Origin of the sequence: Mucilaginibacter terrae (genome assembly GCF_042679325.1) — a bacterium.
GTDB classification, from domain to species: Bacteria; Bacteroidota; Bacteroidia; order Sphingobacteriales; family Sphingobacteriaceae; genus Mucilaginibacter; species Mucilaginibacter terrae.
In genome coordinates this window covers 115,344-173,014 of sequence record NZ_JBHTMJ010000017.1, presented here as the reverse complement: position 1 = coordinate 173,014, position 57,671 = coordinate 115,344, and the positions used below count along the sequence as shown (strand labels likewise).

The window sequence follows — 57,671 nt, the reverse complement described above, 5'->3', positions numbered from 1 at the left end:
AATGTTATAGATATCCGTCCGCAGGGCTCGGCGCAGCTGGTGTTTGCCGGTCAGGTAAATAGTAACCAAAACCCTTTATTCAATACACAGCAACGCAAGCAGTTCAACTTTAATTTCGATCAACGCATCCAAATGAATATTACGGGTGCCATTGGCGATAAGCTGAAGATAGCCACCAATTATAATACCGATGCGCAGTTTCAGTTCGAAAACCAGGTAAAGCTCGATTATACCGGTAAGCCCGATGAGATCATTCAGAAGATTGAAGCCGGTACCGTTAGCATGCCGCTGAACACGTCTTTAATACGCGGGAGCCAGGCACTGTTCGGTTTAAAAACCAAGTTGAAGTTTGGCAGGCTGGATGTAACCAGTATTTTCTCTCAGCAGCGTTCACAGGCTAAAACCATTACCATTACCAACGGCTCACAGCAGGGTGAGTTTCGCCTTACCCCGGCCGATTATGAGGCCAACCGTCACTATTTTCTGGCTAAGTACTTTCGCGATAATTATAACAAGGCACTCGCTAATATCCCCATCATCAGTTCTAACGTAACCGTAACCCGTGTAGAGGTGTGGACTACCAACCGTACTAACACCACTACCGATTCGCGCGACATCATCGGGTTGTTAGATTTGGGGGAGAATCAGCCTTTCAACACGGCTCTGTTGCAAGGCGGACCAGGATTTTCGGGCTTGCCCGCCGGTTTCCAGGGACCAGGCTTTACGCAGCAATCCAACTCGCTGATGAACCGGTTATTAAGTTTACCTAACCAAGGCCGTTTGACCAACTCTAACGATGTAGCCAATTTTTTTCAGCCATCGGGCGCTACCGATAACTACGCCAAGCTGCCCTATTCGCGCAAGCTCACCAGCAAAGAGTTTACCCTACATCCGCAACTGGGTTATATTTCGCTAAACTACCCGCTTAACAATGATGAGGTACTGGCCGTAGCTTACCGCTACACATATAATGGCGTGGAATACCAGGTAGGTGAGTTTTCCAATGATATTCCGGTTGATGCTACCAACCCTAAGGCCTTATACGTAAAGTTACTCAAGAACGAGATCCTGAAAACCAACCTGCCAACCTGGGACCTAATGATGAAGAACATCTACTCTTTAGGTGCATACCAGGTTAGCCCGGTGAATTTCAGGATGACCATTGCCCGCTTAGACGATCAATCGAACATTGAAAAGCCTTTACTAACCGAAGGCGATACTACTATAAAAGGAAAGCTTTGGCTGCAATTAACAAACCTTGATAGATTAAGCCAGCAAAACGACCGCCGGCCCGATGGTTACTTTGACTTTTTGGAAGGCATCACTATCGATTCGCAAAACGGGCGCATTATGTTCCCAACCATCGAGCCCTTCGGCAGCGACCTGGCCCGCAGATTTGCGGGCAGTCCGCAATTGTTAAACCGTTATATTTATCAGCCGCTCTACGATTCGGTACGTACTATTGCCCAGCAGTTTTTCCCGCAGTTGAACCGCTATGTAATTAAGGGTACCTATTCCTCTCAATCGGGTTCGGAGTTTCAGTTGAATGCCGTTAATATTCCGCAGGGTTCGGTAGTGGTAAATGCAGGTGCCTTACGTTTGGTAGAGGGCACCGATTTTACGGTGGATTATAGCATTGGCCGTATCCGCGTACTTAATCAGTCGCTGTTGGCATCGGGGCAACCGCTTACGGTTAATATAGAAAATAACGAACTCTTCGGCATCCAGCAAAAAACCTTGTATGGTTCCCGGTTCGATTACAGGGCCAGCCCTAAACTGGCCTTGGGCGGTACCATTATGCACTTAACCGAACAGCCGCTTACCCAAAAGCAAATCATAGGCGAGGAGTCGGTATCGAACACCATTATGGGGCTGGATGTAAACTACAGCACCGAATCGCGCTGGTTAACGCGCATGGTAGATAGGTTGCCGTTCATTAACACCAAAGCACCATCCTTTATTAACTTTAGCGGTGAGGTGGCCCGTTTAATTCCGGGTAGTCCGGCCGCGTTGAACTTTGCCGGTTCTAAAAAAGGTACTTCTTATTTGGATGATTTTGAAAGCAGCCAATCGGTCATCGATCTGAAAAGCGCTTTAGCCTGGCAAATATCGGGCACGCCGCAGTTGTTTAACGAGTCGAGGTTGTTTAACGATCTGAGCTACGGCTTTAACCGCGCTCGTTTATCATTCTACAACATCGACCCTATATTTTATAATTCCAGTTCTACCTTCAATATTTCACGTGCCGATCTATCGAACCATTACGTACGGCAAGTGCTCGAAACAGAAGTATTGCCTTACCGCCAATCGGTTACCGGGCAACCTTTGTTATTACCAACGCTCGATCTTGCTTTTTACCCTAATACACGTGGTCAGTATAACTATACCACAACCGGTGTAAACCCCGATGGTACGCTGCAAAATCCGCGTACGCGCTGGGGAGGTTTGTTCCGCAAGCTGGAAACCAATGATTTTGAATCGCTCAATGTGCAGTATATTGAGTTTTGGGTAATGGATCCGTTCATCTACAAACCTAACTCCCAAGGCGGAGATTTGTACCTTAACTTGGGTAGCATCTCCGAAGATATATTAAAGGATGGTCGTAAATCGGTAGAGAACGGTTTACCTCCTGATGGTACTACAGCCGCAACCGATGAAACCGTGTGGGGCCGTGTGCCACGCCTGCAACCGGTAATTAATGCATTTGATAGTAACCCCGATGCCCGCCGTTTGCAGGATATAGGTTTGGACGGCTTAAACGATACCGGCGAGCAAACCAAGTTTTCGGGATTTGTGCAGCAGGTAAGGGCGCAGTTAACACCGGCTGCTGCTAATATATTGGCGGCCGATCCATCGACAGATAATTACCAGTATTACCAGGGTCCGCAGCTGGATCAAAACCGGGCCAGTATTTTACAACGTTATAGCCGTTATAATGGTACGGAGGGTAACTCTAAAACCGCCGAACAATCGCAAGCGGAGTTTGGTATATCCACCTCGGCCTCTACCTCTTTGCCCGATGGTGAAGATTTGAACCGCGATAACGGTATGAGCCAGGCCGACGAATATTTTCAATACAAGGTTTCCATTCGCCCGGCCGATCTGGTGGTAGGTCAAAATTTTATTAATGATAAGGTGACCTCAAACGTGGCCCTGCCCGATGGTACCACACAGCAGGTAAGCTGGTACCAGTTCAGGGTGCCTATTGCAGGTTACCAATCGCGCGCCGGTAATATTCAGGATTTTAAGGCCATTCGCTATATGCGTATGTTTATGACCAATTTTGCCGATACCACCATTGTGCGGATGGGTACGTTGCAACTGGTACGTGGCGAATGGCGTACCTATAACGTAGAAAATAATGCCACCAAGGTAATTGCCGACCCGGTGCTGGTTAATGCTCCGCTCGATAATTCGACCCTGAACGTACAGGCTGTAAACGTAGAAGCTAACGGTAACCGCAGCCCCATACCGTATGTGCTGCCGCCGGGCATCGATCGGCAGCGCGATTATAACAACCTGCGTACCGATACCCGCCTGAACGAGCAATCGCTGGCGCTGAATGTGTTGAACCTGCGTAACGGATATTCGCGTGCGGCTTACCGAACTTTTTATAATGATTTGCGTGCCTACAAGCGCCTGCAAATGTTCATACATGCCGAAGGCGATCAGCTGAACGATAAAGACCTGAGCGCATTTATACGTTTAGGGGTAGATTACCAGGACAGTTATTACGAGTACGAAATCCCGCTAAAAATTACCCGCCCCGGTACGTCCGACCCTGGCGCGATATGGCCCGATGTAAATAACCTCGACCTGGAACTGGCAGCTTTAACCCGTGCTAAACTGGCGCGTGATAATGCCATTGCCACCGGGCAAGCTTCCTTAACGGTACCTTTTTCTATAATGGATGGCAATAACAAAATCACCATTAAGGGCCAGCCCGATCTGAGCCGCTTACGTGCCATTATGCTGGGGGTGCGTAACCCGTACAAAGCTACCGGGGGCTTCGATAAATCGGCTATAGTGTGGTTTAACGAATTACGCTTAACCGATTTTGACCAGCGTGGAGGCTGGGCTGCTACCGCCCGTTTGAACGCCAAACTGGCCGATTTTGGTGATGTATCTTTAGCCGGTAGCAAAACTACCATTGGTTTCGGTTCGATAGAACAACGGGTAAGCGAACGCAGCCGCAGCGACAACCAAACCTTTGATGTGGCCGGTAGCCTGGAGTTAGGCAAGCTGTTTCCCACAAAAACCGGGATGCACATCCCGATGTATGTGAACCTATCGCAACAGGTGGCTATGCCGCAATACAACCCTGCCCAGCCCGATGTGGAACTGAAAGATGCTATAGCCAATGCTTCAACACAGGAAAAGAAGGATGAGATTAAACGGATAGCGCAGGATTATACCATGCGCAAGAGTATCAACTTTACTAATGTGCACAAAGCTAAGGTGAATCCGGCCGAACCCGTTCGCCTTTGGGATGTAGAAAACCTGACTGGTACTTATGCCTATTCGGAATACGAACACCACGATTTTATTACCGAGAACGATTATCAAAAAGTGTATAAAGTAGCTTTGGCCTATAACTATTTGAACCAGGCCAAATACTACACGCCGTTGGAAAAGGTGATCAAAAGTAATATGCTTACCTTATTACGAGATTTCAATTTCAGCATACTGCCGTCGCGGTTAAATTTCGCCATCAGCTTTGATCGTTTTTATTCGGAAAACACGCTGCGTAACAACGACCCCAATAACTTTTTACCCATCCCTACTACTACCTTCAACAAAAACTTTAACATTACCCGTGTTTATGGGATAGGCTGGAACCTGACCAAATCCTTACAAATGGATATCGATGCTACTAACCTGGGGGTAGTAGACGAACCTGCCGGCCGGGTGAACGGTATGAAGCGCGATACCCTTTGGGAAAACCTGAAACGATTGGGCCGTACTACCAATTATAACCACACACTCAACTTTAACTACACCGTACCTATTGGTAAAGTGCCCGGATTAGATTGGGTAAGCACCATTGCCCGTTACAGCACCAATTTCAACTGGCAAACTCAACCTAAGTTTGCAATTGATGATGCCAACTACGATGTGGGTAATACTATTCAAAATTCACGGTCGGTACAATTGAATCCTACCTTAAACCTTAGCGGTTTATACAACAAATTTGCGGCCATCCGTCAGTTCAATAATGCCGATAGTAAGGGAAGTAAAGGCGCTAAAATTTTGGTAGGTCTGTTAACCAGTATTAAGAATATAGGTGGTACCTATACCCGCAGCGAGGGTACTTACTTACCCGGCTACCTGCCCACTACCTCGTTTGGCGGTCAGGATTTTAGTTATAATGCACCCGGCATAGGTTTTTTATTAGGCAGCCAGGCCGATATTCGTCCACGGGCGGTAGCTAACGGCTGGCTAAGCACCGATACGCTGCAAAACCAGCTTTATACCAATACCCTGAACGAGGATATGCACCTCCGAAGCACCATCAGGCCATTTGCCGATCTAACTATTGAACTCACCGCTTTCCGTACGCAGGACCGTAACTTTCAAACTAATTACAAGTTCAATTCAAACAGTAACAACTTTGAAAGTTTAAGCCCTATTACCTCGGGTACGTACAGTGTATCGTTCCTTTCTATTGGTACTGCTTTCAGCCAGGACAAAGGGCCTAATAATTACTCTTCCACCTTTCAAAAACTGCTGGATAGCCGACTAGTAATTTCACAGCGTTTAGGTCAGCAAAATGCCAACTCGGGCGGTACTACAGCGGGTGGCTACCGCGATGGTTACGGGCCAAATCAGCAGGATGTATTGGTGGGCGCATTTATGGCGGCTTATGGCGGTAAGGATGCAGGCAGTGTAGGCCTGAACAGCTTTCCTAAAATACCTATCCCTAACTGGCAGGTTACTTATAATGGCCTGAGCCGCGTAAGCTGGTTCAGAGAGTTTTTCGATTCATTCGACCTGCGCCATGGGTACCGTTCTGCCTATAACGTAAATAGTTATAACTCGCTGATCCGCTACCGCGAACTGAATGGTGCATCGAGCGAGCGCGATGTAAATACCGACTTTTTGCCTTTTTACCAGTTTAGCCAGGTGACCATATTTGAGCAGTTTGTACCGTTAGTAGGGGTTGATGTGCGTTTTAAAAACAGCATGACCGTAAATGCCGAATACCGCCAAAGCCGTACCATGAGCCTGAGTTTATTAAATAGTCAGCTGGCGCAGCAAAACGAAAAAATTATGGTATTTGGCTTTGGTTACCGTACCCGCAACTTTCATTTTCCGTTTGGCTTGTTCAGCAACTTTAAGCTGAATAACGACCTGAACTTTAAAATGGATTTCGCCCTGCGCGATAACAAGATCGTAATCTACCGCGCAGATGTGGAAACCGCTGAAATATCGGCCGGAGCTAAGAACATCACCGTGCGCCCGTCCATAGATTATGTGATCAACCAGCGCTTCAACTTCAACCTCTTTTACGATTCCAACATTACCAAGCCCTACACCTCGCAAACGTTTAATACGGCGTTTACCAATTTTGGTATTAACTTGAAGTTGTTGTTGCAGTAAGGGGTTTAGCAGAATTAAATATCTAAGCTTCTTGAGAAAAACAGTGAACACTATTTAAGGATGAAATTATATGATAGTTATCCAAAAAGATACTAAAACCAAGGTTCCTAAACATTTTCATAATGTAAATAATGTTTGTGCTTACATTTATGACCAATTAACGGAGATTCTATCCCATCCTTTCTACATGGATATGGGCAATTCAAATTTTGATTTTGGCGATGACGAAGAGTTAAAAGCAGCTTTCAATAATAGTAATGATCATCCGCTTGATATACTGCATAAAGCTGAAAGGAGCTATGAAATAGAAATTATAGTAACCAAGCATGTTGTAATGTCAATTATAGCAGACATGGTTAATTTTATATACGAGTCTATTATTATTGCACAGAAGTGTAAGATGAGTGTAGCTTACGCATTACTACGCAAACCATTTACCGATCAGTTGCTAATATTAGAACAGATATTAGCAGACAGAAAGGATTTTATAGATCGTTATTATTTTGATGGTGATCCTCAGAAATATGACCCCAGTGCAAGAGGGCTTGACAAGAAGGCTATCATTGATAGTGCACTTGCAAAGTTGGGTTCTGTTGTTTTTCAGTCGGATATAATATACAAGTTACGATATGATAAGGTTTTTGAACCGGGTATTAATGCTTTTAGCAATCATGCACTTCACATTGTGACTAATGATAAAAGTTATAAAACAGAAAGACAGGGATTAAATTTCACATTTCCTTTTGAGGATGATGATATTAATGGTTTGTTTGAACACTATTATTATAGTGTATCAATACTTCTAATTTATACCGCATCTGTTGTAGATAAAATTATTTTCGAGTTAATTGAAAATAGAGATGGCCGTAGGGAGGAAAAAATGTTTAAACGTTTTATAGCAACAATGATGCTATATGATGACGAGGAGAAAGCATTCTCTAAAAAAATGTATTTAATGTTTTCCAAGATGTTAGTTACTAAATGCGAAATTTGCAAACATGTAAATAAGTTTACTAAGCGAGACTTTGAGAATTATTTTTATGAACATTTATTCTATTGTAAAAAGTGCTATAATCCTGTAAATCTTTCTAAACTTGCACTTGAGATGCTTGACCAATCCTTGCAATTATCTGTATAATAGAAACATAGTAGCATAATGTTTAATGCAATATGGTTTTTTAATTAATGTTAAATTGTTAATTAGTAACGTTTCTCAATCAATCCTCACCTCTAACCTGTTTTTGGTAGTCTAATCCATCCAAACCACGCTTCAACTTCCCAAAATGCTGACGAAGCGATTTTTTGTTGGCGTTATCGGTTAACTGCGCAATAGCTTGTTGAACCTTTTCTTTTGTAACCGGTGTTTTTATCTCAATGGTCATATTCAATTATAATATTTAATTGTGCAAATCAATTCGGGTAAGGAAAAAAAGGGCCGATTTCACCTGACAGGCTTCTACGACTGAGCGAAATACTTTGTGAGCGTCCATGCTCACATAAGCAAAAAAACTGTTCATAAAAGCGTTCATATCTGTTCATAAAACGTTCACGCGTGAACACTTTTGGGCTTGTTTTCATCAATATTGGCTGCTCCTTCATCCGCAAAAATGCATATGAATGCGGAAGAATAAGGTTTTTCGCGGTTTTATGAATAAAAATTGGATGCTTTTCCGTGAACACTATGGACATTAATTTTTCCTGCCTTTACGTATAGCCCTGCGTTTCTGACGTAGGGCTTTGTTAACACGACGGCGTTCTTTATCGGCCAGGTGACGGGCTATGTGCTGTTTAACTTCCTTTTCGGTAGCGTCATCGTAACCGGCGCTGGCTTTAATGCCAATACCCAGGGTTTTCCAAACGCTTTTAAAAAATGGCGTATCGGGCTGGCGCACGTAATTAATGTTGAAGGTTCGGGGTTCATCGCCCGGTTCATCGGGGTTGTTGCGTTTTACTATTAAGGCGTTGGCTAACAAAGAGGCAATGGCCCGGTGCCTGTACTTTTGGGTAACCGTGTCCATTTTTAATATGTGTACTTTTAGGTTATGGTATAAAAATGATACTTTTCCTTTAGCGGCGTATCGGTCGGCTTTAAAGTCGAAGCTCAATTTATCTAACCAACCCGATTTAATTTCCACCAGGCCAAAGGGTATTACCGCTTTATTCAGCATTTCCAGATCCATGGTGCCCACCCAGCCTTTGTAGGTGTAACTCCTGGCCGAATCGGTTAGGTTAAATGTAAATTCTGCTTCCAGCGGCCCTGCATCCATCAGGTAAGAATTAAGATGCACGCGGGTAATGTTATTCTTTTTTAGAGCATCAGGCTCGTTGGTGATGTTATAGATATGGCCACGCGTGTTGTTGTACGAAATGATGCCCTGCTTGTGCGATTTTCTACCGTAGCCTTTGTAAGTAATATGAATGCGGTTAAGTTCTACAGTATCCAGCGTGAATTTGCTTTTAAGCTGTTGGATGGCTACATTAGGGAAAGTAATTAAACGATCACCCTTTTTAGCCTGCGCCCCCGGGTTGGTAAATACGGTAAAGTTGCCCCGTTTAAGCAGCAGGTGGCCGGCATTAAGTAAGCGAAACTTATTATACTTTTTAAAATCAAAACCATTAAGTTTTAGGGTATCTGTATCAAAGGAGAACCAGGTACGTATTTTTCGTTTTAAAAAAAGAGAATCGGCTGCGGGTATCAAGCCTACTCCGGTAGCATATAATTTAGAGGTTAAGGTAGAATATAGCAGTTGCTTAATTTTATAAGTATAAAGCCCGTTATCGGTTGGGCGGCTGAAATTGTTAAGCTCCAACTGTATATCTTTAAAATAAAATAACCGCGAAGCATCAGTTTGCGTGGTGGAGTCAATCAGCAGGTCTTTAGCCAGCAAGTTCATTTCCTTTAGTTCTGATATGTTAAGTTTATTACCCGAGTAATCTTTGTACATGAACTTTACATCGTTCAGCATAACCTCCCCAATATGTGCAGATTTAAGTATGCTTTTAATACGTTGCCAGGCATTGACCTGATATTGAGAAGTATCCGCTTTTTGGTTGAGCTGGTAACTCACCTGCAGTTCAGGTTCGCTTAAAATGATCTGACCTATATCAAGTTGCTTATGATAGTACAATTTAAGCGGATGGATACGCTTAAAAACAATTCGTTTAACTTTTAGGGTGTAAAGATTATTGGGTGCAGTTCCCATACGTAATCTGCGCTGGTAAACGGCCGAATCGGGCTTTAGGGTGAGGTTGTGAATCACCAGTTTGCCTTGAACTATGTGCAGGTCGGCATCGGTAAAATCAGCGTGGTACAGGCTATCGGTACTGGTTAATACGGTACTGCGCACTTTGTCGGCCAAAATGGGCGACCAATACCGGTTCACAAAGTAGGCTACAACGGTTATTACAAACAAGAAAACTAATAAAACAATGGCTAATACTTTTTGCCACCTGTGTTCTAAAAACTTTATTGCCATTTATATCCCATCTCTATTTATAATCAAACTTATACTATTTCTTTTAATTGTCTCTCCCAAAATAGTTATTTGAATTGAAACAGAAGACAACCAATAGTAAATGGGGCGATAATAGCATGATTGGAGGATGGTTGCACCCTACACGTAAAGCATTGCACCTTTAACGGCAATAAATTGAAAAGTCATTTTTGTTAATATCTGCCAATATGTCACGCTATTAATTAAAAATTACTTATTTTTGCAACTCAAAAATTTAAATTAATGATGGATTTGCTTATTCCAGAAAAAGTACATGATGAAAGCAGGCAAGGTGAACCTTTGATGCTGGAGCAAACCCCCGAAAAATATAATGGTCGTAAATTGTACATTGAAAGTTATGGCTGCGCCATGAACTTTTCGGACAGCGAGATTGTAGCGTCTATATTGCTCGACAAAGGCTTTGAAACTACCAAGGATTTTACCAATGCCGACGTGATCTTTATTAACACCTGCTCTATACGCGAAAATGCCGAGGTAAGGGTACGTAACCGCCTGAAAGAATTCAAGGTGGCCAAATCTAACAATCCGGGTATGATAGTAGGTGTATTAGGCTGTATGGCCGAACGCCTGAAAGCTAAATTTTTAGAAGAAGAAAAGTTAGTTGATGTAGTAGTAGGCCCTGATGCTTACCGCGATCTGCCTAACCTGATAGACCAGGTTGATAGTGGGCAAAAGGCGGTGAACGTGTTGCTATCTCGCGAGGAAACCTATGCCGATATTAGCCCGGTACGCTTAAACAGCAACGGCATCAACGCATTTGTATCTATTATGCGTGGTTGCGATAATATGTGCTCGTTTTGCGTAGTGCCGTTTACCCGTGGCCGCGAACGCAGCCGCGATCCACAGTCTATTATTAAAGAATGTACCGATTTGTTTGGCCAAGGTTACCGCGAGGTTACTTTGCTGGGTCAAAATGTAGATTCATACAAATGGAAGCCAGAAGTTGAAGGCGAAAGCATCAGCATAGCCGAAATTAAGGGGACTAACTTTGCCCAATTATTAGCTATGGTTGCTGCAATCAGTCCCGAATTGCGTGTGCGTTTTTCTACTTCGCATCCAAAAGATATTACTGATGAGGTGCTGCATACTATTGCTGAGCACGATAATATTTGCAAATACATTCACCTGCCGGTACAGTCGGGCAACAGCCGTATATTGGAACTGATGAATCGTACTTATGACCGTGAGTGGTACATCAACCGTATCGATGCCATCCGTCGTATTATACCGGGTTGTGCCATATCAACCGATGTAATCACTGGTTTTTGCAGCGAAACAGACGAAGAGCACCAGGAAACCGTAAGTATGATGGACTACGTACAATACGATTTTGCCTACATGTTTATGTACTCGGAGCGTCCCGGGACTTTAGCTGCCAAGCGCTATGCCGATGATATACCCGATGCCGTAAAAAGCGCCCGGTTAACCGAAATTGTAGCCAAACAACAGCAACATTCACATTTGCGGATGCAAGCCCAGTTAGGTAAAGTGCAAAAGGTGCTGATCGAAGGTTTCTCTAAAAAATCAAAGAACGATTACGCCGGCCGCAGCGATCAAAATGCTATGGTAGTATTCCCGGTTAAAGAAGGATACAAGCCGGGTATGTACGCCTATGTGTTGGCTGAAAGGTGTACATCGGCGACCTTAATGGGACGAATAATTTAGAGACAAGAAACAAGAGCCAAGAGACAAGTTTGATGAAGCACAATTTTAAGAACCTTAAAGTTTGGCAAAAGGCAATGGACCTTACCGATCTTACTTACAGTTATTGTGGTGAACTGCCTTCAACAGAACGCTATAATTTGATAGATCAGATTAATAGATGCTCTTGTTCTATACCCTCAAATATTGCTGAAGGCTCTGGCAAAAGAACTAATATACACACGGCTGAATTTCTATCTACGTCGCTAACTTCTTCTTTTGAGTTAGAGACACAGTTGCTAATATGTAAAAGAAGACAGTATGGAAATATAGAAAAATTAGAAAGTTGTTTAAGTTTATTAGAGGAGGTTCAAAAAATGATCTTTGCTTTCAGAGAGCACGTGGTCAATAAACCTGTTAATCCAATATAAACTTGGCTCTTGTCTCTTGGTTCTTGTTTCTATTTTTTACAACTTATGACAGTACAAGAAATTAAACAACGCTTCGGGATCATCGGCAATTCGCCGTTGTTGAACCGGGCTATAGATATAGCTAATCAGGTTTCGCCTACCGATATTTCGGTGCTCATTACCGGGGAAAGCGGGAGCGGGAAGGAAGCCTTTTCGCACATTATTCACCAATTGAGCCCACGTAAGCACGGGCCTTTTATTGCCGTAAACTGCGGCGCCATACCCGAGGGCACTATCGACTCGGAATTATTTGGGCACGAAAAAGGTGCTTACACGGGTGCCGTAGGCGAGCGTAAAGGTTATTTTGAAACCGTAAATGGCGGTACTATATTTTTAGATGAAATAGGAGAGATGCCTTTAGGTACCCAGGCCCGCTTACTGCGGGTTTTAGAATCGGGGCAGTTCATCCGCGTAGGTTCATCTAAAGTTGAAAAAAGCAATGTGCGGGTAATTGCAGCTACTAACGTAGATGTTTACGAGGCCGTTAAAGCAGGTAAGTTTCGCGAGGATTTGTATTATCGTCTAAATACTGTTCCGTTGAGGATACCGCCACTGCGTGACAGAAAGGAAGACGTTTACCTGCTATTCCGCAAGTTCTCGGCCGATTTTACCGACAAATACCGCTCACCAGCTTTACAATTGGATGAAGGAGCACAGCAAGTTTTAACCAACTATACCTGGCCGGGTAATGTTCGTCAGCTAAAAAATATTGCCGAGCAATTAGCTGTATTGGAGCGCGACCGTACCATCACCGCTGCCACGCTGTTAACCTATATTCCGCATGAAGCAGGTAGGAGCAACTTGCCTATGCGCCTGGATAACCAGCCCCGAGAAGATTTTTCGGAGCGAGACATCCTGTACAAGGTTTTGTTTGACATGAAGCGCGACATGGTGGAGCTAAAGAAACTGGTGGCTGAAATTATTGAACACGGCGGAGCTGCAGGTAACTATACGCCCAATACGCAAACCCTTAGCCAGCTCTATCATGATATTGAGTTACCCGCCCGCCAGGAAGCACAATTTACCATTCAACAGCCCGTTGTTAATAATCATAGTAATAATAACATCAATGGTAATGATTCGATGATTACCCCGCACGCCGAGGAAGTGGAAGAATCACTTTCGCTGGTGGAAAAGGAATCGGACCTGATACGCAAGGCCTTGAAAAAACACAAAGGCAAGCGTAAACTGGCGGCTAACGAGCTGGGGATCTCGGAGCGTACACTGTATAGAAAAATAAAAGAACTGAACCTGTAATGTTAAAAAATAAACTGCTGAGTTTTATGGTGGCAATGGCGGCTTTGTTATACTCGTCGTGCTCTGTTACGTTAAATGGTGCCTCTATACCGCCCGATATGAAAACCATTAACGTGGCGTTTTTTGAAAACACCGCGCCATTGGTAGTTAACACCCTGAGCACTTCTTTTACCGAGGCGTTAAAAGACCGTATCCGTTCGCAAACCCGGTTAGGGATAGTAAGGGGCGAGGCCGATGCTACTATTGAAGGTACTATTACAGGTTACAGTATTGCGCCGGTATCTATACAGGCCACCAATAACACCACAGCACCTATTGCCACCGCCACACGTTTAACTATTACGGTTAACGTAAAGTATGTCAACAATAAAGACAAAAAGCTATCGCCCGATTTTGAACAGTCTTTTTCGCGCTATATCGATTTTACAGGTGACCTAAATTCAAGGGAACAAGACCTCATCAGGATCATTAATCAGCAGTTGACCGAGGATATTTTTAACAAAGCCTTTGCAAACTGGTAATCATTTTTGTAGTTTCAACCACGTGCAACAAGATATTAGTAATAACCCTACCGAAATTTTTAAGCAGGTGCTGGTTAGCAGCGCCAGGCTTAATACCGAACAATTAAATAGCCTGGAAACATTAATTTTCAGCTATCCGCAATGCGGCTTGCTGCGTGCTTTACATGCCCGTACAGGCGATGCCCGTAAGCTTAATGAAGCCGCCGCCTGGTTTAGTGACAGTATTGTGCTGCAAAAAATAGTGAAAGCACCCGGAAGCTTGCCTGCTTTAGATCCGGCTCATATCATTATCCGAAAAGCGGTTATTAAAGTACAGAACCAAGCAACGCAGGAAGGGAGGGCGGTTTTAGAAGAACCTGAGATAGAAACTTATTACGAGATACTTGATGAGGAAGAAATTACACCAGTTAAAGCCAAACCAACGGTAGCCGATAACCCGGATGAGAAATTTTTTCGCCCATTATTCAGAGAAGAAACATTTGATGAAACACAGCATTTAATTATTGAGAATATAGCCGCTAACGATTATTTTATTTTTGATAAGGCTTTTGCCGATCGTAATCAAGCTGAGCCCGAAGATGCTAAAGCACACGAGCCCGAACCTTACCGTGCCCCGGTAATGGCAAAGCCAACGCCGCCACAAGCAGCTGTTGAGCCCGTGCCCGAAGTAGGTGGCGTAACCCGCTATCATGACGATAAAATGCCATACAGCTTTATGTGGTGGCTGGATAAAACCCGTAATAAGCACAGTCGCGTTTATCAGCCGTTTGCCAAGCCCGTGTCACAACCGGGCAGTAATGTACCACAACCGCCTCCCGAAACACATATTAGCGAGTTAGTTGAAGAGCGTAACACCGAAAAAATAGTGGAACGTTTTATGCAGGACGAGCCGCAGATAAAGCCACAAAGCAGCAGCCAGTTAGATAATGAGAATAAAGGCAAACAAAGTGAGCAGGATCAGGAAGAACTGATAACCGAAACGCTGGCCCGTATTTATGCCGACCAAATGTTATACTCTAAATCTATAGCTGCTTATAAAATTTTAATGTTGAAAAATCCGGAAAAAAGACGTTACTTTGCCAGCCAGATTGAAAATTTACAAAAGAAAATAAATTAATATATAAAAGATGTACTTAGTATTACTAATAATTGCCATACTGGTGTGCTTACTGTTAGGCGTAATTGTGTTGGTGCAAAACCCTAAAGGCGGTGGTTTATCTTCAAATTTTTCCAGTTCCTCGCAATTGCTGGGCGTACAAAAAACAGGCGATATTTTAGAAAAAGGTACCTGGGTACTGGCTATTACCTTAATGGTATTGTCGTTGGCTATTAACGTAGCCATTAAAAGCGGTGGTACCTCTTCAACAGGGGCCGATTATCAGGAGCAAATTCAAAAAGCCTCTAAGCCGAGCGGCCCTGTAGGTAATAGTACTCCGTTAACATTACCAGGAGCAGGCGCTAAACCAACTGATACCACCAAGAAATAGTAATTGCAGAAATTAACATAACAAGGCCTCAAGAAATTGAGGCCTTGTTTGTTTAAGTTTGGTCTGCCATCATGGCATTGTCAATTATAGGTAAGATGACATCACTCGCCAGTTAATTTAACCTCTTATTTTTATTCCTGACATTACATCAGCTATTGTATGTCATTTTTTTAAAATTATGCTATTGGCATAATTCGTGTTCAACAGCAAGCAAACATTCAATTTATATATAATTATTATAAGTATGTCATTAAACATTAAACCTATTGGTGATAGAGTAGTAGTAGAAGCTGCTCCTGCCGAAGAAAAGACTGCATCGGGTATCTTCATTCCAGATACTGCTAAAGAAAAACCTCAACAAGGAACTGTAGTAGCTGTAGGTGATGGTAAAAAAGATGAGCCTATAACTGTTAAAGTAGGTGATACGGTTTTATATAGCAAGTATGGCGGTACCGAAATTACCATCGACGGTAAAGAGTACTTAATGATGCGCGAATCTGACATCTACGGAATTTTATAATCAAGGATTGAAGGACTGAATAGGCGAATGACATTATTATTCACTTATCCAATAATCACTAATTCAAACATTCATTCATTAAAAAGAAAATGGCAAAACAAGTTAAATACAATGTGGAAGCACGCGACGCTTTAAAGCGTGGTGTGGATATTTTAGCTAATGCAGTTAAAGTAACCTTAGGCCCTAAAGGTCGTAACGTAATTATCGATAAAAAATTCGGTTCTCCATCAATCACTAAAGATGGTGTTACAGTAGCTAAAGAAATCGAATTAAAAGATCCTTTGGAAAACATGGGCGCCCAAATGGTGAAGGAAGTAGCGTCAAAAACTGCTGACATTGCCGGTGACGGTACTACTACCGCTACTGTTTTAGCCCAGGCTATTATAACCGCAGGTATAAAGAACGTTGCTGCGGGTGCTAACCCAATGGACCTTAAACGTGGTATTGATAAAGCCGTTGCTGCTGTTGTAGCTAACCTTAAATTGCAATCACAAGCCGTAGGCGACGATAATAATAAGATCAAACAGGTAGCTACTATTTCGGCTAACAATGATGAAGTTATTGGTACCCTGATAGCTAACGCTATGGCTAAAGTTGGTAAAGATGGTGTAATTACTGTGGAAGAAGCAAAAGGTACCGAAACTGAAGTTAAAACAGTAGAAGGTATGCAATTTGACCGTGGTTACCTTTCTCCGTACTTTGTAACCAACGCCGATAAAATGGAAGTTGAACTGGAAAATCCTTACATCCTGATCTATGATAAAAAGATCTCTTCGATGAAAGAATTGCTTCCTATCCTCGAAAAACAAGTACAAACCGGCAAACCTTTGGTAATTATTGCCGAGGATTTAGATGGCGAAGCCTTGGCTACTTTGGTAGTTAACAAAATTCGTGGTTCACTGAAAGTAGCGGCTGTTAAAGCACCTGGTTTTGGCGACCGTCGTAAAGCTATGCTGGAAGATATTGCTGCCTTAACCGGCGGTACTGTAATATCTGAAGAAAGAGGTTACAAATTAGAGAACGCTGACCTTACTTACTTAGGTACTGCAGAGAAGATTGTTATAGACAAAGATAATACGACCATTATTAATGGCTTTGGTGAACCTGATGCTATTAAGGGACGTGTTAATCAGATCAAAGCTCAAATTGAGACTACTACCTCTGATTACGATAAAGAAAAACTGCAAGAGCGTTTAGCTAAATTATCGGGTGGTGTTGCTGTATTATATGTTGGTGCGGCTACCGAAGTTGAAATGAAAGAAAAGAAAGACCGTGTTGACGATGCTTTACATGCAACCCGCGCTGCCGTTGAAGAAGGTATCGTAGCTGGTGGTGGTGTAGCTTTCATTCGCGCGGTTGAAGCCTTTGCTGATATTGTTGCCGAAAACGAAGATGAGAAAACCGGTATCCAGATTGTAAAACGCGCTATTGAAGAGCCTTTACGTCAAATCTGTGAAAACGCAGGTATCGAAGGTTCTATCGTAGTGCAAAAAGTTAAAGAAGGCACTGCCGACTTTGGTTACAATGCACGTACCGATAAATACGAGAACCTGATTGGTGCTGGTGTTATCGACCCTACTAAAGTATCACGCGTAGCTTTAGAAAATGCTGCTTCTATTTCGGCCATGTTGTTAACTACCGAGTGTGTGTTAGCTGATGATCCTGAAGAGTCACAAGGTGGCGGCGGTGCCCCTCCAATGGGTGGCATGGGCGGCATGATGTAATATCATTGCTGTACTAATAATACTATTATTTTTAAACCCTGTCTGCTTTTGCAGACAGGGTTTCTTGTTTTAAATAATTGAAACTTGTTTTAATGACATTAAACGTTATTTAAAGTTAATCAAATGATTAATTTATGACACTTGCTTACGTAAATCAGATTAATTTTGTTGCAAATAATAAATAAGTGCTTTACAGGCATATCGTTTGTTAGGTTAACAGTATTATGAAACACATTACCCAAAAAAAGAGGCAACTGCAAACGAGGATAATTGAGTGGGTGAATTTAAATGCCCCCGAAATTTTTTGTAGTTTAATGTCGTAAACGCAAACTTCCTGAACGTAAATTCAGTCGCTTGCTTGCGTTTTTGTATTCATAATAACAAATTTTCGCCAGATCTTCTTTAATAAATCTTTACAATAAATTAATTTCTTTGGCTTGTCAGCCACGTACCGAAGCTCTTAATAGAAACCTTTATTGTGTTCGTATCAGTAAAAAGCGGCATTCCCTGGGAATGATTTTTGACAAAGGCTTACAGCAAATCAAATCCAATATCTTTTCTAAAATACTTACCATCATAATAAATACGGCTGGCATCCAATGTGGCTTGCTGCAAGGCGGTGAACATGTCATCTTGTAAAGAAGTAATGGCCAATACACGGCCGCCTGTAGTAATCACATTCTCACCCTCCATGCCGGTACCGGCATGAAAAACAATGGAACCGCGTACGTTATCCAAACCGCTAATTACCCTGTCTTTTAGATATTCGCCGGGGTAACCGCCTGCTACACACATGATAGTAGCCGCAATTTTTGGCGATATAACCAACTCCTTTTCGTGCAGGTTATTTTCGGCAACGCCTAACATCAGCTCCACCAGGTCCGATTCTATACGCGGCAGTACGCTTTCCGTTTCCGGGTCGCCCATGCGGCAGTTGTATTCAATGGTGTAAGGCTCCCCTTCACAATTCATCAGCCCTATAAAGATAAAACCTTTGTAAGGAATACCTTCCTGCTTTAAACCCTCAACGGTTGGAATCACAATTTGCTCTTCTACCTTCTGCATAAAGGCGGCATCGGCAAACGGCACGGGCGATACCGATCCCATACCGCCGGTATTTAACCCGGTGTCACCCTCGCCAATACGTTTATAGTCCTTGGCATCGGGCAATATTTTATAGCTGTTGCCATCGGTCAGTACAAATACCGATAGCTCTATCCCTTGTAAAAATTGCTCAATCACTACTTTGGAGCTTGCCTCGCCAAACTTAGCTTCGGTCAGCATTTCTACCAGTTCCTGCTGAGCTTCCTGTAAAGTCGGGCAAATTAATACACCCTTACCTGCAGCAAGTCCGTCGGCCTTTAAAACTATAGGTAAACTTTGTGTGGCTAAATATTCCAACCCACCCTGCAGGGTATTGCGGGTAAACGTGCACGATGCCGCAGTAGGGATGTTATGGCGCTGCATAAACTGCTTGGAAAAATCTTTACTGCCTTCTAATTGAGCGGCTTCACGCTGCGGGCCAACCACCGGAACATGCTTTAATTGCTCATCATCCAAAAAGAAATCGTGAATACCTTTAACCAGCGGCTCTTCGGGACCAACTATAACCAGGTTAATACTATTGCTCAATACAAAGGCTTTAATCCCTTCAAAATCGGTTACTTTGAGGTCTACATTAGTACCATATTGACCAGTGCCGGCATTACCGGGTGCAATAAAAAGCTTTTCGCACTTGGGGCTTTGGGTAAGTTTCCAGGCGAAGGCACTTTCACGCCCGCCCGAGCCAATAAGCAGAATATTCATGGCGGTAAAGATAGAGTTTTGAAGAAAGAAACAAGAGTCAAGAGCCAAGAAACAAGACACATGCTTATAGTAAAAAGATAAAACAAAGCATATATAGTGTCTATTTAGATGTCCACCCATTGATTAACCCTCTTGTTTCTTGGCTCTATCCCTAAAAAAAACCTACCTTTACCTGTCATAATGGCGCTCACTATCTGTTGGCGCAATTATTGGTTTAAAAGGACTATATTTTATTGAACATGTTAGGATTTATCAGTAAGCTTTTTGGAAGCAAATCAGAAAGGGATGTGAAAAGCATTTTGCCCCTGGTTGAAAAAATAAAAGGCGAATTTGCAAAGCTCGAAAATATCAGCAATGATGAATTGCGGGCTAAAACCATAGATTTTAAGGAAAGGATTGCACAAGGCCTGGCCAGTATAGATGAGGAGATAGCCGCTATAAAAAGTGATATTGAGAACAACCTGGATATGGAGGTAAACGCTAAAGTAGACCTATATACCCGTGTAGATAAACTGGAAAAAGACCGCAATAAAGAACTGGAAGTAATTCTGTTAAATATATTACCCGAGGCTTTTGCCGTGGTTAAAGAAACAGCTAAACGTTTTGCCAACGGCCCCGGTATAGAGGTTACGGCTAACGATTTTGACCGCCAGCTCGCTGCCCGTAAAGCCAACGTGGTTATTAAAGGCGATAAGGCAACCCACAGCAGCACCTGGAAAGCTGCCGGCAACGATGTTACCTGGAACATGGTACATTATGATGTGCAGCTGATTGGTGGTACGGTATTACACAATGGTAAAATTGCCGAGATGGCTACCGGTGAGGGTAAAACCTTAGTAGCAACATTGCCTGCCTACCTTAATGCGCTGGCTGGCGAAGGCGTTCACATTGTAACCGTGAATGATTACCTGGCCCGTCGTGACTCGGAATGGATGGGGCCATTGTATGAGTTTCACGGCTTATCGGTTGATTGTATTGACAAGCATGAACCAAACTCTGAAGAGCGCCGTACTGCGTACCTGGCCGATATTACTTTTGGTACCAACAACGAATTTGGTTTTGATTACCTGCGCGATAATATGACGCGTACTCCCGAAGAACTGGTACAACGTAAACTGCACTACGCCATGGTAGATGAGGTTGACTCCGTTTTGGTGGATGATGCCCGTACCCCTTTAATTATTTCAGGCCCTATCCCTCGCGGCGATGAGCACGAGTTCCACATGCTTAAACCTCGAATAGAGCGTTTGGTAAATGCCCAGAAAGGTTACATCAATACCGCTTTAAACGAGGCTAAAAAACAAATAAACGAAGGTAAAACCGGTGCCGATGAGGGCGGTTTAGCCTTGTTACGTGCGCACCGCGGCTTACCTAAAAGCAAGGCTTTAATTAAGTTTTTGAGCGAGGGTGGTAACCGTACCGTACTGCAAAAAACAGAGAACTATTACATGCAGGACCAGGGTAAGGAAATGCCTAAGGTTGATACCGAACTGTTCTTTGTTATAGATGAAAAAAACAATTCGGTTGAACTCACCGAAAAAGGTATTGAACTGATCACCACATCAGGCGAAGATCCAAAATTCTTTGTAATGCCTGATGTAGGTACCGAGATTGCCAAAATAGAAAAATCGAATTTAAGCGCTGAAGAAAAAGTAGCCCACAAAGATGAGCTGATGCGCGATTTTTCTATCAAATCGGAACGTATTCACTCAATTAACCAGCTATTGAAAGCTTACACCCTGTTTGAAAAAGATACCGAATACATCCTGGACGAAGGCAAAGTAAAGATTGTGGATGAGCAAACCGGTCGTGTATTGGATGGCCGCCGTTATTCTGATGGCTTACACCAGGCTATTGAAGCTAAAGAGAACGTTAAGGTTGAGGATGCTACCCAAACCTTCGCTACCGTTACGCTGCAAAACTATTTCCGTATGTACCACAAGCTTTGCGGTATGACGGGTACTGCCGTAACCGAAGCTGGTGAGTTATGGGAAATTTACAAACTGGATGTGGTAGAGATACCAACCAATGTAAACGCCCAGCGCGATGACCGTCAGGATTATGTTTACCGTACCGTTCGCGAAAAATATAATGCTGTAGCCGACGAGATTGTTAAACTAACGCAAGCTGGTCGCCCGGTACTGGTAGGTACTACTTCGGTAGAAATTTCGGAATTATTAAGTCGCATGCTAAAACTGCGCGGAATTAAACATAATGTACTGAACGCCAAAATGCACCAGAAAGAGGCGGATATTGTGGCCGAAGCTGGCCAGGCAAGTACAGTGACCATAGCCACCAATATGGCCGGCCGTGGTACGGATATAAAGTTAGGCAAGGGTGTTAAAGAAGCCGGTGGTTTAGCCATTGTGGGTACCGAACGTCATGAGTCGCGCCGTGTGGATCGCCAGTTGCGCGGTCGTGCCGGTCGTCAGGGCGATCCGGGTTCTTCACAGTTCTTCGTATCGTTAGAAGATAACCTGATGCGTTTATTCGGGTCGGAGCGTATTTCGGGCCTGATGGTTCGTATGGGTATTGAAGAGGGTGAGGTTATACAGCACTCTATGATCACCAAATCTATTGAGCGTGCGCAAAAGAAAGTAGAAGAGAACAACTTTGGTATCCGTAAGCGTTTGTTAGAATACGATGATGTGATGAACTCGCAACGTACTGTAGTTTACGCTAAACGTAAAAATGCCCTGTTTGGTGAGCGTTTGGATGTAGATATCAGCAATACTATTTATGATGTGGTTGAGGACGTAGTTGCCGAATATAAAGAATCGAACAATTACGAAGGTTTTCAACTGGAAATGATCCGCTTGTTTTCGGTAGACCCCGAAATTACGCCGGAAGAGTTTGCAGCCGCCAACGTTAACAGTTTGGTATCGGGCACGTTCGACGTGGTAACAGATTTCTATCAACGTAAAACCCATGGTATTGCCGAGCAGGCTTACCCGGTATTGAAAGATGTATATGATACCCGCGGCGAATATGTAGAGAATATTGTAGTACCATTTACGGATGGTGTACATGGCATACAAGTAGCGGTTCCATTGAAGAAAGCTATTGATAATCATGGTTTAGAAGTATTCAAATCGTTTGAAAAGAACGTAACCCTGTACCTGATAGATGATGCCTGGAAAGAGCATTTACGCGAAATGGATGAGTTAAAGCAATCGGTACAAAATGCTGTTTACGAGCAAAAAGATCCTTTATTGGTTTACAAGTTCGAAGCTTTTGAATTGTTCCGACAAATGCTGGCTAATGTAAATAAAGAGTTGGTGAGCTTCCTGTTCAGAGGTGGAATACCGGTTCAGCAGGCACCCGAAGAAATTCGCGAAGCCAAACCCGAGCCTAAAACCGATATGCGGCAAATGCGTATGAGCAAGCCCGAACTGGCAGCCGATGGCAGCATTGTACAAGTAGAAGATTTTCAGGAGCCGCAAAAACAAGTACCGGTTAAAGCTGAGCAACGCATTGGCCGCAACGATCCATGTCCTTGCGGAAGCGGTAAAAAATTTAAGAACTGCCACGGCGCATAGAGAGTTACCGTATATTAGATTAAACGTCATTGCGAGGTACGAAGCAATCTCTGCGTATGTATAACAGCCATACATAGCCCAGAGACCGCTTTATATCTCGCAATGCTGTTATAAGTAAAAATGAAAGCTGGAATAAATAGAACAAGCATAAAAGCATGCAGGATTATAAAGGCCCTGTTTGCATGCCTGTTACTGTGTGTATTAAGTAAAGTATCGCAAGCGCAAACGCGCGGTAAACTGGAGATTATTAAAGATCCACGTATAGATTCGCTGATTGCACACCGTACAACTGCGGGCAAACTAAACGTTGGAGGAGGCAGCGGTAATGCTGGCGGTGCCATATCGGCCTATGGTTACCGGGTGCAGTTTTACAGTGGCTCTAACCGTAAAGATGCCTTCAATGCCCAAAACCGATTTCAGCAAATGCATCCAGATATGCGGACTTACATCAGCTACAAAGAACCTAACTTTAAGGTAAAAGGTGGCGATTTCCGCAGCCGCCTGGAGGCAACTAAACTTATACAGGAACTAAAAGGTATATTTAGCCCGCTGTTCGTTATATCCGAAAAGATCAATTTACCCAAACTGGAGCTTAACACCAACCCGCAATGATCAAAGAACAAATACAAGAGTTATCCCAAAAAATATTTAATGAGGTGGTTGCTAATCGCCGCCACCTGCATATCCATCCCGAATTGTCATTTAATGAGGTGGCAACCTCGGCTTATGTGTCAGCAAAATTGGATGAACTGAACATTCCTTACGTGCGCATGGCCGATAATGGCTTGGTTGGCTTGTTAAAGGGTTCAAAACCGTCGGACCAGGTGGTTGCTCTCCGTGCCGATATGGACGCGCTGCCTATTACCGAGGCTAACGATGTACCTTATAAATCACAAAACGTAGGCGTAATGCATGCTTGCGGGCATGATGTGCATACCTCATCTTTGTTGGGAACTGCTACCATATTAAGTGAATTAAAAGATCAGTTTGGCGGTACTATCAAATTTATCTTTCAACCCGCCGAAGAAAAATTACCCGGTGGCGCTAACCTGATGATTCAGCAAGGGGTGTTGGAAAACCCTAAGCCGCAAGCCGTATTAGGGCAGCATGTAATGCCTTTAATTGATGCCGGTAAGGTTGGTTTCAGAGCCGGTAAATACATGGCATCAACCGATGAAATTTATGTAACGGTTAAAGGTAAAGGTGGTCACGGCGCACAGCCACAGCAAAATATAGATCCGGTAATTATAACGGCGCACATGCTTACCGCATTGCAACAAGTAGTCAGCCGTTTTGCCGATCCTAAAAGCCCGTCGGTATTATCATTTGGTAAAGTTATTGCCAACGGTGCTACCAATATCATTCCTAATGAGGTTTACCTGGAAGGCACTTTCCGTACCATGGACGAAAAGTGGCGTGGCGAAGCACATATCCGCATGAAAAAAATGGCCGAAGGCATTGCAGAAAGTATGGGTGGCAGCTGTGAGTTTAACATCGTGAGGGGGTATCCTTTCCTGATCAATGAAGAAAAGCTAACGGCATCGGCACGTGCCAATGCCGAAGATTATTTAGGAAAAGAGAATGTGCTTGACCTGGACATCTGGATGGCAGCCGAAGACTTCGCCTACTTTTCGCAAGTTGCAGATAGTTGCTTTTACCGCTTAGGTACCCGTAACGAAAGCCGAGGCATCACCTCTGCCGTACATACCCCAACATTTGATGTGGAAGAAAGCGCATTAAGCGTAAGCACCGGGCTAATGGCTTACATGGCGTTAAAGCAGTTGGGAAATTAGGGTGATTGATAATTGAGTAAGTAGTATACTTTATAATTATATTTACATATGGAACTGCTATTAAAAAACGTTCAACAAGAGCACCTGGCACTTATAGCCGAGTTAGCAAAAACGCTTAATATAGAAATTCAAAAAAAATCTGACAGTGACAAATACGACCCAAAGTTTGTAACCAAAATTTTAAAAGGGGACGAAGATAGAAAAGCAGGTAGAGGCACAAAAGTTGATGTTGATACTTTATGGAAGTAGTTCTGCTTCCTGATGCATTAGATGATTTAAAATCGTGGCAAAAATCAGGAAATAAAGCTATTCAAAAAAAGATCGTTGAATTAATAAAATCGATACAAGATTCTCCTTTTGATGGAATAGGTAAACCTGAGGCTCTTAAGCATTCTTTAACTGGCAAATGGTCGAGGCGCATTAACTCAGAACATAGAATAGTATATTTGGTGGAAGAAAACACTATTTATATCTATTCGCTTAAAGGACATTATTGATTTATAAAACAAGAAAGCCGCTTAACGCGGCTTTCTTGTTTTATAAAATGAGGATAGATTACTCAGCTTTAATCTTTTCAGTTTTAGCTTTACCTAACACTTCAGCTAATTTAGCATCCAGGGCATCGCCACGTAAATTCTTGGCTATTACTTTTCCCGTTGGATCGAGTAAGAAGTTTTGCGGAATAGCTTGCACACCGTACATTTTAGCGACTTCGTTATCCCAGTATTTCAGGTCCGATACGTGGGTCCAGGTTAAACCGTCTTTCTTAATGGCGGCTATCCATTTAGCTTTGGCATCGGGCCTGTCTAACGATACGCCTAAAACAGTAAAATTGCGGTCTTTATATTTATTGAAGGTACGTACCACGTTAGGGTTTTCCTGGCGGCAAGGGCCACACCATGATGCCCACAGGTCAACCAGTAAATATTTCCCTTTAAAAGATGAAAGCTTGATCATGGCACCGGTAGTATCGGCCATGGCAAAATCGGGCGCAGTAGCTCCAATAGCTACATTTTTCATTTTAGACAATTGCTCACCAAACTTTTTGCCCGCTTCACTATCTCTCAGGGATGACCCTAATGCAGCGTACATCGGTGCTACTTCGGCGTAATCGGCACCATAGGCTATATTACGCAACAGGTTGAGGCTAATTAATGAGTTAGGATTTTGCTTAACAAATTTTTTATTGATGACATCCGATTTCTCGTCAGCCATTTTATCCATATCTTCTATTTCCTTTTTAAACTCGGCCGACTCGCGTTGCTCAGGAGTTGCGGCTTTAGTTTTTGCGGTCATGGCGGCATAAATATCGCTCACCGGTTTATTAACGGCATTATAAGCTTGATTCTCAGCATTAGTTGGAGTACCGGTCACCATGGCTGTTTTCATAGAATCAACAGCATTAGTTACAGAAACTACGCCTTTTTCCAGGTAAATTTGCTGATAATCGCGGCTTTTATTTAAGCCATTACCGGCTTTGTTCAGCAAAAGGTACGCTTGTATGGGAGAGGCCGGGGCAGCACCCTTAAATTCAAATTCACCATTTACCACCGCTACCGAATCATCAATAGTCTTGCCATCTTTACGGTATTCCAGATACGCTTTGGCCGGTGTGCTTACTTTACCTATTTTTCCTTTAACGGTAAAAGTAGCTGCGGGTGCTTGAGCCATTGCTGCAAAAGGTAAGGCGGCTAACAGGGTTAATACTGCTTTTTTCATATATGTTTATTATTTCTTTTATTAACGGTGATAGAACTACGCAGGGTATTGATGACAAATAAGTAACACCATATTAATGATGCTACACAAATCTAACATTGTGATTGCTTAAATACAATAGCTAAAACGCTTTTATTAATTTGATAATAAGGTATTATACAGCCTGTATCAGCTTCATAAAGCCACCTATTTTTTCATATAAATCCTCAATTAATACAAAAAATCATAAATTGCCGTTTTTATAAAAACATTGGGCCATGACTACCGAAACCCTTGATATTAAGATAACCAAAGCCGCACAATCACGCCTGGCACAAACAGATTTTAGCCAGCTGGTTTTCGGTCATACTTTTACCGACCACATGCTGGTGGCCGATTATGCCGACGGTGAATGGAAGAATTTCCAGATTGTGCCTTATGGTGAAATTGGGCTGAATCCGGCTATTTCATCATTGCATTACGGTCAAGCATTTTTTGAAGGCTTGAAAGCTTATAAGCATGAAGATGGACAAATCTCGGTTTTTCGCCCGGATAAGAACGCCGCACGCTTTAACAAATCGGCAGCACGCCTTTGCATGCCCGAGCTGCCTGAGGAGCTATTTATTCAAAGCATTGCAGCATTGGTTGATGTAGAGCGCAACTGGATCCCTACGGCTGTTAATCACTCTTTATATATCCGTCCGTTTATGTTTGCTACCGATCCGTATTTAGGTGTGGTACCATCTAAAACCTATAAGTTTATAGTGCTTACCTGCCCGGTTGGCCCGTACTTTACCAAGCCTTTACGTGTAAAGTTTGAAACTAAATTTACCCGTGCGGCCGAAGGTGGTTTCGGCTTTGCTAAGGCTGCCGGTAATTATGCCGGTTCTATGCTCCCTACTTTAAAGGCTGTAGAAGAGGGTTTTGATCAAATGATATGGACCGATGCCAAAGAGCACTTGTACGCCGAAGAATTAGGCGCGGCTAACATTATGTTCTTTTTAGATGGAAAATTGGTAACCCCATCAACCCGCGATACTATTTTAGATGGCGTTACCCGCGATACGGTAATTGCTATGGCAAAAGATTGGGGCATTTCGGTTGAAGAACGCCGTGTATCTATTGCTGAAATTTTGGAGGGTGCTAAAAGCGGTAAACTTACCGATGCCTTTGGTGCCGGTACAGCCGCTACTATTGCACCGGTTGGTTCCCTAAATTACGAAGGTGAAGAATACCCGTTGAGCGATCCTGCTTCAAGGGAGTTTTCTAACCGGGTGTTTAATACGCTGAACGATATTCGTTACGGTAAGGCAGAAGATACCCATGGCTGGAACTATATGGTATAACGCTAAGCCCCCTGAATGGGAAGTTTTAAATCAAATAAGGCACTTCATTTGTCAGGAAGTGCCTTGTTATTGTTATACATCCCTAGAGACACAATACTTTGTGTCTCTTATGCCGGTTGTTTGTTTGGGAGACACAAAGTGTTGGGTCTCTTATAACGGTGTTTTTTGGGAGATACAAAGTATTGTTTCTCTACGGGGGTTTACTCCTCGTTCATCGGCACAACCAACACCGGCACTTTAGAATTTCTGATTACTTCTTCAGCAACGCTACCCATCAACAAACGATCGAAACCACTGCGGTGGTGGGTGCCTACAATTATCAAATCGGCACCGAACTGTGCTGCGCAATTGATAATGCCATCGGCACTGGTACCGTAATCGGTATATTGGGTAACGGGCAAACCCTCACTGTATTTGTCAACTATCCGGTTCAACAACGCATCGGCCGATTGATTTTGCGCATTCATAATGTCTACATTGTTTACATCGTTAACACCGTCAAAAGGCAAACCAAAGGCCGTATCGCCCATAGGTGTTACGGCTGCGGATAAAGGTTCTATAATACTCACTATACCTACCGCCGCATCAAACTTACGTGCTAACTTAAAGCCATATTCTGCAGCATGATCGGCGTACTTGCTCTCATCTATGCCAATTAATATTCTTGTAATGCTCATATCTTAAAGGTTTACGGGTATTTTAATATAACAGTTTAAGCGGGATATGTTTTGGAGGGAATAGAATCAAGAGTACAGAGTCAAGAATACAGATAAGAAATGCCTTAACTCCAAAAAAAATCTATATTCCTGACTCTGTATTCTATACTCTCTTTTTTAATATAGCAACCTAAACTTTATTGTATGCTCAATAGCTTTCAATTCGGCCAGTACCTGTTCATCGTAACCTGAGTTAACATCAGTTATTACATAACCTATTTGGGCGTTGGTTACCAGAAACTCGCCTAAAATATTGATGTTATGACGGGCAAACACTTCGTTAATTTTTGCTAAAATACCTGGTACGTTCTTGTGAATGTGAATTAACCGGTGAGCGTTGTTAACCCTTGGCGGTTGCAAATCGGGAAAATTACAGCTGGTATGGGTTTTGCCCTCGTTCATAAACGCGGTAACCCTTTTGGGTATAAAATCGCCGCTGCGGGGGTTGTGCTTAGGGTCGTCGAATATAATAATGCCGTTTTCGCAGGCGGTTTCTATCAACTTACGGCTGTTGACCTTGCCAAAGCAGCCTATCACTTTTAGGCGTCCCGCGTTTTGCAATTGCTCCGGCGTTGGTTGATGGGCTTCATCGCATAACAGTACACCGGCTTCCTGCAGGTAGCTTTCCTTGATCTCTTCATGCTGACGGATGTTGTAACCCTCCTTTTGCATTTGGGTAATCGCCTCTTCATCTACCTTACCTACCACCAAACATTTAATGCGGTTTTTAGGATACGAAATAGCACGGGGAAGGCGGTTGATATATAAAAACTCATCAAAGCTGGGCGTAACGTGGTCGGCTTTTTCCACTACCGATTTACGCTCGATATTCTCGGTAAAGGCAAAGAACTTTTTGATCATCCCCGATTCCTTTAACTGGAAATCAGAATAACCATCGCCTATACCAAATATGTCTCCCGGCAGGTTGAGTTCTTTCAATAGCTTAACCTTTCCGCCTTCCTGCGATAGCGGGTTGCTGCGGTCGTAGCCAACTATATTATCGTTTTCATCGAACTCAAACGTATTGGCGTAAATATTTTCTTTCTTGATATGATACTCGGTAACCACCGGGGTAATAAAACCTTTGAAGCCCCCCGATACAATCAAAACCTCATTTGCATGATTTTTAAAGAACTTACTGTTCCTCGAAAATGAAGGTGATACCTTTCTACGCAAAATTTTAACCAGTTGCGTCAAATGCCCGCGGTTAGCTTTCAACAGCTTGATGCGCCCCTCTAAACTATCGGCAAAAGAAAGCTTGCCTTCCATTGCTAAATTCGTGAGATCTTCAATTTGCTGGTAGATGCTTTCCCGGTCGGGATGATCTTTTAAGCTGATACGCGCCAGTTCGTCCAGCGCTTCTACCTGTGTAAAGGTGCTATCAAAATCAATTATATAATACTGCCCCATGGTTGCGGGCAAATATAGTTTTTTTGTTTAATGAGTTAGTTAATGAATGTGTGAATGAGCGATTCCTTATTTGTTATCGGCTCAAGTCCAAATTTATCACTTTTTCACTCATGGCCTCAATGCTTCACAAACTTCCTTTATGCTCTCCTCCACCGGCTTAAACTTGAAACCCAGTTCTTTTATAATTTTGCTGTTATCATAGTTTTGCTCTACGGTAGCAGCACGGGCGGCTATTTTATCCAGCGAAGGATCGTTGCCGGTTAATGCACCTATAATAGAAGCGCTACGCCAGGCCAGTTCCAGCATCCAGGGTTTAGCTTCGGTGGTAGCAGGTTTCAGGTTAAAGCAATGCGCAATGGTTTCCATCAGGTCTTTATACTTCCAGTTTTCAGCATTAATAATGTAACGCTCGGCGGTAATATCGCTGTTCATTAAGGCAATCATACAACAGGCTACATCTTCTACATCTACCAAACCGCAACTGCCGCGGGTATAATATTTTAAGCCTTTGCGTACGGTTTCAAAAATCTTACCGCTGCCCACCGTTCCGGCACTGGGCCCAATAATAACCGATGGATTAACCACCACGGCATCCAATCCCTCGGCAATACCGCGCCACACTTCCATCTCACTTTCCAGTTTGGATACGGCGTAGCTGTTATTGGCAGGCGTTTCTTCTAAATGATTTTTCTCAGTAATGAGTTGGCCCGGTTTAGCCTGGCCCACAGCCGCTATCGAGCTTACATGCACCAGGCGGGCATTATGCGCTAAGCACAAATTTACCACATTAGCCGTTCCGGTTATGTTGGTACTAATCATGGGCTCCTTATCGGCCTCCTTAAACGATACCCATGCGGCACAGTGGTACACCTGGGTAATTCCTTCAAAGGCATCTTCCAGCATAGGGGTATCCAGTATATCGGCTTCCCGCCAGTTAATTAAATGAGCATAAGGTTGCAGTATGGCGGGTATAACCGACACCCTGCGTTTAAGGCATTGGATAGGAATATTTTGTTGGGCAAGCTGCCTGGCCAGTATAGAACCTACAAAACCTGTTGCGCCGGTAACCAGAATCATTTACTTGGGTTAGTTTTACAAAAACAGTGCAATTTAATTTAAAAAATGGATATTTGATCTTTTGTAAATACGGATATGTTGTTAGCGGATTTCTTTACCCCGGTCGATCTTAGTAAAATTGCACCCGGCGAGGGCTACAAAACCAGCCAGTTGGGCAATAAAATTGAGACACACAGCACTCATTTTCCCGACCTGGACCAAAAGCCCGACCTGGTGATTTTTGGTGTACAGGACGACCGCAATGCCGTCAATAATCCTGGCTGCGCTTTAGGGCCCGATTACGTGCGTGAAAAATTATACAGCCTTTACGAAGGCGACTATACCTCTAAAATATATGATTTAGGCAACATTCGCCAGGGTGATACCATAAATGATACCTACTTTGCCGTAAAAACGGTGATTGCCGAAATGGTAAAACAGGACATTGTAGCCGTAGTATTAGGCGGCGGACAAGACCTTACTTATGCCCAATACCTCGCTTACGAAGAAATGGAGCAAAAGGTAGATTTAGTGGTGATTGATTCACACTTCGACCTTGACGAACAGGCCGAAATGGAGGAAGATGATGCTACCACCTCACAATCATACCTTAACAAAATATTTTTACACGAGCCTAATTACCTATTTAACTTTAGCAACCTGGGCTATCAAACTTACTTTGTAAGCCAGGATAGTTTACGGGTAATGGACAACCTTTTTTTTGAAGTACACCGCCTGGGCGAAATGATGGGCAACATTAGTGTAAGCGAGCCGATAATTCGCAATGCCAGTACTATTAGTTTTGATATGGGTGCTATCCGTTCGAGCGATGCCATGGCCAATGCCAATGCCACGCCCAACGGTTTTTATGGAGAAGAAGCCTGCCAGATGTGCCGCTATGCCGGTTTTAACGACAAGTTGAGCTCCATTGGTTTTTATGAGTTTAACCCGGCTTATGATACTAACGGACAAACGGCTATGTTGCTTGCCGAAATGATCTGGTACTTTTTCGATGGTTTTTACAGTCGCAAAAAAGATTTCCCGTTGCAGCCTAAATCGCAGTACCTGGTTTACAAAACCACGCTAAAGCATGAAGAGCACGAAATTGTATTTGTGAAAAGTAAAAAAAGCGATCGCTGGTGGATGCAGGTACCCTACCCCACAGGCGGCTCTTTAAACGAACGCTACCATTTGGTGCCCTGCCGTTACGAAGACTACACCACCGCCATTAACGGAGAAATGCCCGATTTGTGGTGGAGAACGTTTCAAAAGCTGGCGTAAAGTTTTAAAATCCCTCCTCGGGGAGGGTAGGGAGGGGTTGAAGGGACAAGCAGTTTGCATAAAACCCCTCCTTGTTTTCGCTCATTACAACCGCACCCCTCCCCAAGGAGGGATGTAATTATAGAGCCGCTTGCTTTATACCAAAACCCTTCTTCCCACGTTATATACATCATTTAATATACAATGTTCAAAAAATTAACTGCTTGTATGATTACCCTGTTGCCGTTTATGGCAATAGCTCAAACACCCGAAGCTTTCACCATTAGTGGAAAGCTCGACGAGGTTAAAAAATCTGTTAAAGTTTATTTAAATTATCCATCGGGAAACCAGCGGGTATTAGATTCGGCTACGCTTGTTAATGGTAGTTTTGAGTTTAAAGGTAAGGTTGCCGCACCGGTAGGCGCTATTTTAGTGCTCGACCATAAAAGTATAGGTTTTAAAGGCATCAGCAAAACCGATGACATACTGAACTTTTACGTAGATAAAGGTAACATTATTATTTCGGGTGAAGACTCTGTATCGAGGGCGCGTGTTACCGGCTCGGCCATTAACAGCGATAATGAAATCCTGAATGCCATGCTGGCGCCGGTGTATAAGCAGGCACAGTCCCTGTATGCCGAAGCCCAGGCTGCCAAGCCCGATCAGCAGCAGTCACCTGTTTTTCAAAACACCATGCAAGACCGCTTTAAGGCCATTCAAAAAGACCGTGAAAGAACTTTAAAGGTGTACATTGCCAACCATCCCAACAGTTACCTTAGCTTAATGGCTATCAGCTCCATGGGCGGCCCATCTGCCGATGTTAACGAAATTGAACCTTTATACAACGGCTTATCGCAAAATTTAAAAGATACCGAAGCCGGTAAGCAACTTAAAGAATCATTTGCATCGTTGAATGCTACGGCTTTAGGCAGCCTGGCACCCGATTTTACCCAGAACGATGCAGACGGCAAACCGGTAAAACTATCCGAATTTAAGGGTAAATACGTATTGCTCGATTTTTGGGCATCGTGGTGCGGCCCATGCCGCCAGGAAAACCCTAACGTAGTAAGGGTTTACAACAAATACAAAACCAAGAATTTTACCGTTTTAGGCGTATCGTTAGACAGGCCTAATGGCAAAGCCGACTGGTTAAAAGCCATTAAAGATGATGGCCTGACCTGGACCCACGTATCGGACCTGAAATTTTGGAACAATGCGGCAGCAGGTCTGTATTTCGTGCAATCTATCCCACAAAACTACCTGATAGACCCGCAAGGCAAAATAGTAGCTAAAAACTTGCGCGGCGCCGATTTAGAGGCTAAATTGATTGAGTTGCTTGGGAAAATTTAGGGGTTGTTGAGTTATTAGGTTTAAGGAAGACACTACTTCGTTGCTTAAACCAAGTAGGTGAGTTATACACGCATTTTCTTTTTTATAAATTATTTAATATTGTATAAATAATTAATTATGAAATTTCTTGTGACCATATTCTTTTTGATAAATTCAATAACAGTTACAGACCAGCCTCATGTCAAATCAGTAAGTTTGTTGGAATTAAAATCATTTAATAATGTCCCTGATGATCTGGATGGCTGTACAAGTTCTTTATATTCAACTATAATAAATCGAACTAAACAAATAGGCTACCTTTTTTTTACCGATTATAAAGTTGCCGTAATATTGGTTAATGGAAAATTAGAACGATTGAAAATAGAAGGCAACTATCAATGGGAAAAACAAGTTTATAAGAATAATCAATACCGGGTGATATTTGCACCTTTAAAACGTAAAGATCAGGCAGGGGAATATTACACAATGGATGCTGTTTTGACAGTTGAAATGGGATCGAAAATAGTTTACAGAAGAATTTTACCTGGCGACGGCGGATGCTAAGTAAAACTATAATCTTTACCTTTACCACATATCCAAAGGTGATGGTGTTCCACCTATTTAAACCGCTTGCAAAAGCTGATGACGCCTGCCAAATAAGTTATTAATTTACTGCATTGCAGGTTATGTTTAAGATCATCGCTTCCCCGCGTTACGCCGTATTGTATTACTTTTTAAGGTGGACCGTTATTATAGTGCCTATTGCCATAGCTATTGGTACGTTGGTAGCCCTGTTTTTGTGGCTGTTAAATATGGCTACCCAGTATCATTTTACGCATCCTTGGTTATTGTATCTGCTGCCGCTTGCCGGGTTGGTTATTCACTTTTTGTATAAGCTTAACGGTCAATCGGCCGAGCGGGGCAACAACCTCATCATCGATGAAATACACGAACCAGGTGCCGGTGTACCTAAGCGCATGGCGCCGCTTATTTTAATTACTACGGTTATTACCCACCTGTTTGGCGGTTCGGCAGGGCGGGAGGGTACGGCCGTGCAAATTGGCGGCAGTTTAGCCAACTTTGTAGGCAGCAAATTTAACTTACCTCCGCAAGATATGCGCATGGTGCTTACCGCCGGAATTGCAGCCGGTTTTGGTGCGGTGTTTGGCACACCACTGGCAGGTACTATTTTTGCTATTGAGGTTTTAACTATTGGCCGCATACAATACACCGCCTTGCTGCCCTGCCTCATAGCCGGTGTAGTGGGCGATGCCACCGTGGCGGCATGGGGCGTACAGCACACGGCTTATCATATTCGGTTTATAACGGTGGAAGAAACTATTTTCGGTCACCACCTGGCAATTAATTTCTGGCTGCTGTTTAAAGTGATGGTAGCTTCTGCCTTTTTTGGGTTGGCGGCTTATACTTTTGCCCAAGCCGTGCATGGCGTTAAAGCCATAGCCGCCAGCCTGATTAAAACCGACTGGATGATACCGGTTAGCGGTGCCATCATCCTCATCATTCTAACCTTTATTTTAGGTAAGCCCGATTACCTGGGTTTAGGAGTTGAGCCGCAGCAACCAGGTGCAGTAACCATTGTATCGGCCTTTGAGCAGGGCGGCGCGCACTTTTTTAGCTGGCTTTGGAAGCTCATTTATACGGCTATAACCCTGGGCTCCGGCTTTAAGGGCGGCGAGGTAACCCCACTGTTTTATATAGGTGCCACGTTAGGGAACACTTTAGCCGGTTTACTAAATGCCCCTGTAAGCCTGTTTGCCGCCCTCGGGTTTATTGCCGTATTTGCCGGTGCTACTAATACGCCGCTGGCCTGCACCATAATGGGCATAGAACTTTTTGGCAGCGAGCATGCGTTATTTTTTGCGGTTGCATGTTTCACAGCATACTATTTTAGTGGGAAAACAGGGATTTATAGTGCGCAAAGAAGCCCCTCCCAAACCCTCGCCGGGAGGGAGGACTTTAATAAAAAGTTTTAAAAAATCTCCCCTCCTGGGGAAGATTTAGAGGGGCTACGCCCGGGGAGGTTATGGGGAGGGGCTGCCTTATTGTAGGTTTTTTGCCACCTCATTCACCAGTAACTGCATCCAAAGGCTGTACATTTTGCCTGAAGGATGCAGGCCATCATTGGCCACTAAGCTTTTATCAGCTATAGCCTGGCGCGATATAGGTGTGATGTTAGTATAGTTTACGCCAGCCTTTTCACTTTCTTCTTTGTTAATGGCGTTGTAGGCATTAATCTCATTAGCTATTTGCCCCTCATCTTGTCCCTCGGCGAAAGGCGTTACACCCCAATCTGGTATAGATACCACAAACACCCGTTTTTTATTATCGCCGGCATAAGCTATGGCGGTGTTGAGCAGCTGCACAAATTCGGTGCGGTAGGTATTGATGTTATATTTACGATACTGATTATTCACGCCTATGAGCAAGGTAACCACATCAAATTTTTGAGTGATGGCTCGCGCGTTAATCTCGCGGATCAGTTCATCGGTAGTCCAGCCGGTGCGGGCTATAATAAGCGGGTCGGCAGCTTTGAAATTGGCTTTATTTAATGCGGCGCTCAACTGATACGGGAATGATTCGGCGGCAGGCACCGACTCGCCTATGGTGTACGAATCGCCCAGGGCAAGGTAAGTTACGCTTTGCCCGTTGCCCGTGTATTGCGGATCGGCCGTTACCGCTGAAAATTGATAGTCAACATCGTCCATGTTTTTGCCGGAGCAGCCCATCAGGGCCATTGTAGTGAGTAATATTAAGCTAATTGTTTTCATCCCAAAATCTCCATACCAAACTGTACGGAAATTTCGTGCTTCAGGATTTTTTTTACTTCATTTATATCCACCGGGTGGCCTAATTCGCGCTGCATAGAGGTTACGTCCTTGTCATCAATGCCACACGGCACCATGTAACCAAAGTAATCGAGATTTGCATTTACATTAAACGCCAGCCCGTGCATAGTTACCCAACGGCTGCAACGCACGCCCATAGCACATATTTTACGTGCACGCTCATTATCGGCATCCAGCCAAACACCGGTATAGCCGGGGTAACGGCCTGCGGTTATACCATAATGGGCAAGGGTTTTAATCACTGCTTCTTCCAGCGTGCGCAGGTAAAGGTGTATATCGGTAAAAAAGTTATCCAGATCTAAAATAGGGTACACCACCAGCTGGCCCGGACCATGATAGGTAATATCGCCGCCTCTATTAATGGGATAGTACACCGCCTGATGTTTTTTTAACCCGGCTTCATCCAGTAATAAATGCGCGGCCTTACCGCTTTTGCCCAAGGTGTACACATGCGGATGTTCGCAAAATACAAGGTAATTTGGGGTGAGTGTCATCTCTTCTGGTTCGGCACCGGCCAAAACGGCTTGCTGACGGTTACGCAGCTCGGTTTTTAACTGTACCGATGAACTGAACAGCGCCTCCTGTTTTTCCCAACCTTCTTTATAATCTATTAAGCCCCAATCCTGAAACTGCACCTGCTTGTTTTTCATGGCTATCCTTTTACATAACCTAACATGTAATCCTCATATTGTAAATATTCCACCTTGTAATCCAGGTTAACATCGCCCTTATGCAGGTTAACAGCTAAACTTCCTTCAGTTGCAAAGTTGAAAGGCAGCAAAGCAATATTATCTAAAAACGATATTTCTTTTTGTCCGTAACATTTGTACACGGCTTCCTTAGCGCACCAGCATACATAGAGGTGTTCAATCTTGTTTTCGGGGCTTATAGTTGCCCTTTCGGCTGGAGTTAAAAATTTAGGAGCAATGCGCTCTACCTTTTGCTTAATCTGTTCAATATCGATGCCTACGGGCCTGCTTTTACTGATCATTACGGCAGCATAATCATACGAGTGGCTTAAAGATATATGGTAGGGTAAATTTGCCAGGTAAGGTTTGCCATGACTGTCAATTTTACAATCGATGTACTCATTAGTATCCAGCATAGTACGCAGCAACACGCGCGTTCCCAGCCAGTGCAAATGGCGTTTACCGTTACCCAGCTGCTCCACGTAAGCTTTTTCCTGCTCATTTAGCTGCAATTGCCGGTATAAGGTATCTACTTCTTCCTCCATGCGCCAAAGGGCAAATTCGGTATCGGCATCAACCTGTTTTCTGTATGCTATGGCCATGTGTTAAATTAAAAAACAGAGGGCAAAATTAGCGTAAATTATTATAATTTAGGCCGTGTAACCCGTTACCGCACTATGATTTTATCAGATAAACGTATTTTAGAAGAAATTGAAAAAGGGCATATCATTATTGAGCCTTTTAAACGCGAGTGTTTGGGTACTAACTCCTACGATGTACACCTGGGTAAGCACCTGGCTACCTATCGTAACCGGGTACTGGATGCTAAAGTACATAACGAAATAGACGCTTTTGAAATTGCTAAAGACGGTTTTGTTTTACAACCTGGCACCTTGTATTTGGGCGTTACGCTTGAATATACCGAAACCCATAAACACGTACCTTTTCTGGAAGGCAAATCGAGCACGGGCCGTTTGGGGATTGATATACATGCCACTGCCGGCAAAGGTGATGTAGGCTTTTGCAACACCTGGACATTGGAAATATCATGTGCCCAACCGGTAAAAATTTATGCGGGCATGCCCATTGGCCAGCTGATATACTTTGTGGTAGAAGGCGATATTGAAACGCTTTACAACACCAAAGGAAACGCTAAGTATAACAATCCTACTACACGCCCGGTAGAAAGTATGATGTGGAAAAATAAATTTTGATTTTGACGTTATTAACTGATAACTAAGTAACTTAATATCAGGTTTTTGTTTGGGATGTTGAAGCATCCCCCTGATAAAAATAATATAGAATTGCCTTTACTATGAATTTTAAAAAACTAACCGTTGGTTTTTTTATTGTGGCTATTACTGCTGTAGCTACAGGTTTTATGGCGTTTGATGAAGACCCCATTATCCAAAAAATAGTTAATCAACTCGAAAAATGGACCGATGACCAGCCCCAGGAAAAAGTGTATTTGCAATTTGACAAGCCTTATTATGGCGTTGGCGATAATATATGGCTCAAAGCCTATGTAACCATTGGCCCCAAACACCAGTTATCGGCGTTAAGCGGCGCTTTGAACGTAGAACTTATTAACGACCAGGATTCGGTTAAACAATGGATTAAACTACCCATAAGCAGTGGTATAGGCTGGGGCGATTTTGCCTTGAGCGATACCTTGCAGGAGGGCAATTACCGCGTAAGGGCTTATACCAACTGGATGCGCAATGCAGGTGAAGATTACTTTTTTGAAAAAACAATAGCCATTGGAAATGCAGCCACCAATACGGTTTTCACTAAAGCAACTTATACTTATAATAAAGTAAATAACGTTCAAAAAGTTGATGCTACAATTAATTATGCCGATTTGGAGAGCGTACCTTACGCAGCTAAAGAAGTAAATTACAGTGTAAGGATTAATGATAAACAGATCCTGAAAAGCAAGGGTATTACTGATAACAAAGGCAACCTGGCCGTAAGCTTTATCAATGCCACGCCCAATGCTGCCTCGTCGGGCATCATTGTTACCAATATTAAAATTGCCGATAAAAAAACGGTCACTAAAAATATCAGCTTTAAAGCGGCATCGGGTCAGGTTAATGTACAGTTTTTCCCGGAGAGTGGCAATATGGTGAACGGCATACGTTCGCGCATGGCATTTAAAGCCGTTGGCCCTAATGGCTTGGGAGTAGATATTAAAGGCGTAATAACTGATAATGAGAACCATGAACTGGCACAATTAAGTACTAAACATTTAGGCATGGGTGTATTTGCCATTACCCCCGAAATGGGAAAGACATACCAGGCTAAAATTACTTATCCCGATGGTTCACAAAACATCATTGCCCTGCCAAAGGCATCAGAGCAAGGGTTTGTACTAACGGTGAACAATGCAGACACCGCAAATGTAACCATCAGGATCAACGGCAGCAGTGCGCTCAGTAATCAAAAAGCTTATGTGGTGGCCCAATCGGCAGGTGCCATAGTTTACGTGGCCAAAAATACGGCGGGTTCTACTTCTTTCAGTGCAACTATCCCTAAAAGCAAGTTTCCATCGGGTATAGCGCAGTTTACGCTCTTTTCGGCCACAGGCGAACCTTTAAATGAGCGTATCGCCTTCATACAACGTAGTGCCGACATCCTTAACCTCAATGTAAGTGCCAACCAAACTACATCGGCAACACGTCAAAAGGTTAAGGTTAGCCTTAACGCGCGCAATAGCAGCGGAAAGCCGGTTATCGGTACTTTTTCGGCCTCAGTAATTGACGAATCGAAAGTACAAACCGATGAGGATGCTGAAACTACGATCCTGTCGCACATCCTCTTAACCGCCGACCTGAAAGGGTATATTGAACAGCCTAACTATTACTTTAACAAGGTAAACGAGAAAACTAATGCCGACCTGGACATTTTGATGATGACCCAGGGCTATCGCCGTTTTGCCTGGAAACCATTGCTGGCCAATCAACTACCGGCACCTGCATTTCAGCCCGAAAAAACATTACAAATATCAGGAACCATCAAAACATCAGGAGGTAAGCCTGTACCTAATGGAAAAATTATGTTGTTAACTACAGCCGGGGGTACCTTTATTATTGATACCGTTGCCGATGCCCAAGGCAGGTTTGCCTTTAAAAACCTGATTTTTAAGGATAGTATTAAGTTTGTTTTACAGGCACGCACTGCAAAAAACAGCAAAAATGTGGAGATCACTTTAGATAATCTCCCTGCGAAAACTACGATAAGGAACAAGAGCTTGCCCGATTTGCAGGTGAACGGTTCGGCAGCGTTAGCGGCTTATTTAAAGTATAGCAAAAAACAGTATGATGAAGAGGCCAAATATGGCTTGGGTAACCACACCATTGTTTTAAAGGAAGTTACCGTTACCGAAAGGCGTAAAACGCAGGTGTCCAATTCATCAAATTTAAATGGCCCGGGCAATGCCGACCAGGTTATAACCAGCGAATTTTTTGATAAGAACGGCTGTATTTCAATTGACCAATGCTTACAGGGCCGGTTATTAGGTGTAATATTCAGGGGCGGAGTGCCATATTCTACCCGTAGCTTTAATACGCCCATGCAAATTATTGTGGACGGGATATATGTTGAAGCCGACTTTTTAACCACTATACCGCCTATGAATATTAGCAGTGTAGAAGTACTGCGTAGTGGTGGAAATACCGCCATTTATGGTAGCCGCGGCGGCGGCGGTGTTATAATTATTAACACCAAACGCGGTGGCGAATTTAATTACAACGCTTCACAGATTTATGCGCCGGGCATTATTACCTACACGCCTAAAGGTTACTACAGTGCGCGTGAATTTTACTCGCCTATATACGATGATCCCAAAACGAATACTGTGCTGGCCGATTTGCGTACTACTATTTTTTGGAAACCCAATTTAATTACAGATGCCGACGGCAATGCCAGCTTTGAATATTTTAACGCGGGCAGCAAAGGCACTTACCGGGTAATTGTTGAAGGTATAAACGATGAGGGTTTTTTAGGCAGGCAGGTGTACCGTTACCAGGTTGAATAAATAACAGCACTTACAGTTTTTACTTAAAGGCCTTTAAATTTAAGGCTTTTAGGTATCTTTGCCACAGATATGCCAACCGAAGTACAGGAAGAAACGCTAACGCTTGAAGAGATACTGGCGAGCCTGAAAGAAATGCACCGCCTTATATTATGGAACGATGACGTGAACTCTTTTGACCACGTGATTTACTGTATGATGAAGTATTTGCAATACTCCGAACCACAATCTGAAAAGATAGCATGGAAGGTGCACAACGAAGGCAAATGCGCCGTACTTGAAGGCTCCTTTACCGAAATGGAAGTTTACCGCAAAATTCTTCAGCAAGAGGGCTTAACCGTTACGGTAGATTAGTTGATTGACTAAGTGGTTGATTGGTTGATAATGCAAGTCAATCACCGCTTTCTTTGTTTCAGGTTTCCTAAATATTCAACAAATCAACTACTCCCTACTCAACCATTCAACCAAAACTAACACTCCGGCAAACTTATGGGGATGTTAATAGCCAGTCCGCCGTCTGAAGTTTCCTTGTATTTGGAGTTCATGTCTAAAGCGGTTTGCCACATAGTTTTAACTACCGCATCCAGGCTTACCTTGGCATTATCGGGGTTAGTTTGCAGGGCCAGTTGCGATGCGGTAATGGCTTTGATAGCCCCCATGGTATTACGCTCGATACAGGGCACTTGTACCAGGCCGCCAATAGGGTCGCAGGTGAGGCCGAGGTGGTGCTCCATCGCAATTTCGGCAGCCATGAGTACCTGACGTTGCGATCCACCTAAACACTCGGTTAAAGCAGCCGCGGCCATAGCCGACGATACACCGATTTCGGCCTGGCAACCACCCATAGCAGCCGATATGGTAGCACCCTTTTTAAAGATACTTCCAACTTCACTGGCAGTTAATAAAAACTGGATGATCTTGTCATCACTGTAAGCATCGCAAAACACCACATAATACATCAGCACTGCCGGTATAACCCCTGCAGCACCATTAGTGGGTGCGGTTACTACCCGGCCAAACGAGGCATTCTCTTCGTTTACGGCCAGGGCAAAGCAGCTTACCCAGTCCAGTATATTCTGAAAACTATTTCCCGTTTGCCGTATCACGCCTATCCACTCGTTAAAGTTTTGGTAGCTTTGGTCGCCTACCAGGCGGCGGTTCAATCCGGCGGCACGGCGGGCTACGTTTAGGCCACCCGGTAAATAGCCGGTAGTGTGGCAGCCCCGGTAAATACATTCTTTTAATACCTGCATTATCTGGAGCAAACCCTCACGGGTTTTGGCTTCCGGGCGCCAGGCCATTTCGTTTTCCATTACCACGTCGGAGATCTTGAGACCTGTTTTGCGGCACCAGTGCAGCAATTCGTTAGCGGTTTCAATAGGGAAAGGCAGGTCAACCTCGGTACCATGATCGTCTTCGGTACCTTCTTTTACCACAAAGCCGCCGCCTATGGAGTAATACGTTTCGGAAACGGCTCTGCCTGTACTTAAAAATGCCTGGAAGGTTACCGCGTTAGGGTGAAAAGGCAAACTCTGGCTGTATAAAAAAAGCAGGTCATCTTCCGCAAAAAAGCTTATTTGTTGCTGCCCGCCCAAAATTAAGTGGTTCGATTGATGGATTTGCTCTATACTGGAATCCAGTTGATCTACCGCGAAGGTTACCGGGTCGTGCCCGCTCAGGCCCAGCAGTATGGCAATATCGGTACCGTGGCCTTTGCCGGTTTTAGCCAGCGAGCCGTAAAGCAATATTTTAATTTGCACTACATCCTGCAGTACGTTTTGCTGCTGCAAAACCTTTACAAACTGCTGTGCCGCGCGCCATGGGCCCAGCGTATGCGAACTGGACGGCCCAATGCCTATTTTAAAAATATCGAATACCGAAATCTGCTCTCTTTGCATGTGGTACAAATTTACGCATAGCAAATTTGGTAACGCTATTGGATAAGTAAAATTATATCTATAATTTATGCCACAAAACAATCACCTAAAAAAAACAAAAAAATGGAAAATTACGATTCATCATCTGCAGCCGTAGGTATCTTTTCGGGTATTTTTGGCTTACTCTACTTGGTCTTTTTGGTCGTAGTAATAGTCGGCCTATGGAAAGTTTTTGAAAAAGCCGGAAAGCCAGGTTGGGCAGCTATTATCCCTATTTACAACTTAATCGTTTTACTCGAAATTGTAGGTAAACCAGTTTGGTGGATAGTGCTATTCTTAATACCATGTGTGAACTTTGTATTTATTATCTGGACATGGAACTTGTTAAGCAAGAGCTTTGGACAAAGCGAAGGTTTTACCGTTGGTATGGTTCTTTTACCATTTGTATTTATACCGATGTTAGGTTTTGGAAACTATACTTATTTAGGCCCTGCCGGCTTAGGTGGTGTAAGTAACTTCAACCGTAACGATTTCCGCGATCCATTTAACAACAATAACAACCCGCCTACCCCTCCAACACAATATTAATTACATGTGGGGTTTTAAAACCATAATTTGCTTTAGCAGCCAGTACGTTATTATCGACTGGCTGCAAAAGCATTTACTACCTTGTCCGTTTAAATATATTACTGGTATTGATTGTCCCGGCTGTGGTTTTCAAAGGGCTGTTGTTCAACTGCTCAAAGGGAATTTAGCCCAAAGCTGGGCACTATATCCGGGTGCCATTCCCTTAATAATTTTAGCCCTTATTTACTGGCTTGATAAGCGATATAATTTCGACCCGAAACAGTACATTAAAACACCTATTGCGGTAGCTACCGGTTGCCTTTTATTGGTAAGCTATGTTATAAAAATGGTTCATTAAAAGCGTTAAAAGGGATTAAACAGTACCACTATTTGCAGTTCTAATTGATTTTTAAAATTGTTAACATTACAATTCAGCTTGTTGTGCTGTTAAGTAATTATAATCCTTCAGTATTATTTCTAAAAATTCCAGGCTATTGATATCTTCTCTTGCCGGAACACTTAAATGCTCTTTTACTCTCTCGGCCATGTTATAAACCACCATGGTATTGCCGGTTTGCATATAAGTGCGTATCACTTCGTGTATCAGTTCAACATCGCGGTCGCTGAGCTGGGTGGCCTGCGGGTACTGGGGTTCGTAGTTTTCTTCTACCGGGTTAAAGGCAATGTGTTCGGCCTGGGTACGCGGTTCGGTTTTTATTAAAGTAGTGCCGGCCACCATATCGCCTACGCGCTGTTTTTTGTCGGATACGGCCACGCTGATTAATCCGCACAGGCTGGAAGTCAAGGTAAAATCTACGATCCTGAACAGCCAGCGCAGTAAATACTGGCTTATGGAGGGTTGGGCACCATCAATACTTACCACTTTAATTTTTCTTAGCCGCTTGCCTACGCTCTGGCCGTTCATAAATACCTCGCAAACCAAATCGTAAAACACATATAACGAAGCGTAAATCACAATCAATACAACAATCATAACATTACTTAACGCTTCATAACCATCGCTCATGAGTATGATGAGCCCTGCCAAAATTATAATCAGGAAGAATATTGCCATGTCAATTAACCGCGCCAGTACGCGGTCGCCCAGGCTGGCTACTTCATAATCAATATCAATATTTTGGGAGGTGTGTACGGTAACGGTTTGCATGCTAACAAATATATAATCAAAACTCTATTTTTAATTGAAAGCTACGGTTTTTCTCTTTATTTTAAGCCAGTTTTAATAATTGACCCAAACCCATGCGCGAACCCTTATTTGTTAAGCAAAATGCCGCCAAATGGAAAAGCTTTGAAGAGGGCATTACCGGTACCCCCGATGAACTGGCCGACCGCTTTATACAAATAACCGACGACCTGGCTTATGGCAAAACCTTTTATCCAAAATCGAAAACCACGGCTTATTTAAACGGGCTTGCTGCCAGCCTGCATCAGTCTATATACAAGAACAAGCGTGTTAAAAGTAATAGGTTTAAGCTATTTTGGTTGTATGAGTTGCCGTTACTGTTTAAAACCTACCACCAGCCACTGTTGTACTCGCTTATCTTTTTTGTGGTTTTTTGCTTATTAGGTGCCCTATCGGCTATGTACGATGATAAGTTTGTTACCCTTATATTAGGCCCCGAGTATGTAAACATGACTAACGAGAACATTGCCAAAGGCGATCCATTCGGCGTTTACAAGTCACACAACGAGTTTACTATGTTTTTCGCCATTGGTGCTAATAATATTTATGTCTCATTTATCACCTTTGTGAGCGGCATATTCGCATCGGTGGGTACGGTGTATTTCCTGCTCCAAAACGGCATTATGCTGGGCTCGTTCGAGTACTACTTTTTTAGCAAAGGGCTGGGCTGGCAATCTATCCTGGTAATCTGGATACACGGTACGCTCGAAATATCATCGATAGTGATTGCTGGCGGGGCCGGCTTAATTATGGGTAATGCATTGCTCTTCCCCAAAACGTATAAACGAATGACCTCGTTTGTAAGAGGGGCTAAAGACGGCATGAAGATAGTAATTGGCCTGGTACCTATATTTATTGTAGCAGCCTTTTTTGAAAGCTTTGTAACCCGCCATACCGAAATGCCTGTATGGCTTAGCCTGAGTATTTTAGGCGGCTCGCTGGCCTTCCTCATTTGGTACGTTATTATTTACCCTAACAAATTATCTAAAAATCCTTCCTTATATGCAGCAGCAACAGAAGATTGAATTAGCTAAAACCCGCGACCTTGGCGAAACCATTAGCGACACCTTTGTATTTGTGAAACAAAACTTTAAACCGTTATTTAAAGCAGTGTTTACTTTTTGCGGCCTGTTATTGTTAGCCACGGCGGTTACTTATTCTTTACAGCAAGTAAAGCTATTTGAATATCAAAAGCGGATTTTTGACAACCAGGGATTTCAGTCTTTTGATACAATGTTTGACCGTTTTGGGATAGAATATTTTTTAAGCATGTTCTTTATCATGCTTAATTATTCGCTCATGACAAATGTTGTTTTAAGCTTTATGGCTTTATATAAACAAAAAGGCAATATCGCCCCTACCAATAATGAACTTTGGGATCATATTAAATATTACTTTATAAGAATATTTGTTGGCACCTTTGTATTGAGTATTTTATCGGTATTGGCTACAGTTTTATGTATTGCTCCGGGCGTATATGTGTCGCCAATATTTGGTTTGGTTTTTCCTATCATTATTATGGAGAATACCAGTTTTACTTATGCCTTTAATCGTAGTTTTAATCTAATTAAGAACAATTGGTGGACTACCTTCGGAACTCTCTTCGTGATGATGCTGATTGTTTATATCGGTTACATGATATTTTCCTTCCCTACAATTATTATTACAGTGATTAATGCTTTAACTCATGGTACTAAAACTGCCGCGACATCGGCACCTGTACTAATTGTAATTACATTAGTGCAGCAGTTAGGTCAGGTTTTGTTTATATTGCTACTGGTTGCATTGGGCCTGTGCTATTACAACTTAAACGAAATTAAAGAAGGCACCGGCCTAAACGACCGCATTAACCAGTTTGGCACCCACCACCCCGATAGTAACTTACCGGCCGAAGAATACTAATTGATGCGCTATATATACCTGCTGTTATTTTTGTTACTTCCCTTGTGTTATGCGCAGGCTGGGCAACCCAATATAAAGGTTAAAGCCAAGGTTGTAAAGTACAAGGTAAAACTGGTTTTGCGTATGGATAGCTCACAAGTTGAGGTACGTACCTTGGATAGTACCCGCATAGCCCAATTTAAAAAACAATCTGATTTTAAATATGATGATGTAGCATCGCAGCCCTCATTATGGAGACGATTTTGGCGCTGGTTCTGGCATTTGTTTGATAATGTGGACTTAAAGACAAAGAGTAGCTTCTTGAACTTTATTGGCGTATTTTTAAAGTACCTGTTTATAGCGTTAGGACTGGCCGCTGTTGTTTTCCTGGTATTAAGAGTACTGGGAGTTGATGTTACCGGCCTGTTTAAACGCAAACCTGCTGATGCCGGCGTACCTTATGCCGAAACCCTGGAAAACATACATGAAATCAATTTCGATACCGATATTGACGCCGCCATTGCCCAACATAACTATCGTTTGGCGGTAAGGCTGCTGTATTTAAAAGCACTAAAGCAACTAAGCGATGCAGGGCTGATACACTGGCAACTGGACAAAACCAATACCGCCTATATTGATGAATTAACCAATCCTCAACAACGCGAAGCCTTTACCGTATTAACCCGGCAGTTTGAGTTTGTTTGGTATGGTGAGTTCACCATTAATGGCCAAGCCTTCCAAAATATTAAGACTTTATTTGCCAACTTTAAACAAACCCTGGCATGAAAGATTTTAAGATCATCACCTGGGCCGGGGCTCTGTTATTAGCAGCCTACCTCATAGCTCAATACAATAAGCCGCTACCGGTTAACTGGGCGCCTACATTATATTATGGCGATAAAATTCCGTTCGGAACTTATATCCTGCACAATCAGTTGGGGGCCTTATATCCCGGCAGTAAGGTAACACGCATTAACGCGCCTGTTTATAATGCGCTGCACAACACAGGCATCAAAGGCAATTATTTTATAGTAGCCCGCACCATTAAGTTGAACAAGTACGATTATAAAGAACTGGTTAAGTTTGTAAAGGCTGGCAATAACGTATTTATGACGGCTTTTAACTGGGATGGTTTTTTAACCGATACCTTACAGTTACGTACCCAGGCCGAATATAATAAAGGTAATGTGGCGCTAAATTTTGTAAACCCCACGCTCGGGCGCTCTACTTATTATCGTTTTCAAAGGGATATTTGCAGTCAGTATTTTAGCCGGTTTGATACTGCTCATGCCGTGGTTATAGGGCAAAATACATTGAAGCACGCTAATTACCTGAGCTTGGCCTTTGGCAAAGGGCATTTATACTTATGTGCCAACCCGCAATTGTTTACCAATTATAGCTTACTTACCCCGCAGGGTGCCAATTATGCCTCCAAAGCCCTATCCTACCTGCCGGTATCACAAAACGTATATTGGGACCAGTATCAAAATAAAGATATTGATGTAGACCAATCGCCGTTGCGGGTAATATTTAGTCATGATAGCTTGCGCTGGGCTTATTATATAGCTTTGATAACCGCCCTCGTATTTGTAATATATGAGGTTAAGCGCCGGCAGCGCATTATCCCGGTTATAGAACCGCTTCAAAACAACACGCTCGATTTTGTAACCGTGGTAGGCCAGGTGTATTATGAGCGGCGCGATAATGGAAACATAGCCCATAAAAAGATCACTTACCTGTTAGAGTACTGGCGCACTAAGTACTACCTTAAAACCACGGTGCTAAACATGGAATTTGTGAACGCGCTGGCACAAAAAACTGGTATAGATCCCGATTTTGCCAAACAGCTAATTAACCTCATCAACTACATACACGTACAGCCCAAGGTGAACGATCAGGAACTGATAGAACTGAATAAGGCTATAGAAAAATTTTATTCCCAATCCCGCTAACTCATGGAAGAAGAAATATTTGAACAAAGAACCGACCTTACTAAACTTAGCCAGGCCGTAGCACAAATTAAAGCCACCATAGGCAGTATTGTGGTTGGTCAGCTTGATACTATTGACCTGCTGATTGCCGGTATTTTGGCCGATGGTCATTTGCTGATAGAAGGTGTGCCCGGCGTAGCCAAAACATTAACTGCCAAGTTAATTGCCCGTGCTATAGACGCGCAGTATTCCCGCATCCAATTCACGCCCGATTTGATGCCGTCGGATGTAATAGGTACTTCGGTGTTTAACCCAAAGACCACCGAGTTTGAGTTTAAACGCGGACCTGTATTCGGCAATATTATACTGATAGATGAGGTGAACCGTGCCCCTGCCAAAACGCAAGCAGCCTTGTTTGAGGTAATGGAAGAGCGTCAAATTACGGTAGATGGTCATCAATATAATCTGGAAGAACCTTTCATCATTTTAGCTACTCAAAACCCGGTTGAACAGGAAGGAACCTATCGGCTTCCCGAGGCCCAGTTAGATCGCTTTTTGTTCAAGATAGAAGTAAAATACCCTACGCTGGAAGATGAGATCGCCATCCTTACCCGCCAGCATCAGCAAAAAACCGCCATACAGCTTACCGATATACAGCCCGTACTTTCGGCACAGGATATTATCAGCATCCGCAAGCAGGTGCGTGAATTGTATGTAGAGCCTAAGATCCTGGAATTTGTAGCTAAAATCATCCACGAAACACGTAACAATAAATCGCTTTACCTGGGTGGATCGCCGCGTGCATCCTTAGCTATCGTGAATGGTGCAAAAGCTTTAGCCGCCATGAAAGGCCGCGACTTTGTAACTCCTGAAGATATTATATGGATAGCTCCTGCTGTGTTAAGGCACCGCCTGATGCTTACCCCCGATAAGGAAATGGAAGGCGTTACCCCCGATGAAGTGGTGGCACAAATTATTCAGAAAATAGAAATACCCCGGTAACACGCGTGAAAAACCTCATTAGCCTGTTTTATACCAACCTGTTTTTAACCCGCCGCTTATTAGCCGGGCTGATAGCCTGTATTGTGTTTTTCCTGTTCCGTTTCTTTTTTGAGTGGCTGGGTTTACTGCCGGAGTTGTTTTTTGGCGCGCTTATGCTACTGGCAATGCTGGATGCGTTGTTACTATACCGTACCCGCAATGGCGTATTTGCCCGCCGCCAGGCTCCCGAGCGCCTCAGTAACGGCGATGATAATGAGCTGGCCGTGTACATCGAGAATTTTTACCCATTTGGCATACAGGCTGGTATTATTGATGAAATACCGCACCAGTTTCAAAAGCGGGATGTGTGGTTTAAAACCAGCATTACATCACGTCAGCATAAACTGATCAGTTATGTATTAAAACCTTTAAAGCGGGGTGAGTATGATTTTGGAATGATCAGGGTATTTGTGCATTCGCCTTTAGGGCTGCTAAGCCGTCGTTATAATTTTGCCGAGCAAGAAGTACTGCCGGTATATCCGTCGTTTCTGCAAATGCGCCAGTATGAGCTCATGGCCATCTCTAACCGGCTGAATGAAATGGGGATCAAAAAGATCCGAAGGCTGGGCAACAGTATGGAGTTTGAGCAAATTAAAACCTACGTACCCGGTGATGACTACCGCAACATTAACTGGAAAGCATCGGCACGGCAGGGCAGTTTAATGACCAATAATTATACCGATGAAAAATCGCAGCAGGTTTATTGCATTATTGATAAATCGCGCGCCATGAAAATGCCTTTTGAGGGGTTAAGCCTGTTGGATTATGCTATTAACGCCAGCCTGGTACTCTCTAATGTGGCTCTGCTAAAACAAGACAAGGCCGGAATCATTACCATTGCCGAAAAAACCGGCGCAATTATACCGGCCGACCGCAAACCGGCGCATATCAATAAAATATTAGAGGTACTTTATAAAGAAAAGACCCGCTACCTGGAAACCAATATGGAAATGCTGTACACCACCGTAAGGCGGGTAATTAAACAGCGCAGCCTGGTAGTTTTGTTTACCAATTATGAAAGCTTATCGTCCTTAAACAGGCACCTCCCATTTTTAAAACGCATTGCCAGTCATCATTTATTGCTGGTGGTGTTTTTTGAGAATACAGAACTTAAAAAACTGAGTCAGGAACCAGCTAAAGATGTGGAAGGTATCTACATAAAGACCATTGCCGAAAAGTTTGCCTACGACAAAAAACTGATTGTTAAGGAACTGGCAAAGCATGGTATTCAATCTATATTAACCTCGCCACAAAACCTCACCATTAACACCGTTAACCGGTATCTGGAGCTGAAAGCCAGGCAGCGGATATAGATCAACTATATTCCCCTCAATACAATGGCCGCTACTTTCCGATGTTTAATGATGAGCTCTTATAATGGTAATTTCAACTATTAAAATTCCGCATTTTTAGGGAATCTTGGGAAAGGGATCACATCGCGGATGTTGCCCATGCCGGTAACGAACAGTACCAAGCGTTCAAAGCCTAAACCAAAACCGGCGTGAGGGCAGCCACCAAAGCGGCGGGTATCCAGGTACCACCAAAGGTCGTCTTTAGGGATGCCTATCTCGTCCATACGCTGTTCCAGTTTATCTAAACGTTCTTCACGTTGCGAACCGCCTACAATTTCGCCAATGCCGGGGAATAAAATATCCATGGCAGCTACGGTTTTGCCATCGTCGTTCTGGCGCATGTAAAAAGATTTGATCTCTTTAGGATAATCGGTCAAAATAACCGGTTTTTTAAAGTGTTTCTCTACCAGGTAACGCTCATGCTCCGATTGCAGATCGGCACCCCAGCCTTCAATCAGGTACTGGAACTTTTTCTTTTTATTAGGTGTCGAATCTTTCAAAATGTCGATAGCCTGGGTGTAGGTTAAACGCTCAAAATCATTATTCAGGCAAAATTGCAGTTTTTCCAGCAAGGTCATTTCCTGGCGTTCCTGTTGTGGTTTGCTCTTGTCCTCTTCGGTTAAACGCTGGGTTAAAAATTCAATATCCTCGCGGTTATGCTCTAAGGCATAGCTAATTACATACTTTAATAATGCTTCGGCCAGGTCCATATTATCGGCCAGGTCGTAAAAAGCCATTTCGGGCTCTATCATCCAAAACTCGGCCAGATGACGGGTAGTGTTGGAGTTTTCGGCACGGAAGGTTGGTCCGAAGGTGTAGATATCGCTCAAAGCCATAGCGCCTAATTCGCCCTCTAACTGGCCCGATACGGTGAGATTGGTAGCACGGCCGAAAAAGTCCTGCTTGTAATCTATTTCGCCACTTTCGGTACGCGGAGGGTTGTTGAGATCGAGGTTGGTTACTTTAAAAGCTTCACCGGCACCTTCCGCATCCGATGCTGTAATTACGGGTGTATGCAAGTACACAAAGCCGCGTTCCTGGAAAAACGTATGCACCGCAAACGATAAACTGTTACGCACCCTGAATATAGCACCGAACGTATTGGTGCGGAAACGCAAGTGAGCAATTTCGCGTAGAAACTCTAAGCTGTGTTTTTTAGGCTGCAGCGGGTATTTTTCCGGGTCGCTGTCACCTAATATTTCAATATGGGTAGCTTTAATATCAACCGCCTGGCCTTTACCTAAACTGGCTACCAGCTTACCGGTCACGCTCAGGGCAGCACCGGTGGTAATGCGTTTTAAAAGGGTTTCGTCGGTGTTCTGAAAATCGACAACAATTTGGATATTGCTATTAGTTGAGCCATCATTTAAAGCGATAAACTGGTTATTACGGAAGGTACGCACCCATCCTTTAACGTTTACTTCCTGGTTTGCCGGTGTAGTTTGCAGCAGTGCTTTAATTTTAATACGATCGCTCATGTTCCATTATTTATGAAGCGCAAAAGTACATATTTGAACTTTATCGCCTATATTAATTGCATTAAAGTGTTCACCCTACTTTACGCACATTTGTAAATGAATAATTATCAGCTTCATGAAATTTTTTATGCCTACGAGGAGGCATACACATCAGATCCGTATTACGTAATTAATTTTATGAAGAAAAATGCGGAGATACTACATCAGGAAAATGATTTTGATGAAATAGCAGATTTGAAAAAGTACTTAGCTATAGTAAGTCAATACATAAAAGCCCTGGTTGATACAGGCCGGTATAACAAGGCCATTGACGAGGCTTTATATTTTCTTCCGGTGATAGAAAAAAATATGATCTATCTCCATATAAACCCGGCAGAAGAGACTTGGTATCTGTCAGTTTGTTTTCAAAAAGGGTATGCACATTATCAACTCAGTGACTACTTTATTGCATTGAAACAGTTTAAAATACTTCTTGAGTTTACACCAGACAGCGATCAGATAAAAATGTGGATTGATCATTCCCGCTATGGTACGTACAAGCGTTATCTGAATTTTATAATCATTATAGCATCGGTTTTAATTTTTTGTCCGATCTTATTCAGAAATGTATTATCGCCGATAATCAAAATAATCATGATCATATCGGGTTTAGTATTGCTGGCATTACATACCTGGTTAGGTTACAGCAATAAAAGCAACAAACGCGTTACTAACTAACTACTGATAGAGGATATTGCTAAAAAAGTCGCCGCTTTTAAAGGTGATCACATCGGTAGCCGGGGCTTTAGGGTTAGCGTTCTTAAATTTAAGGTTAAAGGAGCCTTTCAAAGTTTTATCCTCTTCATCCAAATCGGTAATGGTGATCGTATTAGTGCTTTCGGTAGTTAACACATAAGTATTGGTTACCACATCTAAACCTACAGTGGTTATATAGGCTGTTTTGTTTCTGATGGGTTGGTACTGACCTTCGTTGTTAGCTACCAGGGTAATAATTAAAGTTTCATCGGGCAAAGCGCTGCCTTCGGGAATAGCTTGTGCTTTTATGGTCAGGGTATCGTTATTGGTCTTTTTTAAACTGGTTAAATTAAGTGCAGCCCAGGCTTTATCGTTTTTAGTGGCCTTCATATAGTAATTAATGGTTACTTCGTTTTGGTCTGTTTTTTGGCAAGAAGCAATAAACAATGAAGTAATTAGCAGAGCAGCGATAGTTAATAATTTCATACGCGTTCATCAAATATAATAGCTTATACGTAGTTGTTTATGTAATGGATGTATCTATTTTTAAATTAATAAAATTGACCCTGACGGCGGGTATTTCAAAAGATATTTCTATATTTTTGTTACCTTGTTTTAAAGCATGATCACCAAGGGCACTATAGACAGAATAATGGAAGCCATAGACATTGTCGAGGTAATTGGCGAGTTTGTGCAGTTAAAAAAGCGCGGCGCCAATTTCGTAGGTCTATCGCCTTTTGCTAACGAAAAAACACCTTCGTTCACGGTGTCGCCTGCCAAAGGTATTTTTAAAGATTTTTCTACGGGTAAGGGTGGTTCGGCCGTTACCTTTTTAATGGAACTGGAAAAGTTTACCTATCCCGAAGCGCTTAAATGGCTGGCTAAAAAGTACAACATTGAGGTAGAAGAACTGCTGGACAAGCCCGAAAATGCCGAAGCCAACAACTACCGCGAAAACCTGATGGTGGTAACCAGCTATGCCGCCAGGTTTTTTCAGGAAGCCATGTGGGATACCACCGAAGGTAAAAGCATAGGCCTCAGCTATTTTAAAGAGCGCGGCTTTACCCCGGAGGTGATCAAGAAATTTGAATTGGGTTACTCGCCCGATCATTGGGAGGCTTTCAGTGCCGAAGCTATTAAAAAAGGTTACCAACCTCAGTTCCTGGAAGAAAGCGGCCTCTCGGTTAAACGGGATAATGGTACGTTGTACGACAGGTATCGTGGCCGGGTTATGTTTCCTATACATGGATTTACCGGCAGGGTAATTGCATTTGGTGGGCGCACGCTTAAAACCGATAAGAATGTACCTAAATACGTCAATTCGCCCGAGTCGGAGATCTACCACAAGTCTAATGTGCTTTACGGTTTATTCTTTGCCAAGAAAGCTATTCGCGATGAGGATAACTGCTACCTGGTAGAGGGTTATGCCGATGTGCTTTCGGTACACCAGGCCGGTATTGAAAATGTGGTGGCTTCATCGGGCACCTCATTAACAGTAGAGCAAATCAGGCTCATTGGCCGTTTCACCAAAAATATTACCATATTATATGATGGCGATGCGGCGGGTATCAAGGCCTCGCTACGTGGATTAGACCTTATTTTGGAAGAAGGCCTGAACGTAAAGGTAGTGTCCTTCCCCGATGGGGACGACCCCGATTCGTACGTGCGCAAGGTGGGGAGCAGCGCGTTCAAAGCGCATATCGATCAAAATAAAAAAGATTTCATCCTCTATAAAACCAGCATCTTATTAAAAGAAGCCGGTACCGATCCAATACAACGCGCTAACGTGATCCGCGAAATTGTGGAGAGCATTGCCAAGATCCCTGATTCTATTAAAGCTTCAGTGTTTATACGCGAGTGCAGCCACCAGTTGCAGATAGATGAGCGCGTTTTGCTGACCGAGCTTAACAAAATGAAGCTGGCCAAGAGTAAAAAGGATAGTCAACAGCGGGCAAACTACCAGCAGCTGGAGGAAATGCCCGACGAGCAGCAGTCTTTTGCTGAGCTTGAACCCGAAAATAAACGTGCCGATGCCAGCCTAACGCAGGAGCGGGAGATTATTAGGTTGTTGCTGGTTTATGGTAACCAGATCATTAATTGGGACAACATCGCCAATACTTATATAGGGCCATTTATTGTTGCTGAATTAAGCGATGTAGAATTTGAACAGCCCGATTGCAAGGAGTTTGTAGAGATCTACAAAAACCAGTTAGAGAATGGCGTGTTGCCCGACGAGAAGTTTTTTATTCATTACCCGGCTAAGCACATTGTAGACCTGGCGGTAGACCTGCTGGCCACTAAATATACCCTGAGCGAGAACTGGTATAATATGCATCGTATTTTTATCCATGAAGAGCAGATGAACATGAAGCCAACTATTTTAGGCGCTATCTTTCACCTCAAAAAGCAAAAGGTTGGTAAGATATTAGACCAGTTGCGTTTGGATCTGCAAAGTGCGCAGGAGCCGACCGATCAGGATATAATTATGAGCCAGTACCTGCAAATGAAAAAGATAGAAAAGCATATTGTAGATTATTTAGGTTCGGTTATTATTAAATAATGGCAACTCATAATGATTTAGGCCGCAGGGGAGAGGCTATGGCTAAAGCCCATTTAGAAGCTATCGGCTACGAAATTTTAGACGAGAACTGGACGTTTGGCAAAGCCGAGATCGATTTAATTGCCTATAAAGATCAAACTATTATATTTACCGAGGTTAAAACGCGCACCGGCAACGGCTTTGGCGAACCCGAAGATTTTGTAGATGATCGCAAGCAGAGGTTAATGGCCAGCGCGGCCGACGAATATATTTATTTAATGAACCACCAGGGCGAAGTACGTTTTGATATTGTGGCAATACTTTTTACCGCACAAAACACGTATAGCTTAAAACATATTGAAGATGCCTTTTGGCCGTCGGCCTATTAATGAAATTTAGAATGAAGCATAAATATCTATTTTATATAGCGGTTATATTATTAGCAGCTTACAGTTGTACCCCAAACAATCAATCGGTTAATATTGAGATTAGCCCCGATGCAGGCAGCAATTATAAGCAGGGCGATAAGGTGCATGTAAAAGTGAGCTATCCGGCCAGTTATAAAGCCGATTCGGTGGTGTACCTGTTAGATTCGGCGCGTATTGCCAACCGTAAAGATTCATCCGCGTTCGATTTGTTTACAGATACCTTGGGCCTGGGTGCAAAAACTATTACCGCTAAAATTTACAGCGCCGGTAAGGCCGAAGAGGTAAGCACCAATATTAACCTGCTGGCCGCTAAAGCTCCCGAAAAATACACGTTTGAAGTGGTGAAAACTTTCCCGCACGATACCGCCTCGTTCACCGAAGGATTGGAATATCACGATGGCGTATTATATGAAAGCGATGGCGGCTATTGCAAAGAAGGCCAAAAATCCAGTTTGCGCAAAACAGACCTTAACGGTAAAATACTGCAAAAGGTAGATAATGATTGCGAGACTTTTGCCGAAGGTATTACCGTGATCGATAATAAAGTGATCCAGCTTACTTATCACGAAAAGGTAGGGTATGTATATGATAAGGCCACCCTAAAACTTATATCTAAATTTAACTACACCCAGGGTGCCGAAGGCTGGGGCTTATGTAATGATGGTAAATACCTGTATAATACTACCACTGGTACCAACCAGATATTAGTAATGGATAAAAATAATTACCGCACCGTTAGGGCAATTGAAGTGTATGATGATAAAGGACCTATCAACAACCTGAACGAGTTAGAATATATAGACGGGTTGCTATACGCCAACATTTGGCAAAATAATGATATAGTAGTAATAGACCCTAAAACAGGAGCTGTGCTACGTCGCATCAACCTCACTACATTATTCCCCGAACCACGCCCCGAACCAGCCGACGTATTGAACGGTATAGCCTGGGATGCGGCAGGTAAGCGTATGTTTGTAACAGGTAAGAACTGGCCTAAGGTGTATCAAATCAGAATAATTCCCCAGCCCCCTAAAGGGGGTGTTTAATAAAGATTAGAGATGAGATGCACTGTGTTTGATGCAGTCTTGTTTCTTGTCTCTAATCTTTATTTAGGGATGCTTACCGCCATTCTTTGTATTGATTGATTAAGCCATTGGTTGAGCTGTCATGCGATTCAATGTCGTCGGCTGTTCTGAGCTCAGGTAAAATTTTACCGGCCAGTTGCTTGCCCAGTTCAACACCCCATTGGTCGAAACTGTAAATATTCCAGATAATGCCTTGTACAAATATTTTATGCTCATACATGGCTATTAACGAACCCAGGCTGCGCGGTGTGATTTTCTTCAGCAAAATAGAATTGG

The 57,671-nt window shown here is 43.2% G+C and carries 50 protein-coding genes and 1 riboswitch (2 of these 51 cut by a window edge); of the genes, 35 read left to right on the top strand and 15 right to left on the bottom strand.

From position 1 onward, the window contains the following. Nucleotides 1-6,600, top strand: partial view of a T9SS outer membrane translocon Sov/SprA gene (gene sov, locus ACFQ3S_RS16975; RefSeq protein WP_377166652.1) — the 3' portion only. The gene continues 441 nt to the left of window position 1, outside the view; only the last 6,600 of its 7,041 coding nucleotides appear in the window; its start codon lies beyond the left edge, outside the window; the stop codon is at nt 6,598-6,600. A gap of 70 nt (nt 6,601-6,670) precedes the next feature. Next, nucleotides 6,671-7,738 (top strand): hypothetical protein, encoded by a 1,068-nt coding sequence (locus ACFQ3S_RS16970; RefSeq protein ID WP_377166650.1) that lies wholly within the window; start codon nt 6,671-6,673, stop codon nt 7,736-7,738. Between the two features lie 79 nt (nt 7,739-7,817). Here ACFQ3S_RS16970 and ACFQ3S_RS16965 read toward each other — a convergent pair whose 3' ends face one another. Together ACFQ3S_RS16965 and ACFQ3S_RS16960 are read right to left on the bottom strand one after the other, a co-directional pair. Beyond that, the gene (locus ACFQ3S_RS16965; protein WP_377166648.1) at nt 7,818-7,982 is read right to left on the bottom strand and encodes a hypothetical protein; all 165 of its coding nucleotides are present in this window, start codon (nt 7,980-7,982) and stop codon (nt 7,818-7,820) included. 306 nt (nt 7,983-8,288) lie between these two features. Then, entirely contained in the window at nt 8,289-10,076 is a 1,788-nt protein-coding gene (locus ACFQ3S_RS16960) for a hypothetical protein (RefSeq protein ID WP_377166646.1), read from the bottom strand. A gap of 261 nt (nt 10,077-10,337) precedes the next feature. Between ACFQ3S_RS16960 and miaB the strand changes: the two genes are divergently transcribed. The 8 genes from miaB (at nt 10,338) to groL (ending at nt 17,735) form a co-directional block, all read left to right on the top strand. Continuing rightward, nucleotides 10,338-11,780, top strand: coding sequence for a tRNA (N6-isopentenyl adenosine(37)-C2)-methylthiotransferase MiaB (miaB, locus tag ACFQ3S_RS16955; protein WP_377166644.1), 1,443 nt, complete (start codon nt 10,338-10,340; stop codon nt 11,778-11,780). A 32-nt stretch (nt 11,781-11,812) separates the two neighbouring features. Further along, on the top strand, nt 11,813-12,187 hold the full coding sequence (locus tag ACFQ3S_RS16950; protein ID WP_377166642.1) for a four helix bundle protein: 375 nt from the start codon (nt 11,813-11,815) through the stop codon (nt 12,185-12,187). Between the two features lie 45 nt (nt 12,188-12,232). Next, nucleotides 12,233-13,483 carry a sigma-54 interaction domain-containing protein gene (locus ACFQ3S_RS16945; RefSeq protein WP_377166640.1) on the top strand — a complete coding sequence of 417 codons (1,251 nt, stop codon included), beginning with the start codon at nt 12,233-12,235 and terminating at the stop codon, nt 13,481-13,483. Continuing rightward, on the top strand, nt 13,483-14,004 hold the full coding sequence (lptE, locus tag ACFQ3S_RS16940; RefSeq protein ID WP_377166638.1) for an LPS assembly lipoprotein LptE: 522 nt from the start codon (nt 13,483-13,485) through the stop codon (nt 14,002-14,004). The genes ACFQ3S_RS16945 and lptE overlap by 1 nt, the downstream gene beginning before the upstream one ends. Nucleotides 14,005-14,026: 22 nt before the next feature. Beyond that, nucleotides 14,027-15,121 carry a hypothetical protein gene (locus ACFQ3S_RS16935; protein ID WP_377166636.1) on the top strand — a complete coding sequence of 365 codons (1,095 nt, stop codon included), beginning with the start codon at nt 14,027-14,029 and terminating at the stop codon, nt 15,119-15,121. A 10-nt stretch (nt 15,122-15,131) separates the two neighbouring features. Next, nucleotides 15,132-15,491, top strand: coding sequence for a preprotein translocase subunit SecG (secG, locus tag ACFQ3S_RS16930; protein WP_377166634.1), 360 nt, complete (start codon nt 15,132-15,134; stop codon nt 15,489-15,491). 244 nt (nt 15,492-15,735) lie between these two features. Beyond that, the gene (locus ACFQ3S_RS16925) at nt 15,736-16,011 is read left to right on the top strand and encodes a co-chaperone GroES (RefSeq protein ID WP_377166632.1); all 276 of its coding nucleotides are present in this window, start codon (nt 15,736-15,738) and stop codon (nt 16,009-16,011) included. Nucleotides 16,012-16,100: 89 nt separating this feature from the next. Then, complete coding sequence (gene groL, locus ACFQ3S_RS16920) at nt 16,101-17,735, top strand: chaperonin GroEL (protein WP_377166630.1); 1,635 nt, start codon at nt 16,101-16,103, stop codon at nt 17,733-17,735. Between the two features lie 531 nt (nt 17,736-18,266). Here the strand turns inward: groL and purD are convergent. Then, a complete protein-coding gene (gene purD / locus ACFQ3S_RS16915) occupies nt 18,267-19,541 on the bottom strand; it encodes a phosphoribosylamine--glycine ligase (protein WP_377166628.1) in 1,275 nt (424 codons plus the stop codon). A 239-nt stretch (nt 19,542-19,780) separates the two neighbouring features. On the opposite strand from purD, the gene secA reads away from it, so the two are divergent. From secA to ACFQ3S_RS16890, 5 genes are all read left to right on the top strand, one after another. Beyond that, nucleotides 19,781-23,080 (top strand): preprotein translocase subunit SecA, encoded by a 3,300-nt coding sequence (gene secA, locus ACFQ3S_RS16910; protein ID WP_377166626.1) that lies wholly within the window; start codon nt 19,781-19,783, stop codon nt 23,078-23,080. A 120-nt stretch (nt 23,081-23,200) separates the two neighbouring features. Next, the gene (locus tag ACFQ3S_RS16905) at nt 23,201-23,692 is read left to right on the top strand and encodes an SPOR domain-containing protein (RefSeq protein ID WP_377166624.1); all 492 of its coding nucleotides are present in this window, start codon (nt 23,201-23,203) and stop codon (nt 23,690-23,692) included. Further along, a complete protein-coding gene (locus ACFQ3S_RS16900; protein ID WP_377166622.1) occupies nt 23,689-24,873 on the top strand; it encodes a M20 metallopeptidase family protein in 1,185 nt (394 codons plus the stop codon). The genes ACFQ3S_RS16905 and ACFQ3S_RS16900 overlap by 4 nt, the downstream gene beginning before the upstream one ends. Before the next feature lie 48 nt (nt 24,874-24,921). After that, the gene (locus tag ACFQ3S_RS16895) at nt 24,922-25,122 is read left to right on the top strand and encodes a DUF2683 family protein (RefSeq protein WP_377166620.1); all 201 of its coding nucleotides are present in this window, start codon (nt 24,922-24,924) and stop codon (nt 25,120-25,122) included. Then, the gene (locus ACFQ3S_RS16890; RefSeq protein WP_377166618.1) at nt 25,113-25,370 is read left to right on the top strand and encodes a Txe/YoeB family addiction module toxin; all 258 of its coding nucleotides are present in this window, start codon (nt 25,113-25,115) and stop codon (nt 25,368-25,370) included. The genes ACFQ3S_RS16895 and ACFQ3S_RS16890 overlap by 10 nt, the downstream gene beginning before the upstream one ends. A 58-nt stretch (nt 25,371-25,428) precedes the next feature. Here the strand turns inward: ACFQ3S_RS16890 and ACFQ3S_RS16885 are convergent, their stop codons facing one another. Further along, nucleotides 25,429-26,592 (bottom strand): redoxin domain-containing protein, encoded by a 1,164-nt coding sequence (locus ACFQ3S_RS16885; RefSeq protein ID WP_377166616.1) that lies wholly within the window; start codon nt 26,590-26,592, stop codon nt 25,429-25,431. 257 nt (nt 26,593-26,849) lie between these two features. Between ACFQ3S_RS16885 and ACFQ3S_RS16880 the strand changes: the two genes are divergently transcribed. After that, entirely contained in the window at nt 26,850-27,917 is a 1,068-nt protein-coding gene (locus ACFQ3S_RS16880) for a branched-chain amino acid aminotransferase (RefSeq protein ID WP_377166614.1), read from the top strand. Nucleotides 27,918-28,117: 200 nt separating this feature from the next. Here the strand turns inward: ACFQ3S_RS16880 and ACFQ3S_RS16875 are convergent, their stop codons facing one another. The 3 genes from ACFQ3S_RS16875 to ACFQ3S_RS16865 form a co-directional block, all read right to left on the bottom strand. Then, nucleotides 28,118-28,594: a universal stress protein gene (locus ACFQ3S_RS16875; protein WP_377166612.1), complete on the bottom strand. Its 477-nt coding sequence runs from the start codon at nt 28,592-28,594 to the stop codon at nt 28,118-28,120. Between the two features lie 156 nt (nt 28,595-28,750). After that, a complete protein-coding gene (locus ACFQ3S_RS16870; protein WP_377166610.1) occupies nt 28,751-30,043 on the bottom strand; it encodes an HAD-IB family phosphatase in 1,293 nt (430 codons plus the stop codon). 108 nt (nt 30,044-30,151) lie between these two features. After that, the gene (locus ACFQ3S_RS16865) at nt 30,152-31,120 is read right to left on the bottom strand and encodes an NAD-dependent epimerase/dehydratase family protein (RefSeq protein WP_377166608.1); all 969 of its coding nucleotides are present in this window, start codon (nt 31,118-31,120) and stop codon (nt 30,152-30,154) included. Nucleotides 31,121-31,195: 75 nt separating this feature from the next. Between ACFQ3S_RS16865 and ACFQ3S_RS16860 the strand changes: the two genes are divergently transcribed. The 4 genes from ACFQ3S_RS16860 to ACFQ3S_RS16845 all read left to right on the top strand — a co-directional run bounded on the left by ACFQ3S_RS16860 (nt 31,196) and on the right by ACFQ3S_RS16845 (nt 35,682). Further along, a complete protein-coding gene (locus tag ACFQ3S_RS16860) occupies nt 31,196-32,380 on the top strand; it encodes a formimidoylglutamase (protein ID WP_377166606.1) in 1,185 nt (394 codons plus the stop codon). Between the two features lie 228 nt (nt 32,381-32,608). Next, nucleotides 32,609-33,709 carry a redoxin domain-containing protein gene (locus ACFQ3S_RS16855; protein ID WP_377166604.1) on the top strand — a complete coding sequence of 367 codons (1,101 nt, stop codon included), beginning with the start codon at nt 32,609-32,611 and terminating at the stop codon, nt 33,707-33,709. 117 nt (nt 33,710-33,826) lie between these two features. Next, on the top strand, nt 33,827-34,252 hold the full coding sequence (locus tag ACFQ3S_RS16850; RefSeq protein WP_377166602.1) for a hypothetical protein: 426 nt from the start codon (nt 33,827-33,829) through the stop codon (nt 34,250-34,252). Between the two features lie 28 nt (nt 34,253-34,280). Next, nucleotides 34,281-34,347, top strand: a riboswitch (Fluoride riboswitch). A 27-nt stretch (nt 34,348-34,374) separates the two neighbouring features. Further along, nucleotides 34,375-35,682, top strand: a complete 1,308-nt coding sequence (locus ACFQ3S_RS16845) for a voltage-gated chloride channel family protein (protein WP_377166600.1) — start codon at nt 34,375-34,377, stop codon at nt 35,680-35,682. A gap of 66 nt (nt 35,683-35,748) precedes the next feature. Here ACFQ3S_RS16845 and ACFQ3S_RS16840 read toward each other — a convergent pair whose 3' ends face one another. Genes ACFQ3S_RS16840 through ACFQ3S_RS16830 form a run of 3 tightly spaced genes read right to left on the bottom strand, consistent with a single transcriptional unit; the run spans nt 35,749 to nt 37,846 of the window. Beyond that, nucleotides 35,749-36,477: an SGNH/GDSL hydrolase family protein gene (locus tag ACFQ3S_RS16840; RefSeq protein ID WP_377166598.1), complete on the bottom strand. Its 729-nt coding sequence runs from the start codon at nt 36,475-36,477 to the stop codon at nt 35,749-35,751. Next, the gene (lipB, locus tag ACFQ3S_RS16835) at nt 36,474-37,205 is read right to left on the bottom strand and encodes a lipoyl(octanoyl) transferase LipB (protein WP_377166596.1); all 732 of its coding nucleotides are present in this window, start codon (nt 37,203-37,205) and stop codon (nt 36,474-36,476) included. Before lipB ends, ACFQ3S_RS16840 begins: the two co-directional genes overlap by 4 nt. A gap of 2 nt (nt 37,206-37,207) precedes the next feature. Beyond that, nucleotides 37,208-37,846, bottom strand: a complete 639-nt coding sequence (locus tag ACFQ3S_RS16830) for a 4'-phosphopantetheinyl transferase family protein (protein ID WP_377166594.1) — start codon at nt 37,844-37,846, stop codon at nt 37,208-37,210. A gap of 75 nt (nt 37,847-37,921) precedes the next feature. Between ACFQ3S_RS16830 and dcd the strand changes: the two genes are divergently transcribed. The 3 genes from dcd (at nt 37,922) to ACFQ3S_RS16815 (ending at nt 41,631) form a co-directional block, all read left to right on the top strand. After that, the gene (gene dcd, locus ACFQ3S_RS16825) at nt 37,922-38,458 is read left to right on the top strand and encodes a dCTP deaminase (RefSeq protein ID WP_377166592.1); all 537 of its coding nucleotides are present in this window, start codon (nt 37,922-37,924) and stop codon (nt 38,456-38,458) included. 101 nt (nt 38,459-38,559) lie between these two features. Continuing rightward, nucleotides 38,560-41,280: a TonB-dependent receptor plug domain-containing protein gene (locus ACFQ3S_RS16820; protein WP_377166590.1), complete on the top strand. Its 2,721-nt coding sequence runs from the start codon at nt 38,560-38,562 to the stop codon at nt 41,278-41,280. 69 nt (nt 41,281-41,349) lie between these two features. After that, complete coding sequence (locus ACFQ3S_RS16815) at nt 41,350-41,631, top strand: ATP-dependent Clp protease adaptor ClpS (RefSeq protein ID WP_377166588.1); 282 nt, start codon at nt 41,350-41,352, stop codon at nt 41,629-41,631. 116 nt (nt 41,632-41,747) lie between these two features. Here ACFQ3S_RS16815 and ACFQ3S_RS16810 read toward each other — a convergent pair whose 3' ends face one another. Then, nucleotides 41,748-43,175: an L-serine ammonia-lyase gene (locus ACFQ3S_RS16810; RefSeq protein ID WP_377166586.1), complete on the bottom strand. Its 1,428-nt coding sequence runs from the start codon at nt 43,173-43,175 to the stop codon at nt 41,748-41,750. A gap of 102 nt (nt 43,176-43,277) precedes the next feature. Here ACFQ3S_RS16810 and ACFQ3S_RS16805 point away from each other — a divergent pair, with 102 nt between their 5' ends. Then, nucleotides 43,278-43,742, top strand: coding sequence for a DUF5684 domain-containing protein (locus ACFQ3S_RS16805; RefSeq protein ID WP_377166584.1), 465 nt, complete (start codon nt 43,278-43,280; stop codon nt 43,740-43,742). 4 nt (nt 43,743-43,746) lie between these two features. Then, a complete protein-coding gene (locus ACFQ3S_RS16800; protein WP_377166583.1) occupies nt 43,747-44,079 on the top strand; it encodes a DUF2752 domain-containing protein in 333 nt (110 codons plus the stop codon). 66 nt (nt 44,080-44,145) lie between these two features. Here ACFQ3S_RS16800 and ACFQ3S_RS16795 read toward each other — a convergent pair whose 3' ends face one another. Then, nucleotides 44,146-44,889: an RDD family protein gene (locus ACFQ3S_RS16795; protein WP_377166582.1), complete on the bottom strand. Its 744-nt coding sequence runs from the start codon at nt 44,887-44,889 to the stop codon at nt 44,146-44,148. Between the two features lie 92 nt (nt 44,890-44,981). On the opposite strand from ACFQ3S_RS16795, the gene ACFQ3S_RS16790 reads away from it, so the two are divergent. The 6 genes from ACFQ3S_RS16790 to ACFQ3S_RS16765 are packed head-to-tail and all read left to right on the top strand — an operon-like array spanning nt 44,982 to nt 51,091. Further along, nucleotides 44,982-45,950, top strand: a complete 969-nt coding sequence (locus ACFQ3S_RS16790; protein ID WP_377166580.1) for a stage II sporulation protein M — start codon at nt 44,982-44,984, stop codon at nt 45,948-45,950. Further along, nucleotides 45,928-46,827, top strand: coding sequence for a hypothetical protein (locus ACFQ3S_RS16785; protein ID WP_377166578.1), 900 nt, complete (start codon nt 45,928-45,930; stop codon nt 46,825-46,827). Before ACFQ3S_RS16790 ends, ACFQ3S_RS16785 begins: the two co-directional genes overlap by 23 nt. Nucleotides 46,828-46,830: 3 nt before the next feature. Then, the gene (locus ACFQ3S_RS16780) at nt 46,831-47,592 is read left to right on the top strand and encodes a DUF4129 domain-containing protein (protein ID WP_377166576.1); all 762 of its coding nucleotides are present in this window, start codon (nt 46,831-46,833) and stop codon (nt 47,590-47,592) included. Further along, nucleotides 47,589-48,758: a DUF4350 domain-containing protein gene (locus ACFQ3S_RS16775; RefSeq protein ID WP_377166574.1), complete on the top strand. Its 1,170-nt coding sequence runs from the start codon at nt 47,589-47,591 to the stop codon at nt 48,756-48,758. Before ACFQ3S_RS16780 ends, ACFQ3S_RS16775 begins: the two co-directional genes overlap by 4 nt. Nucleotides 48,759-48,761: 3 nt before the next feature. Beyond that, complete coding sequence (locus ACFQ3S_RS16770; protein WP_377166572.1) at nt 48,762-49,739, top strand: AAA family ATPase; 978 nt, start codon at nt 48,762-48,764, stop codon at nt 49,737-49,739. Nucleotides 49,740-49,744: 5 nt separating this feature from the next. Then, a complete protein-coding gene (locus ACFQ3S_RS16765) occupies nt 49,745-51,091 on the top strand; it encodes a DUF58 domain-containing protein (protein ID WP_377166570.1) in 1,347 nt (448 codons plus the stop codon). 80 nt (nt 51,092-51,171) lie between these two features. Here ACFQ3S_RS16765 and asnS read toward each other — a convergent pair whose 3' ends face one another. After that, nucleotides 51,172-52,608: an asparagine--tRNA ligase gene (asnS, locus tag ACFQ3S_RS16760; RefSeq protein WP_377166568.1), complete on the bottom strand. Its 1,437-nt coding sequence runs from the start codon at nt 52,606-52,608 to the stop codon at nt 51,172-51,174. Nucleotides 52,609-52,704: 96 nt separating this feature from the next. Between asnS and ACFQ3S_RS16755 the strand changes: the two genes are divergently transcribed. Next, the gene (locus tag ACFQ3S_RS16755) at nt 52,705-53,325 is read left to right on the top strand and encodes a hypothetical protein (RefSeq protein ID WP_377166566.1); all 621 of its coding nucleotides are present in this window, start codon (nt 52,705-52,707) and stop codon (nt 53,323-53,325) included. Here the strand turns inward: ACFQ3S_RS16755 and ACFQ3S_RS16750 are convergent, their stop codons facing one another. Continuing rightward, nucleotides 53,326-53,829 carry a DUF6252 family protein gene (locus ACFQ3S_RS16750; RefSeq protein WP_377166564.1) on the bottom strand — a complete coding sequence of 168 codons (504 nt, stop codon included), beginning with the start codon at nt 53,827-53,829 and terminating at the stop codon, nt 53,326-53,328. It abuts the gene before it with no gap. Nucleotides 53,830-53,965: 136 nt separating this feature from the next. Here ACFQ3S_RS16750 and dnaG point away from each other — a divergent pair, with 136 nt between their 5' ends. From dnaG to ACFQ3S_RS16735, 3 genes are read left to right on the top strand one after another with little or no spacing between them, the layout of a single operon-like run. After that, nucleotides 53,966-55,903 carry a DNA primase gene (dnaG, locus tag ACFQ3S_RS16745; protein WP_377166562.1) on the top strand — a complete coding sequence of 646 codons (1,938 nt, stop codon included), beginning with the start codon at nt 53,966-53,968 and terminating at the stop codon, nt 55,901-55,903. Further along, on the top strand, nt 55,903-56,271 hold the full coding sequence (locus tag ACFQ3S_RS16740) for a YraN family protein (RefSeq protein WP_377166560.1): 369 nt from the start codon (nt 55,903-55,905) through the stop codon (nt 56,269-56,271). Before dnaG ends, ACFQ3S_RS16740 begins: the two co-directional genes overlap by 1 nt. Before the next feature lie 11 nt (nt 56,272-56,282). Next, entirely contained in the window at nt 56,283-57,356 is a 1,074-nt protein-coding gene (locus tag ACFQ3S_RS16735) for a glutaminyl-peptide cyclotransferase (RefSeq protein ID WP_377166558.1), read from the top strand. Nucleotides 57,357-57,429: 73 nt separating this feature from the next. Here ACFQ3S_RS16735 and pgi read toward each other — a convergent pair whose 3' ends face one another. After that, nucleotides 57,430-57,671: the final stretch of a glucose-6-phosphate isomerase gene (pgi, locus tag ACFQ3S_RS16730; RefSeq protein ID WP_377166556.1), read on the bottom strand. It continues 1,405 nt past the right edge of the window; only the last 242 of its 1,647 coding nucleotides appear in the window; its start codon lies beyond the right edge, outside the window; the stop codon is at nt 57,430-57,432.

What these genes read in the sequence shown, in the direction of transcription:
- ACFQ3S_RS16970 (WP_377166650.1), top strand. Translation starts at nt 6,671, where the DNA reads ATGATAGTTATCCAAAAAGATACTAAAACCAAGGTTCCTAAACATTTT.
- ACFQ3S_RS16965 (WP_377166648.1), bottom strand. Translation starts at nt 7,982, where the DNA reads ATGACCATTGAGATAAAAACACCGGTTACAAAAGAAAAGGTTCAACAA.
- ACFQ3S_RS16960 (WP_377166646.1), bottom strand. Translation starts at nt 10,076, where the DNA reads ATGGCAATAAAGTTTTTAGAACACAGGTGGCAAAAAGTATTAGCCATT.
- miaB (WP_377166644.1), top strand. Translation starts at nt 10,338, where the DNA reads ATGATGGATTTGCTTATTCCAGAAAAAGTACATGATGAAAGCAGGCAA.
- ACFQ3S_RS16950 (WP_377166642.1), top strand. Translation starts at nt 11,813, where the DNA reads ATGAAGCACAATTTTAAGAACCTTAAAGTTTGGCAAAAGGCAATGGAC.
- ACFQ3S_RS16945 (WP_377166640.1), top strand. Translation starts at nt 12,233, where the DNA reads ATGACAGTACAAGAAATTAAACAACGCTTCGGGATCATCGGCAATTCG.
- lptE (WP_377166638.1), top strand. Translation starts at nt 13,483, where the DNA reads ATGTTAAAAAATAAACTGCTGAGTTTTATGGTGGCAATGGCGGCTTTG.
- secG (WP_377166634.1), top strand. Translation starts at nt 15,132, where the DNA reads ATGTACTTAGTATTACTAATAATTGCCATACTGGTGTGCTTACTGTTA.
- ACFQ3S_RS16925 (WP_377166632.1), top strand. Translation starts at nt 15,736, where the DNA reads ATGTCATTAAACATTAAACCTATTGGTGATAGAGTAGTAGTAGAAGCT.
- groL (WP_377166630.1), top strand. Translation starts at nt 16,101, where the DNA reads ATGGCAAAACAAGTTAAATACAATGTGGAAGCACGCGACGCTTTAAAG.
- purD (WP_377166628.1), bottom strand. Translation starts at nt 19,541, where the DNA reads ATGAATATTCTGCTTATTGGCTCGGGCGGGCGTGAAAGTGCCTTCGCC.
- secA (WP_377166626.1), top strand. Translation starts at nt 19,781, where the DNA reads ATGTTAGGATTTATCAGTAAGCTTTTTGGAAGCAAATCAGAAAGGGAT.
- ACFQ3S_RS16905 (WP_377166624.1), top strand. Translation starts at nt 23,201, where the DNA reads ATGAAAGCTGGAATAAATAGAACAAGCATAAAAGCATGCAGGATTATA.
- ACFQ3S_RS16900 (WP_377166622.1), top strand. Translation starts at nt 23,689, where the DNA reads ATGATCAAAGAACAAATACAAGAGTTATCCCAAAAAATATTTAATGAG.
- ACFQ3S_RS16895 (WP_377166620.1), top strand. Translation starts at nt 24,922, where the DNA reads ATGGAACTGCTATTAAAAAACGTTCAACAAGAGCACCTGGCACTTATA.
- ACFQ3S_RS16890 (WP_377166618.1), top strand. Translation starts at nt 25,113, where the DNA reads ATGGAAGTAGTTCTGCTTCCTGATGCATTAGATGATTTAAAATCGTGG.
- ACFQ3S_RS16885 (WP_377166616.1), bottom strand. Translation starts at nt 26,592, where the DNA reads ATGAAAAAAGCAGTATTAACCCTGTTAGCCGCCTTACCTTTTGCAGCA.
- ACFQ3S_RS16880 (WP_377166614.1), top strand. Translation starts at nt 26,850, where the DNA reads ATGACTACCGAAACCCTTGATATTAAGATAACCAAAGCCGCACAATCA.
- ACFQ3S_RS16875 (WP_377166612.1), bottom strand. Translation starts at nt 28,594, where the DNA reads ATGAGCATTACAAGAATATTAATTGGCATAGATGAGAGCAAGTACGCC.
- ACFQ3S_RS16870 (WP_377166610.1), bottom strand. Translation starts at nt 30,043, where the DNA reads ATGGGGCAGTATTATATAATTGATTTTGATAGCACCTTTACACAGGTA.
- ACFQ3S_RS16865 (WP_377166608.1), bottom strand. Translation starts at nt 31,120, where the DNA reads ATGATTCTGGTTACCGGCGCAACAGGTTTTGTAGGTTCTATACTGGCC.
- ACFQ3S_RS16860 (WP_377166606.1), top strand. Translation starts at nt 31,196, where the DNA reads ATGTTGTTAGCGGATTTCTTTACCCCGGTCGATCTTAGTAAAATTGCA.
- ACFQ3S_RS16855 (WP_377166604.1), top strand. Translation starts at nt 32,609, where the DNA reads ATGGCAATAGCTCAAACACCCGAAGCTTTCACCATTAGTGGAAAGCTC.
- ACFQ3S_RS16850 (WP_377166602.1), top strand. Translation starts at nt 33,827, where the DNA reads ATGAAATTTCTTGTGACCATATTCTTTTTGATAAATTCAATAACAGTT.
- ACFQ3S_RS16845 (WP_377166600.1), top strand. Translation starts at nt 34,375, where the DNA reads ATGTTTAAGATCATCGCTTCCCCGCGTTACGCCGTATTGTATTACTTT.
- ACFQ3S_RS16840 (WP_377166598.1), bottom strand. Translation starts at nt 36,477, where the DNA reads ATGAAAACAATTAGCTTAATATTACTCACTACAATGGCCCTGATGGGC.
- lipB (WP_377166596.1), bottom strand. Translation starts at nt 37,205, where the DNA reads ATGAAAAACAAGCAGGTGCAGTTTCAGGATTGGGGCTTAATAGATTAT.
- ACFQ3S_RS16830 (WP_377166594.1), bottom strand. Translation starts at nt 37,846, where the DNA reads ATGGCCATAGCATACAGAAAACAGGTTGATGCCGATACCGAATTTGCC.
- dcd (WP_377166592.1), top strand. Translation starts at nt 37,922, where the DNA reads ATGATTTTATCAGATAAACGTATTTTAGAAGAAATTGAAAAAGGGCAT.
- ACFQ3S_RS16820 (WP_377166590.1), top strand. Translation starts at nt 38,560, where the DNA reads ATGAATTTTAAAAAACTAACCGTTGGTTTTTTTATTGTGGCTATTACT.
- ACFQ3S_RS16815 (WP_377166588.1), top strand. Translation starts at nt 41,350, where the DNA reads ATGCCAACCGAAGTACAGGAAGAAACGCTAACGCTTGAAGAGATACTG.
- ACFQ3S_RS16810 (WP_377166586.1), bottom strand. Translation starts at nt 43,175, where the DNA reads ATGCAAAGAGAGCAGATTTCGGTATTCGATATTTTTAAAATAGGCATT.
- ACFQ3S_RS16805 (WP_377166584.1), top strand. Translation starts at nt 43,278, where the DNA reads ATGGAAAATTACGATTCATCATCTGCAGCCGTAGGTATCTTTTCGGGT.
- ACFQ3S_RS16800 (WP_377166583.1), top strand. Translation starts at nt 43,747, where the DNA reads ATGTGGGGTTTTAAAACCATAATTTGCTTTAGCAGCCAGTACGTTATT.
- ACFQ3S_RS16795 (WP_377166582.1), bottom strand. Translation starts at nt 44,889, where the DNA reads ATGCAAACCGTTACCGTACACACCTCCCAAAATATTGATATTGATTAT.
- ACFQ3S_RS16790 (WP_377166580.1), top strand. Translation starts at nt 44,982, where the DNA reads ATGCGCGAACCCTTATTTGTTAAGCAAAATGCCGCCAAATGGAAAAGC.
- ACFQ3S_RS16785 (WP_377166578.1), top strand. Translation starts at nt 45,928, where the DNA reads ATGCAGCAGCAACAGAAGATTGAATTAGCTAAAACCCGCGACCTTGGC.
- ACFQ3S_RS16780 (WP_377166576.1), top strand. Translation starts at nt 46,831, where the DNA reads ATGCGCTATATATACCTGCTGTTATTTTTGTTACTTCCCTTGTGTTAT.
- ACFQ3S_RS16775 (WP_377166574.1), top strand. Translation starts at nt 47,589, where the DNA reads ATGAAAGATTTTAAGATCATCACCTGGGCCGGGGCTCTGTTATTAGCA.
- ACFQ3S_RS16770 (WP_377166572.1), top strand. Translation starts at nt 48,762, where the DNA reads ATGGAAGAAGAAATATTTGAACAAAGAACCGACCTTACTAAACTTAGC.
- asnS (WP_377166568.1), bottom strand. Translation starts at nt 52,608, where the DNA reads ATGAGCGATCGTATTAAAATTAAAGCACTGCTGCAAACTACACCGGCA.
- ACFQ3S_RS16755 (WP_377166566.1), top strand. Translation starts at nt 52,705, where the DNA reads ATGAATAATTATCAGCTTCATGAAATTTTTTATGCCTACGAGGAGGCA.
- ACFQ3S_RS16750 (WP_377166564.1), bottom strand. Translation starts at nt 53,829, where the DNA reads ATGAAATTATTAACTATCGCTGCTCTGCTAATTACTTCATTGTTTATT.
- dnaG (WP_377166562.1), top strand. Translation starts at nt 53,966, where the DNA reads ATGATCACCAAGGGCACTATAGACAGAATAATGGAAGCCATAGACATT.
- ACFQ3S_RS16740 (WP_377166560.1), top strand. Translation starts at nt 55,903, where the DNA reads ATGGCAACTCATAATGATTTAGGCCGCAGGGGAGAGGCTATGGCTAAA.
- ACFQ3S_RS16735 (WP_377166558.1), top strand. Translation starts at nt 56,283, where the DNA reads ATGAAGCATAAATATCTATTTTATATAGCGGTTATATTATTAGCAGCT.